Origin of the sequence: Shewanella oncorhynchi (assembly GCF_012584455.1) — a bacterium.
GTDB lineage: Bacteria > Pseudomonadota > Gammaproteobacteria > Enterobacterales > Shewanellaceae > Shewanella > Shewanella oncorhynchi.
Genome location: NZ_JABAEB010000010.1, coordinates 1 through 57,671 on the forward strand (window position 1 = coordinate 1; position 57,671 = coordinate 57,671).

Annotated in this window: 55 protein-coding genes and 1 riboswitch; of the genes, 27 read left to right on the forward strand and 28 right to left on the reverse strand. The window is 45.4% G+C overall.

The features are described 5' to 3' along the window. The first annotated feature begins 443 nt into the window (after positions 1-443). Both HGO26_RS15735 and HGO26_RS15740 read left to right on the forward strand, forming a co-directional pair. A complete protein-coding gene (locus tag HGO26_RS15735) occupies positions 444-956 on the forward strand; it encodes a DUF1993 domain-containing protein (protein ID WP_105251047.1) in 513 nt (170 codons plus the stop codon). A 409-nt stretch (positions 957-1,365) separates the two neighbouring features. Then, positions 1,366-1,575 carry a hypothetical protein gene (locus HGO26_RS15740; RefSeq protein ID WP_105251048.1) on the forward strand — a complete coding sequence of 70 codons (210 nt, stop codon included), beginning with the start codon at positions 1,366-1,368 and terminating at the stop codon, positions 1,573-1,575. A gap of 97 nt (positions 1,576-1,672) precedes the next feature. On the opposite strand, the gene HGO26_RS15745 is transcribed toward HGO26_RS15740, so the two are convergent. The 7 genes from HGO26_RS15745 to HGO26_RS15775 form a co-directional block, all read right to left on the reverse strand. After that, a complete protein-coding gene (locus HGO26_RS15745) occupies positions 1,673-2,149 on the reverse strand; it encodes a GNAT family N-acetyltransferase (protein ID WP_168826368.1) in 477 nt (158 codons plus the stop codon). 132 nt (positions 2,150-2,281) lie between these two features. Further along, positions 2,282-3,598, reverse strand: a complete 1,317-nt coding sequence (locus HGO26_RS15750) for an ATP-binding protein (protein WP_168826370.1) — start codon at positions 3,596-3,598, stop codon at positions 2,282-2,284. A 5-nt stretch (positions 3,599-3,603) separates the two neighbouring features. Continuing rightward, entirely contained in the window at positions 3,604-4,263 is a 660-nt protein-coding gene (locus tag HGO26_RS15755) for a winged helix-turn-helix domain-containing protein (RefSeq protein ID WP_006079718.1), read from the reverse strand. After that, positions 4,263-4,529: a PepSY domain-containing protein gene (locus HGO26_RS15760; protein WP_011845502.1), complete on the reverse strand. Its 267-nt coding sequence runs from the start codon at positions 4,527-4,529 to the stop codon at positions 4,263-4,265. The genes HGO26_RS15755 and HGO26_RS15760 overlap by 1 nt, the downstream gene beginning before the upstream one ends. Continuing rightward, on the reverse strand, positions 4,522-5,085 hold the full coding sequence (locus HGO26_RS15765; protein WP_011845503.1) for a diheme cytochrome c: 564 nt from the start codon (positions 5,083-5,085) through the stop codon (positions 4,522-4,524). The genes HGO26_RS15760 and HGO26_RS15765 overlap by 8 nt, the downstream gene beginning before the upstream one ends. Before the next feature lie 90 nt (positions 5,086-5,175). Further along, complete coding sequence (locus HGO26_RS15770; RefSeq protein WP_168826372.1) at positions 5,176-5,622, reverse strand: DUF1924 domain-containing protein; 447 nt, start codon at positions 5,620-5,622, stop codon at positions 5,176-5,178. A 53-nt stretch (positions 5,623-5,675) separates the two neighbouring features. After that, complete coding sequence (locus HGO26_RS15775; RefSeq protein ID WP_168826373.1) at positions 5,676-6,263, reverse strand: cytochrome b/b6 domain-containing protein; 588 nt, start codon at positions 6,261-6,263, stop codon at positions 5,676-5,678. A 216-nt stretch (positions 6,264-6,479) separates the two neighbouring features. On the opposite strand from HGO26_RS15775, the gene HGO26_RS15780 reads away from it, so the two are divergent. Both HGO26_RS15780 and HGO26_RS15785 read left to right on the forward strand, forming a co-directional pair. Continuing rightward, complete coding sequence (locus HGO26_RS15780) at positions 6,480-6,944, forward strand: ribosomal maturation YjgA family protein (protein ID WP_168826375.1); 465 nt, start codon at positions 6,480-6,482, stop codon at positions 6,942-6,944. A gap of 96 nt (positions 6,945-7,040) precedes the next feature. After that, a complete protein-coding gene (locus HGO26_RS15785; RefSeq protein WP_168826377.1) occupies positions 7,041-7,544 on the forward strand; it encodes a hypothetical protein in 504 nt (167 codons plus the stop codon). Positions 7,545-7,709: 165 nt separating this feature from the next. On the opposite strand, the gene exaC is transcribed toward HGO26_RS15785, so the two are convergent. After that, positions 7,710-9,230: an acetaldehyde dehydrogenase ExaC gene (gene exaC, locus HGO26_RS15790; protein WP_168826379.1), complete on the reverse strand. Its 1,521-nt coding sequence runs from the start codon at positions 9,228-9,230 to the stop codon at positions 7,710-7,712. Positions 9,231-9,611: 381 nt separating this feature from the next. Between exaC and HGO26_RS15795 the strand changes: the two genes are divergently transcribed. The 4 genes from HGO26_RS15795 to acuI all read left to right on the forward strand — a co-directional run bounded on the left by HGO26_RS15795 (position 9,612) and on the right by acuI (position 15,165). Then, positions 9,612-11,513: a sigma-54-dependent Fis family transcriptional regulator gene (locus tag HGO26_RS15795; RefSeq protein ID WP_168826381.1), complete on the forward strand. Its 1,902-nt coding sequence runs from the start codon at positions 9,612-9,614 to the stop codon at positions 11,511-11,513. A gap of 281 nt (positions 11,514-11,794) precedes the next feature. Beyond that, positions 11,795-13,315 (forward strand): catalase KatE1, encoded by a 1,521-nt coding sequence (katE1, locus tag HGO26_RS15800; protein ID WP_168826383.1) that lies wholly within the window; start codon positions 11,795-11,797, stop codon positions 13,313-13,315. A 177-nt stretch (positions 13,316-13,492) separates the two neighbouring features. Then, positions 13,493-14,011 (forward strand): ankyrin repeat domain-containing protein, encoded by a 519-nt coding sequence (locus HGO26_RS15805; protein ID WP_168826385.1) that lies wholly within the window; start codon positions 13,493-13,495, stop codon positions 14,009-14,011. Positions 14,012-14,184: 173 nt separating this feature from the next. After that, positions 14,185-15,165 carry an acrylyl-CoA reductase (NADPH) gene (gene acuI, locus HGO26_RS15810; protein ID WP_168826387.1) on the forward strand — a complete coding sequence of 327 codons (981 nt, stop codon included), beginning with the start codon at positions 14,185-14,187 and terminating at the stop codon, positions 15,163-15,165. Positions 15,166-15,258: 93 nt separating this feature from the next. Here the strand turns inward: acuI and HGO26_RS15815 are convergent, their stop codons facing one another. Next, positions 15,259-16,635 (reverse strand): ATP-binding protein, encoded by a 1,377-nt coding sequence (locus tag HGO26_RS15815; RefSeq protein ID WP_168826389.1) that lies wholly within the window; start codon positions 16,633-16,635, stop codon positions 15,259-15,261. Beyond that, positions 16,623-17,309 (reverse strand): response regulator, encoded by a 687-nt coding sequence (locus tag HGO26_RS15820; protein WP_105251061.1) that lies wholly within the window; start codon positions 17,307-17,309, stop codon positions 16,623-16,625. Before HGO26_RS15820 ends, HGO26_RS15815 begins: the two co-directional genes overlap by 13 nt. A 284-nt stretch (positions 17,310-17,593) precedes the next feature. Between HGO26_RS15820 and HGO26_RS15825 the strand changes: the two genes are divergently transcribed. From HGO26_RS15825 to HGO26_RS15840, 4 genes are all read left to right on the forward strand, one after another. After that, the gene (locus tag HGO26_RS15825) at positions 17,594-18,103 is read left to right on the forward strand and encodes a Spy/CpxP family protein refolding chaperone (protein ID WP_113941370.1); all 510 of its coding nucleotides are present in this window, start codon (positions 17,594-17,596) and stop codon (positions 18,101-18,103) included. A gap of 51 nt (positions 18,104-18,154) precedes the next feature. Further along, positions 18,155-19,045, forward strand: a complete 891-nt coding sequence (gene fieF, locus HGO26_RS15830; protein ID WP_168826391.1) for a cation efflux pump FieF — start codon at positions 18,155-18,157, stop codon at positions 19,043-19,045. A 14-nt stretch (positions 19,046-19,059) separates the two neighbouring features. Beyond that, on the forward strand, positions 19,060-19,512 hold the full coding sequence (locus HGO26_RS15835) for a hypothetical protein (RefSeq protein WP_168826393.1): 453 nt from the start codon (positions 19,060-19,062) through the stop codon (positions 19,510-19,512). A gap of 208 nt (positions 19,513-19,720) precedes the next feature. Continuing rightward, positions 19,721-20,278: a porin family protein gene (locus HGO26_RS15840; RefSeq protein WP_168826395.1), complete on the forward strand. Its 558-nt coding sequence runs from the start codon at positions 19,721-19,723 to the stop codon at positions 20,276-20,278. A 138-nt stretch (positions 20,279-20,416) separates the two neighbouring features. Here the strand turns inward: HGO26_RS15840 and glnG are convergent, their stop codons facing one another. From glnG to ppnP, 8 genes are all read right to left on the reverse strand, one after another. Beyond that, complete coding sequence (gene glnG, locus HGO26_RS15845) at positions 20,417-21,829, reverse strand: nitrogen regulation protein NR(I) (RefSeq protein ID WP_168826396.1); 1,413 nt, start codon at positions 21,827-21,829, stop codon at positions 20,417-20,419. Between the two features lie 38 nt (positions 21,830-21,867). Then, positions 21,868-22,914 (reverse strand): nitrogen regulation protein NR(II), encoded by a 1,047-nt coding sequence (gene glnL / locus HGO26_RS15850; RefSeq protein WP_168826398.1) that lies wholly within the window; start codon positions 22,912-22,914, stop codon positions 21,868-21,870. Positions 22,915-23,067: 153 nt separating this feature from the next. Beyond that, entirely contained in the window at positions 23,068-23,574 is a 507-nt protein-coding gene (locus tag HGO26_RS15855; RefSeq protein ID WP_168826400.1) for a DUF4124 domain-containing protein, read from the reverse strand. 204 nt (positions 23,575-23,778) lie between these two features. After that, positions 23,779-24,405 carry a glutathione S-transferase family protein gene (locus HGO26_RS15860; protein WP_168826402.1) on the reverse strand — a complete coding sequence of 209 codons (627 nt, stop codon included), beginning with the start codon at positions 24,403-24,405 and terminating at the stop codon, positions 23,779-23,781. Between the two features lie 133 nt (positions 24,406-24,538). Continuing rightward, positions 24,539-25,231 carry a type 1 glutamine amidotransferase domain-containing protein gene (locus HGO26_RS15865; RefSeq protein WP_168826404.1) on the reverse strand — a complete coding sequence of 231 codons (693 nt, stop codon included), beginning with the start codon at positions 25,229-25,231 and terminating at the stop codon, positions 24,539-24,541. A 59-nt stretch (positions 25,232-25,290) separates the two neighbouring features. Then, positions 25,291-26,448, reverse strand: a complete 1,158-nt coding sequence (locus HGO26_RS15870; protein ID WP_168826406.1) for an iron-containing alcohol dehydrogenase — start codon at positions 26,446-26,448, stop codon at positions 25,291-25,293. 172 nt (positions 26,449-26,620) lie between these two features. Further along, positions 26,621-27,217 carry a TetR/AcrR family transcriptional regulator gene (locus HGO26_RS15875; protein ID WP_168826407.1) on the reverse strand — a complete coding sequence of 199 codons (597 nt, stop codon included), beginning with the start codon at positions 27,215-27,217 and terminating at the stop codon, positions 26,621-26,623. Positions 27,218-27,505: 288 nt separating this feature from the next. Then, a complete protein-coding gene (gene ppnP / locus HGO26_RS15880; RefSeq protein ID WP_063884943.1) occupies positions 27,506-27,817 on the reverse strand; it encodes a pyrimidine/purine nucleoside phosphorylase in 312 nt (103 codons plus the stop codon). A 357-nt stretch (positions 27,818-28,174) separates the two neighbouring features. Between ppnP and HGO26_RS15885 the strand changes: the two genes are divergently transcribed. Continuing rightward, entirely contained in the window at positions 28,175-30,130 is a 1,956-nt protein-coding gene (locus tag HGO26_RS15885) for a methyl-accepting chemotaxis protein (protein ID WP_105251072.1), read from the forward strand. Between the two features lie 141 nt (positions 30,131-30,271). On the opposite strand, the gene ovoA is transcribed toward HGO26_RS15885, so the two are convergent. Then, positions 30,272-32,386 carry a 5-histidylcysteine sulfoxide synthase gene (ovoA, locus tag HGO26_RS15890; protein ID WP_168826409.1) on the reverse strand — a complete coding sequence of 705 codons (2,115 nt, stop codon included), beginning with the start codon at positions 32,384-32,386 and terminating at the stop codon, positions 30,272-30,274. Positions 32,387-32,751: 365 nt separating this feature from the next. Here ovoA and HGO26_RS15895 point away from each other — a divergent pair, with 365 nt between their 5' ends. After that, the gene (locus HGO26_RS15895; protein WP_105251074.1) at positions 32,752-33,147 is read left to right on the forward strand and encodes a hypothetical protein; all 396 of its coding nucleotides are present in this window, start codon (positions 32,752-32,754) and stop codon (positions 33,145-33,147) included. Between the two features lie 39 nt (positions 33,148-33,186). On the opposite strand, the gene HGO26_RS15900 is transcribed toward HGO26_RS15895, so the two are convergent. Further along, positions 33,187-33,369, reverse strand: coding sequence for a hypothetical protein (locus tag HGO26_RS15900; RefSeq protein ID WP_105251075.1), 183 nt, complete (start codon positions 33,367-33,369; stop codon positions 33,187-33,189). Between the two features lie 361 nt (positions 33,370-33,730). Between HGO26_RS15900 and HGO26_RS15905 the strand changes: the two genes are divergently transcribed. The 4 genes from HGO26_RS15905 to HGO26_RS15920 all read left to right on the forward strand — a co-directional run bounded on the left by HGO26_RS15905 (position 33,731) and on the right by HGO26_RS15920 (position 37,581). After that, entirely contained in the window at positions 33,731-34,582 is an 852-nt protein-coding gene (locus HGO26_RS15905; protein ID WP_168826411.1) for a PfkB family carbohydrate kinase, read from the forward strand. Positions 34,583-34,896: 314 nt separating this feature from the next. Then, positions 34,897-36,357 (forward strand): sensor domain-containing diguanylate cyclase, encoded by a 1,461-nt coding sequence (locus HGO26_RS15910; RefSeq protein ID WP_168826413.1) that lies wholly within the window; start codon positions 34,897-34,899, stop codon positions 36,355-36,357. A gap of 135 nt (positions 36,358-36,492) precedes the next feature. Continuing rightward, positions 36,493-37,188 carry an MOSC domain-containing protein gene (locus tag HGO26_RS15915; RefSeq protein WP_168826415.1) on the forward strand — a complete coding sequence of 232 codons (696 nt, stop codon included), beginning with the start codon at positions 36,493-36,495 and terminating at the stop codon, positions 37,186-37,188. 36 nt (positions 37,189-37,224) lie between these two features. After that, the gene (locus tag HGO26_RS15920) at positions 37,225-37,581 is read left to right on the forward strand and encodes a DUF4870 domain-containing protein (RefSeq protein ID WP_105251079.1); all 357 of its coding nucleotides are present in this window, start codon (positions 37,225-37,227) and stop codon (positions 37,579-37,581) included. Positions 37,582-37,657: 76 nt separating this feature from the next. Here the strand turns inward: HGO26_RS15920 and HGO26_RS15925 are convergent, their stop codons facing one another. Together HGO26_RS15925 and HGO26_RS15930 are read right to left on the reverse strand one after the other, a co-directional pair. Then, a complete protein-coding gene (locus HGO26_RS15925) occupies positions 37,658-39,574 on the reverse strand; it encodes a methyl-accepting chemotaxis protein (RefSeq protein ID WP_168826417.1) in 1,917 nt (638 codons plus the stop codon). 348 nt (positions 39,575-39,922) lie between these two features. Next, positions 39,923-41,572: an electron transfer flavoprotein-ubiquinone oxidoreductase gene (locus HGO26_RS15930; RefSeq protein WP_168826419.1), complete on the reverse strand. Its 1,650-nt coding sequence runs from the start codon at positions 41,570-41,572 to the stop codon at positions 39,923-39,925. A gap of 247 nt (positions 41,573-41,819) precedes the next feature. Beyond that, positions 41,820-41,953, forward strand: a riboswitch (molybdenum cofactor riboswitch). Here HGO26_RS15930 and moaA point away from each other — a divergent pair. From moaA to HGO26_RS15965, 7 genes are all read left to right on the forward strand, one after another. After that, entirely contained in the window at positions 41,941-42,921 is a 981-nt protein-coding gene (gene moaA, locus HGO26_RS15935; RefSeq protein WP_168826421.1) for a GTP 3',8-cyclase MoaA, read from the forward strand. (Overlaps the previous riboswitch by 13 nt.) Before the next feature lie 96 nt (positions 42,922-43,017). Next, positions 43,018-43,494, forward strand: a complete 477-nt coding sequence (gene moaC, locus HGO26_RS15940; protein ID WP_006079755.1) for a cyclic pyranopterin monophosphate synthase MoaC — start codon at positions 43,018-43,020, stop codon at positions 43,492-43,494. A gap of 23 nt (positions 43,495-43,517) precedes the next feature. Beyond that, positions 43,518-43,769, forward strand: coding sequence for a molybdopterin synthase sulfur carrier subunit (moaD, locus tag HGO26_RS15945; protein WP_006079756.1), 252 nt, complete (start codon positions 43,518-43,520; stop codon positions 43,767-43,769). 1 nt (position 43,770) lies between these two features. Then, positions 43,771-44,238: a molybdopterin synthase catalytic subunit MoaE gene (gene moaE / locus HGO26_RS15950; RefSeq protein WP_168826423.1), complete on the forward strand. Its 468-nt coding sequence runs from the start codon at positions 43,771-43,773 to the stop codon at positions 44,236-44,238. A 79-nt stretch (positions 44,239-44,317) separates the two neighbouring features. Next, positions 44,318-45,121: a molybdate ABC transporter substrate-binding protein gene (gene modA / locus HGO26_RS15955; protein WP_168826425.1), complete on the forward strand. Its 804-nt coding sequence runs from the start codon at positions 44,318-44,320 to the stop codon at positions 45,119-45,121. Next, positions 45,121-45,801, forward strand: coding sequence for a molybdate ABC transporter permease subunit (modB, locus tag HGO26_RS15960; protein ID WP_105251087.1), 681 nt, complete (start codon positions 45,121-45,123; stop codon positions 45,799-45,801). The genes modA and modB overlap by 1 nt, the downstream gene beginning before the upstream one ends. Next, the gene (locus HGO26_RS15965) at positions 45,782-46,885 is read left to right on the forward strand and encodes an ATP-binding cassette domain-containing protein (RefSeq protein WP_168826427.1); all 1,104 of its coding nucleotides are present in this window, start codon (positions 45,782-45,784) and stop codon (positions 46,883-46,885) included. Before modB ends, HGO26_RS15965 begins: the two co-directional genes overlap by 20 nt. Before the next feature lie 41 nt (positions 46,886-46,926). On the opposite strand, the gene HGO26_RS15970 is transcribed toward HGO26_RS15965, so the two are convergent. After that, complete coding sequence (locus HGO26_RS15970; protein ID WP_168826428.1) at positions 46,927-50,352, reverse strand: response regulator; 3,426 nt, start codon at positions 50,350-50,352, stop codon at positions 46,927-46,929. 97 nt (positions 50,353-50,449) lie between these two features. Here HGO26_RS15970 and HGO26_RS15975 point away from each other — a divergent pair, with 97 nt between their 5' ends. Beyond that, positions 50,450-51,088, forward strand: a complete 639-nt coding sequence (locus HGO26_RS15975; RefSeq protein WP_168826430.1) for a response regulator — start codon at positions 50,450-50,452, stop codon at positions 51,086-51,088. Between the two features lie 2 nt (positions 51,089-51,090). Here HGO26_RS15975 and HGO26_RS15980 read toward each other — a convergent pair whose 3' ends face one another. The 4 genes from HGO26_RS15980 to HGO26_RS15995 form a co-directional block, all read right to left on the reverse strand. After that, positions 51,091-52,338: a hypothetical protein gene (locus HGO26_RS15980; protein WP_168826432.1), complete on the reverse strand. Its 1,248-nt coding sequence runs from the start codon at positions 52,336-52,338 to the stop codon at positions 51,091-51,093. Next, positions 52,299-54,767, reverse strand: coding sequence for a fimbrial biogenesis outer membrane usher protein (locus HGO26_RS15985; RefSeq protein WP_168826434.1), 2,469 nt, complete (start codon positions 54,765-54,767; stop codon positions 52,299-52,301). The genes HGO26_RS15980 and HGO26_RS15985 overlap by 40 nt, the downstream gene beginning before the upstream one ends. Before the next feature lie 104 nt (positions 54,768-54,871). Then, entirely contained in the window at positions 54,872-55,360 is a 489-nt protein-coding gene (locus HGO26_RS15990; protein ID WP_168826436.1) for a CS1 type fimbrial major subunit, read from the reverse strand. 23 nt (positions 55,361-55,383) lie between these two features. Beyond that, complete coding sequence (locus HGO26_RS15995; RefSeq protein ID WP_211085937.1) at positions 55,384-56,103, reverse strand: fimbrial biogenesis chaperone; 720 nt, start codon at positions 56,101-56,103, stop codon at positions 55,384-55,386. 254 nt (positions 56,104-56,357) lie between these two features. Here HGO26_RS15995 and HGO26_RS16000 point away from each other — a divergent pair, with 254 nt between their 5' ends. Then, positions 56,358-57,074 (forward strand): EAL domain-containing protein, encoded by a 717-nt coding sequence (locus HGO26_RS16000; protein WP_306684255.1) that lies wholly within the window; start codon positions 56,358-56,360, stop codon positions 57,072-57,074. Positions 57,075-57,112: 38 nt separating this feature from the next. Here the strand turns inward: HGO26_RS16000 and HGO26_RS16005 are convergent, their stop codons facing one another. Next, positions 57,113-57,277 carry a hypothetical protein gene (locus HGO26_RS16005; protein WP_105251095.1) on the reverse strand — a complete coding sequence of 55 codons (165 nt, stop codon included), beginning with the start codon at positions 57,275-57,277 and terminating at the stop codon, positions 57,113-57,115. Between the last annotated feature and the right edge of the window lie 394 nt (positions 57,278-57,671).

Genomic DNA, 57,671 nt, shown 5'->3' on the forward strand with positions numbered 1-57,671 from the left:
GAGCGGTAGTTCAGTTGGTTAGAATACCGGCCTGTCACGCCGGGGGTCGCGGGTTCGAGTCCCGTCCGCTCCGCCAACATTAAGAGATAAGCCTCATCGAAAGATGAGGCTTTTTTCGTTATGGCGTCGCGGATATTTGGTCCCAGTGATGCTATCGCTTAAATGGTTATCGTCATAACCGGCCATCCCAATTCCTACGAGTGTACGTTATTGTTATTCGGATCAGTCCGAGATAATTTTAATCTCTTAGCTTGTAGCTGACGCTCTATCCCTACAGGTAACGTCTATCTTTTTCTTGTCCTAATTGACTTAATATCGTTTATATTGAAGTATTTATTATTAAGCAGATACTTAAATTCCAAGAATGATTGAAATTGAGTAATTTGCCCCAAGATCGTCTTAAGTGCTGCAGTTTTGTAGCGTCCATCAATGAGGTCCATGCCATGCTTTATGATTTAACGGTTGTACAATTTAGCAAGATGCTGAAAAATTTAAGCGTTATTCTTGAAAAAGGCGAATGCTTCGCAAACCTCAAGAAAGTTGATATGTCGGTTCTATTAAACTCACGTTTAGCGCCGGATCAATTCAATCTTATTCGCCAAGTTCAAATTGCCTGCGATACTGCCAAAATTGGCGTAGCACGTTTGACTGATAACTTAGATACAGTACCAAAGCATGATGATAGCGAGACGACGCTGGCTGAGTTGCAAGCGCGTATTAGCTCGGTTTTGGATTATTTAGCGACGTTTAAAGCGGATGATTTTGCTAATGCGGCCACGATCCATGTCTCACAACCACGATGGGAAGGAAAATATCTTACAGGTTATGAGTTTGCCATTGAGCATGCTATTCCGAACATTTACTTCCATGTAACAACAGCCTACGCGATTTTGCGCCACAACGGTGTTGAAATTGGCAAGAAAGATTACCTCGGCGCTATGCCATATAAGTCGTAAATCTAGGCTAGATGTAGTACTGTTGCGTAGCCTAATTGTTGCGCAGCAGCGCTTTGCCGCTCGAGCTTACCAACCTTTCTGCATTACTACCTGTTCTTTCTCTACCTATGTTATGCCGCTTTGTCGCCGGAAAATTTAGGACTCGTTAGGGTTCTGTTGCGTCGATGAAGTAAATCAATACTCAGTTTTTCATTTCGACCTTATGTCTCGATCGTCTTCATCCTATCAGCATGTATTTAATCTTGTTGGCTTAGGTGAATGATATGGACCGTAAGTTTATGAGTCGCCAAATTATCTGTTAATTAAATAGTGAATGGCGAATTGACTCATTATAGATGACCTGTTTGTTCGTTTTGAGCAGGGATTTACTGGAAGAGCCTATTTAAGGTTCTAATTAAAGGAGTTAGCTATGTCTATCGAATCTCAAGCCGTCGAGAGTCCTACGGATGCAACGACAACTGATTTACCGATGAAGAGCAAGAAAGCCAAAAAAGCCGCCATTACCAGTGGTTTGCGCCTCAAAGACAAGTTGACCCAAGATACTCGCCGCCGAATTGAAATTCTGCACGAGCAACGCCAACTATCCAATCGTTTCGGTGTGGATATTGAAATTGACTAAAGCCATTGGCTTGTCGCTAAGTATTGGATATCACATTTAGATATTTAGCCCGCATGTACAGCTTCACGACGTCCGTCGTGGAGCTTGCTTTCTTAACTTAGCAACTTTGCTGACTCAATTCATACTCCATTATCGTGACCATCTCGCCCATATAATCTTCCCGTGAAATCTTTGACCAACCAAGTGTCTGATAAAAGTCTGCTTTGTCTGCGGTAAACAAATATATTTTTTGTAATCCGAGTGCTTTGGCATAATCAACGACGGCATTGACTAATAATTTCCCTAAACCTTTATTTCGATAGTGTGGATTAACATATACATTGGCCAGCCAGGGGCTGAGGTCGGTTCGGGTATCCATATCTGCTGCGGTTAATGAGGAGGAGCCCATGACTTGGTTAGCTTCTTCACAGATAAACATCTTAGGAATGGCGGCGTCAGTAAGGTACTCGCTCATCTGCTCAATGAGTGTGGTGACTGTGGCGTCCGCAGAACTTAAATGTGCCCATTCTTGATGATGCCATTGTGCCAGCTGTGGAATGTGCTGCGGGGCCGATTTTAGGTCGATAACTTTCATATAAATCTCTGGACTTGTGTTATGCAAAGGGCTTAATGGTGCGACATAGTGGCACGAATAATTAAGTCCGTTCGCTGGTCTGAATGATTTGGCGGCAGGATTAATTAAGCACGGTTTGGCTGAGTATACCGCTTAACTCGGGAGCGGCAGAAATATGCTGGCTTTAAGTCCGCCTTGTTTCGCATGGCTAAAACCGAGTTCGCCTTGATAACTGTCGACGATATCTTTGCAGATAGATAATCCTAAACCATGGCCCTGGATGCTTTCATCTAGCCGAATGCCGCGCTCAATGATAACGGACAGCGCGGCATCGGAGACGCCTTCGCCATCATCACTCACTTCTATCCCATAGCCTGTGGTTGGCACGTTCTGCTGACTAATACGGATCTCAATGTTCTTGCGGCTATGCTTGCAGGCATTATCCAGCAAGTTGCCTAAGAGTTCGAGTAAGTCATCCCGATCAAACGGCATCACTAAGCCGCTCGCGTAATGGCTATGAATAATGCGGTCTGGGTAAATACGCTGCATTACTTTGATTAGCGGCGCAAGATCGTCATCGAGCACGGTATAACGCCCTGGAGTGGACAGGCCGACAATCTTAGTGCGCTTAAGCTCTCTCTCGATGATGTGGTGCAGGTTTGCGAGCACCTTGCTGCCCTCACTCCGCTGTTCTGGTGGAAGGCTTTCTAGGTAGGACTGCAGCCCTTGTAACGGACGTTTCATTTCGTGGGCTAAGTTACCCAAGGCATTACGGGAGCGTTGTACTCGCTGGCCCAATTGATTGACTAAACGATCTATCTCTTCAATCAGCGGGATGATTTCGCTCGGCATTTGGTCTGGATTGATTTCTTGCCCTTGGGTGCGCATCTGCCGTATGGCTTCAGGCATCTGCTCTAAGGGTTTAAAGCCGCGTTTCAGTAGCTGATACTGCGCCATTAATAGAATAACAATCGTGAGCAACACCGCCGCGCTGGCAAAGGCTAAAAATTGCACTTGGGTCTGTTCGAGCTCGCTGATGTCTTCTGTCACCCACAGGGTAACTAATTGATCATCTTTGATTACGGCCTGACTGAACATCAGCCAATGTTCTTTGCCGACAAATTCAGTGGCTTGGTGGTGCTCACCGGCGGTCAGCTTTAGCATGTTCACGTTATGGTCGAATAGGGAGCGTGAGCGCAGGGTTTGCTCGCCGATTTGAATCGCAAAATAATGCCCAGAATTAACCCTGTGGTACACATTGGGCAAGCGGTCGGTAGTAAGCGCCCAGGTGCCATCGGGATGGTTATTCAGGGCGGAGATCAGGCTGTCGGCATCGTGTTGCAATCGCGAGGCAACAAAGTCTTGGGTTAATATTTGGATACCTTGGTATAAGAAATACAGTAACAGCACCATGGCAAAGGTGAGCGTGATCAGCAGATTGCGCGTCAGATAACCCTTGAGTGAATACACGCCTTTTACTCCTTGAGTCGATAACCTTGGCCGCGACGGGTTTCGATATAATCCTTGCCTAGGCGCTGGCGCAGGCGGTTGACGTACACTTCGATGACATTGCTATCTTTGATTTGATCTTCTTCGTAAATGCGTTCACTGAGCTCTGACTTAGAGACGATTTTGCTGGGATTGACCATTAAATAATGCAGTAGGCGATATTCAATCTTAGTCAGCTCTATCACTTCACCATCAACATTGGTGACGGCTTGTTTGTCGACATCGAGGGAAACGCCCGCATGTTGCAACACATTGTCGGCGCGGCCAAAGTGGCGGCGGATCAACACTTCGAGCCTTGCGAGTAGTTCTTCAATATGGAAAGGCTTGCCGAGGTAATCATCGGCACCCGCCTTGAGGCCATCGACCCGCTCGTGCCACGCATCGCGGGCGGTGAGGATCAGCACTGGCATGGCTAAGCCTTTTTGTCGCCATTGGCCGAGGACTTGTAAACCGGGTTTGCCGGGTAAACCGAGATCGAGGATCACGGCTTCGAAGTTTTCTTCTTCGCCTAAAAAGGCGCCATCAATACCGTTATCGGCGTGCTCGACGGTATAACCCGCCTTGTTAAGGGCGGGAATGAGGCGCGCGACCAGATCGGTATCATCTTCAATCAATAGCAAACGCATCAGTCGACCTTTTCCTTTAGCCACTCGCCAGTTTTGGCGTCAATCTTGATTTCATACACTATGCCATCGTCACGGAGGATCTCGAGTTCGTAGATGATCCTGCCATGTTTTTGCTCGACTTCGAGATCGAGTAACCGTCCCTTTAGCCGTGATTCATAGCGTTGCATTATGGTGTCGAAGGGCAAAACCTTGCCCTCCTTAACCCACTCGACCACCTTGTTTGAAAGATCATCATCGTGGGCATCGCAGCTGGGGCTGCTAATCATCCCAACGGCCAAAGCCAGGAATATTAACGGTATCTTCATCGAATATGCCCTTCTCTGCGAGGTTGTGACAATTGCTGCATTGACTGAATGAGCCGACTTTGGGGTTATCTTGCACCATACGTCTTGGGATCTCATCGTGTTTGCGAATAAAAAATGCCTGTTCTGTGATCTTCTGCGGCCCAGCGCCTGCAAGCAGTGGCGTGCTGTTTTTCATCACCTTACCATTTTGCGCCGCATGTTGAACCAGATATTCCTCAATTCTAGCAGTGACTTGAGGATCTAGGCTGGCGTTGTCGCCAAAGTGATTCTCAAGATTTGCGGTAATGGCGCGCCACTTGTCGGCGGGGAGTAAGTTCGCGGGGTAAGCCATGTGGCAGCTGCCACATTCTGCCGTATATTCCGCATTTTGTGGAATGGCGCGGCTAAGCCCACGGCCATCGTCCGCATAGCCTGTGCCGGTTAAGGTTAGGCTGACACCGATAACGCCAATGGCTAATGCCGCAGCTGTGAGTGATGAACCTAAGAACCAGCTAATAGGGTGTGCTTGTTTAGTCATGACATCTTCCTTTTTGTGCCGTTACCTTCTGTGGAAGGTATTGAAATTAATTGATCTAATTGAATGAGCTATAAGGTCGAAATTTGGCGGTTATTGCAGGCTTAACCAGAGTAAGGCATCGCCTTTTTCCTGTGGCGTGCAGTCGCGTTTAAAGGTCCAGTTACAGTTACGGGTAAACCATTTCTCGATTTTGGCTGAGTCGGTTAACCGATCTGCGGTAATCGACGGCGCCATAGGGTCAATGGGTTTACGGGTATTTTGGTGCATCCCCATGTCGGTGACTTTGGCGGTATGGCAACTGGCGCAGCTGCGACCGTCCATGTCCTGTAGCCAAAGCTTTTGTCCTGCGGCGGCGGCAAAGGGTCCAGCACCTTGGGCTTGATAGCGTTGCAGTTGCGTGCCGATGCGCTCGGCGCTAAGTGGCAGGCTTTGCACTTTACTGTTGACGGCGCTAACGCTGAGGCTAGTCAGCAGCAAGGTTGAAATTGCGACAATGGCAAGGTGACTTTTATTCGTGTGTCTGGTTAATCTGTTCATAGGGCATTCCTTTTGGGCTGGATATCTTATTGCTAAGCAAAATGGCTAATGGATTAATCTTTTTGTTCCGCAGGGCGTTGTTTCTTGCCCGTGACCATGGCTCTGACTAAGTTTTCTTTGTGTAACAGGCTGCTGACGATGACGCCGCCAACATGGATGACCACAAGGAACACTGTGAAGTTGGCAAAGAATTCATGGACTTCTTTTATGGCGCCTTCAGGCCAAGTGGCGAAAAAGCTCGTGGCTAATGGGCCGTATCCGTCGGTGGCGTACAGAGCCATACCCGAGAACCCCGTGATGGCTATGCTGGCAATCAAGGCCACTATCATCATTGCCCCAGCGGGGTTATGGCCTATGTAGTCTTTGGCTTTGCCCGTGACGAGTCCTTTGAGGTACACCAGCACTTCTTTAGGGTGAGTGATAAAGTTGCTAAAGCGCGCATTGTGGGTACCCATCACGCCCCAGAGCAGGCGAAACACCAGTAAAATTAAGATGCTGTAACCTGCGTAACTGTGGATGGTCATCCACTCGTCTTCGCCTTCAGTGAGGTAGGCTAAGGTAAAAAAGCCGACGAGTGACCAATGGAATATGCGGATCAACAGGTCCCAGACTTTGATGGTTTGCAGTGTGTTTGATGACATGGTGTGACGCTCCTAAGTGGGTTTAGGTGTAGGCTACTTAACCCAAACTTAAACCTCGCTTAAATTTTGAGGGGCGAACATTTATCGAATTGATAGGCTTGAGTGCCGCGCTTGCTCGGGTGGTGAGCCTTAAATGTCAACGAAAACTCACTTGTTAACCTATTGGTATTACGGTAAATTCTGCCACCTCAACCGAGCGAAGGGATTAACTTATTTATGTCTACCGCCGTTATTCGCGCTTTTATCAGCCGCAATCCGAGTCGTAAATCCTTTTGTATTTATGCCGTTTTATTATTTTTGACTGAAGTCTTAATCGCTTTATATGCACCTGCGGGTTTTATTCGTGGTTTTGTGGGCGATGTATTGGTGGTGATCTTACTGTTTTGCATGGTGCGGGCTGTCGTTCCTATTGCTAATCCGGTAGAAAAAGCCGCAGTAAAAAACACAGGCGATGGCATTAAGCATTTATTTCAAACTCCTTTGCTGGCGTTTGCGGTATTGCTGTTTGCCTTTGCCATCGAGTTTGGCCAGTATTGGGGCTTAGTCGATAAGCTGGGCTTGGGTGGAAATCGCTTGGCGCGGATAGTAATAGGTAGCCATTTTGATCCACTCGATCTCGTGGCATATTTTGTCGGTTACTTGATCTTAGTGGGCTGTTATTGGAAAAGCCGCCAGTCCTAGTATTTGAATCCGCAAGAGCCGCGTGACGTGTGTTTTCGCGGATAAGTAGGCGAGATAGGTAGACGAGATAGGTAGACGAGATAAGTGGGGTAAGGGATGCAGCCGATAACGGGGTTTTCACTGCTAACAGAGCATGCCTATGGGTTTGATCCTAACCCACTGAAAATGCCTCTGTATTTCAATGGTCAACCTACTCATACCTTTATTGCTGGCTTAGTGATTGAAGGCCAATATCGCTGCGTTTTATCCAATAAAACCTTGGGGTATTTGGTCATCACTTCTTTTGATTGTCCCTTCGAAGAATCGACCGAGTTTAGTCTGCTTGATGAAGGGTTTAAGCTCATTGCGACAACCTCTTTGGCGCAAATGTACGATTCTTTTCTGCTTTATGCCCATTGGCCTATGAAGGATAACCGACTGAGATTGCACTATTACGGTCAGTTTGTGCTGGATTTAGTGATGACAACGGGCAGTTCTTGGTTACCTTTTCAGCCAAAACTTAAACTGGTTGAAGTTATCGATCCCCAAAGCGATCCACAAACAGCCTCCTCTCTTGCTGAATTAGCTCAGCGTTTAGCGCGGATTGATAATATAAACTGAGTGAGGTTTGAATTAAATTCAGTTAAAAAAGAAAGGGCTATTCGCCCTTTCATGTTTATCACTTGTATCTATTACTCATGCGGAAAGTTTTATAAGCTTGCTTGCAAAGACGTTTAAAAACCTAATAAAAGCTTCCTCACATCAGCTTGTTTGAACACCAAAACCTTAGAAGAAACCTAAAGGATTCACATCGTAACTCACCAAGAGATTCTTGGTATTTTGATAGTGGTTGAGCATCATCTTATGGGTTTCGCGACCGATGCCGGATTTTTTGTAACCACCAAAGGCGGCATGGGCAGGATAGGCGTGGTAACAGTTAATCCACACGCGGCCAGCTTGAATGCCACGTCCCATACGTTGAGCCGTGTTCATGTCCCGTGTCCACACACCAGCACCTAGGCCGTACTCTGTATCGTTCGCGATCGCTAAGGCTTCGGCTTCATCTTTGAAAGTGGTGACCGAAATCACAGGGCCGAAGATCTCCTCTTGGAAGATACGCATCTTATTGTGGCCTTTCATAATGGTTGGGCTGATGTAGTAGCCTTCACTTTGGCCGCCATCGAGTTGGCAAAGTGTGCCGCCCAGTAGCACTTCTGCACCTTCAGCCTTACCTATGGCTAAGTAGCTTAAGATTTTATCGAACTGTTCTTTAGAGGCTTGAGCGCCAACTTGAGTGTCGGTATCTAAGGGATCGCCTTGCTTAATGGTTTGCGCACGGGCGAGCACTTTTTCGATAAAGCGATCAAAAATCGACTCTTGGATTAACACTCGTGATGGGCAGGTACAGACTTCACCTTGGTTGAAGAAGGCCAGCAACATGCCTTCGACGGCCTTATTTAAATACTCGTCTTCATGGTCCATCACATCGGCAAAAAACACGTTAGGCGACTTACCGCCAAGCTCAACGGTTGATGGAATTAAGGATTCGGCGGCGCATTTTAAAATGTGATAGCCAATTTCGGTGGAGCCCGTAAAGGCCAATTTAGCGATGCGTTTGCTGGTGGCCAAAGCTTGTCCAGCTTCGGCGCCAAAGCCGTTGACTACGTTAAGAATACCCGCGGGTAATAGGTCTTCAATCAGTTCGAGCAAGACCAGAATCGTGACTGGCGTCTGCTCCGCAGGCTTGAGTACCACACAGTTACCCGCCGCTAGCGCAGGTGCGATTTTCCATGCGGCCATTAAGAGTGGAAAGTTCCAAGGAATGATCTGGCCGACCACGCCTAAAGGCTCTGGGAAGTGATAACTGACTGTGTTGCCATCGATATCGGCAGCGCTGCCTTCTTGTGCGCGGATACAGCCTGCAAAGTAGCGGAAGTGGTCGACGAATAAGGGCAAGTCGGCATTTAAGGTTTCACGCACCGCTTTACCATTTTCCCAGGTTTCGGCAACGGCTAAGTATTCGAGATTTTGCTCGACCCGATCGGCAATGCGCAGTAACAGGTTTGAGCGCTCAGTGACTGAGGTTTTACCCCATGCTTCTTTGGCTGCGTGGGCGGCATCTAACGCTAATTCAATATCTTGTGCATCGGATCGCGGGATTTGGCAAAAGTTTTGACCATTCACGGGGGAGCGATTGTCGAAGTATTTGCCATTGACTGGGGCGACCCATTTTCCGCCGATAAAGTTGGCGTATTTTTCTTTGAAGTTAACGATTGCGCCTGCGGTTCCGGGTTGAGCATAAATCATAGAATCATTCCTTCTTGTGGATGGCATGCTGGGCGTTGGCGATTTTTACGCTCTTGGCTTCAGCAAGGGAGTCTTGTTGATGCATCTCTGCTGGATGCCTTTTTAAATATTTTTCGTTTTGCTTTAAGCCAATCCTATTGATTGGCTTAGTGTTCTCTTATGCAACACCTTAGGCTTGCATACCAAGGGTGCATCGCAAGGAGAGTGCCAAACTGGCAGGAGTTGTACACTTGTTGTGCTAACAGTATGATGAAAAGCTAATTTTGCAGATTTGAATAAGTATGGGCACTCAGGGAGAGAAGTGTGTCCAGTGGTTACTTTGTCATTGAGTGGCACACAGCAATTGTGCCGAAACGGAACACAGCTCGGGGTAGCACGGCTATGACAGTTAAACCGCATTTACCATCGACACAGGCGTGGTTGGCCGATTCGTGGCAGCGCAGCATTGGCGCTGGCTTGTCAGAATTTCAGTTACCCCAGGAGCTAAGGCTCGATGCCTGCGAACTAAAGCAGAAACATGAGCAATATCAAATGCTCATTGCATTAGTGCAATCCCACGCCTTGCCTTTGTTTAATCAGTTGATGGCGCATTCTAATAGCCGACTCCTGCTCTCCGATGCCGAGGGTTATGTACTTAGGCATTGGGGCGTGAGCCGTTACTCCACAAAACTGGCGGATGTAGCTCTGGATATTGGGGTGAATTGGCTTGAGCAGCATAAGGGCACTAATGCGATAGGGACGGCGCTTACCGCCAAACAAGCGGTATCCGTGGTGGGTGAGCAGCATTTTATTCGCCAGAACCGTTTTATGAGTTGCACAGCTTGCCCGATATTTTCCCCCCAAGGTGAGATGCTCGGGGTGATTGATATCACCAGCGAGCAGCAAAGGCACACCCAGCAGACGCTGATGTTAGTGTCCAGTTTGGCGCAGCAGGTCGAGACCGCGCTTTTGTGCCATCTGCCCGATAGTCATTATCGAATCGATTTGGCGGCGCAGCCAAACCTGCTCAGTTCGGGTTGGCAGGGCATAGTGATTGCCGATAGCGATGGTCGCATTGTGGGGTGCAATCCCATGGCGAAACAATTGCTTAATCATGCCAAGGTGGGCGATGCCGTCGAACAGTACTTAGGCGATAATTGGAGCCGTGTGGGCGGTTTTAATCAACATTTAGCTTTGCATTTACAGACTCAATCCTTAAATATTCCCAGCGCTAAGGGTCGAGTTGCGATTAGCAATAAATCGCTCAATCAATTGGGGGTTAGGTTTCGCGATCCTCAATTAGAACGCGCTTGGCAACATGCCAATAAGGTGATCACCAAGCAAATTCCGCTGTTAGTGCTCGGAGAAACGGGCGTCGGTAAAGAGCAGTTTGTTAAAAAGCTCCATGCCCAGAGTGCACGTCGCACCGAGCCTTTAGTGGCAGTGAACTGCGCCGCATTGCCCGCTGAATTAGTCGAATCTGAACTTTTTGGTTATCAGGCAGGCGCTTTTACTGGGGCAAACCGCACTGGATTTATCGGTAAAATTCGCCAAGCCCACGGTGGATTTTTGTTTTTAGATGAGATCGGTGAAATGCCGCTGGCGGCCCAGAGTCGTTTACTCAGAGTATTGCAAGAGCGCGAAGTGGTACCCGTTGGCAGTAATCAAAGCTTTAAAGTCGATATCCAAATCATTGCCGCAACCCATATGGATTTAGAACAACAGGTGACTCAAGGGCTGTTTCGGCAGGATTTATTCTATCGATTGAATGGTCTGCAAGTACGTTTACCTGCGCTGCGTGAGCGGCAGGATATCGAGCGTATTATCCATAAATTGCATCGTAAACATCGTATCGCCGCGCAGGATATCTGCCCAGAACTGTTAGGGAAAATGATGCAATACGACTGGCCGGGGAATTTGCGTGAGCTGGATAACCTCATGCAAGTCGCTTGCTTGATGGCAGAAGGAGACAATACTCTCAATTGGCAACATTTACCCGATTATCTGGCGGCCAAACTCACATGCGAGCCGTTAAAAGTAGGCCTGTTACAAGCAGCCCCATTATTTGAAGAATTTAAGGAGGTAAGCCGTCAACATTCAGCATCACCCCTGCCAAGTGGCAAGTTCGTTGTGGAGCCGAATGCCACAAAGGTTCAATCGGATTCCCTAAATGAGGCGATTTATAGCAATGTGCTGCAGGCATACCAAGCCTGTAATGGCAATGTGAGCCAATGCGCTAAGCGTTTAGGGATCAGCCGTAATGCCTTGTACCGGCGATTAAAACAGATGGGGATTAAGGATTAATGCTAGCTTACGGCTCTTGTTGTGAAGCTCAATCAATTACTAAATATCTCTTAATCACCCCACGTTTATCCACTTCGCAATAGACTAAAACCGAGAGGTTTTAGTCCACAATATCTAGCTTCAGTATCTGACAATGTGACTTTTGTTGTTGCCAATTCATGTCTAATAGGTTTTATTGATTCGTATAATCGATAAAGATCGTTTTTTCTAATTACAAATTCAGAACTATACTGTGAGCAGGCAGAAAAGAGCTTGGCGTTATGCATAGAAGAGGAACTGTTATGCATCTTACTAAAAGCCTTTTAATTATTTCTATGGGTCTGACATTGAATGTACAGGCTCAAACTTTACCAACAAATACCCTGACACGTGACAATGGTGCACCTGTGGGTGATAACCAAAACTCGACCACAGCGGGCAGTAATGGCAGCGTGTTATTGCAAGATGTGCAGCTTATCCAGAAGCTACAACGCTTTGCCCGTGAACGTATTCCTGAACGTGTCGTCCACGCCAGAGGCACAGGTGTGCATGGTGAATTTGTATCGAGTGGCGATTTTAGTAACCTAACCCAAGCGGCACCCTTTGCACAAAAAGGTAAAGTGACGACCGTATTTGTGCGCTTTTCTACCGTGATCCACTCGAAAGGTTCGCCAGAAACGCTGCGTGATCCCCGAGGGTTTGCGACCAAATTTTATACGGACCAAGGTAACTGGGACTTAGTAGGTAATAATTTACCCGTATTCTTCATTCGCGATGCAATCAAGTTTCCTGACATGGTGCATTCACTCAAACCATCGCCAGTGACCAATATGCAAGATCCGAATCGTTTCTTCGATTTTTTCAGTCACGAAGCGGGGTCAACCCATATGTTGACTCAGGTTTACAGTAACTTAGGTGTACCTGCCAGTTATCGTGAAATGGACGGTTTCGGTGTGCATGCGTACAAATTTGTGAATCGAGATAACCAAGTTAAATACGTGAAATTTAACTGGAAGAGTCGGCAAGGTGTTAAAGGCTTACGTCCCGATGAAGTGGTTAAAGTCCAAGGGCAAAACTTTAACCATTTAACTGATGATCTTTATAGTGAGATCAACAAGGGTAACTATCCTAAGTGGGATCTGTACGTTCAATTACTCGACCCGACTGAGCTTAATAAGTTTGATTACAACCCGTTAGACGCCACTAAGGTGTGGCTAGATGTGCCAGAACAAAAAGTGGGCACTATGACGCTGAACCGCATGCCTGCAAACTTCTTCCAAGAGACGGAGCAAGCGGCATTTGCGCCATCGAATTTGATCCCAGGGATTGAGCCTTCGGAAGACAGATTACTGCAAGGCCGTATGTTCTCCTACGCCGATACTCAGCTGTATCGACTCGGCGCGAATTTGTCGCAATTGCCGATTAATAAACCCTTAGTGGCGGTGGCAAACCACAACCAAGAAGGTGCGGGCAATATGGGGTATACCCAGTCCGATGTGAACTATCAACCGAGCGTACATTTAGCCTTGGCCGAAGATAATCGTTATCGTGCGGTAACAACTGCGCTGACGGGGACTGTGCAACAAACGGCTATTAGCAAGCATGATAACTTTAGCCAAGCGGGCGTCTTTTATCGCAGCTTGAGCAAGCAAGATAGAGCAGATCTGATCACTAACTTGGCCGGTGACTTAGGTAAAGTGAACGATACCAATGTGAAACATCAGATGCTCAGTCACTTTTATCGTGCAGATCCAGAGTTTGGTGAGCGTTTAACCAAGGCCGTAAAGGGTGATTTGGCTGACGTTAAACAACGTTCAATCTAATTTTGTTATTTTTAGGACTATTTTGGTCGCAGAGATTTGCGCATTAACTGTCCGAACCCAGTAAGTCCCGCAAGACGTAAACAAGCTCTTTTCTGCCCAGTTTAAGAGGGCGTCTTGCGGGCATTTCGTCACGTCTCATTGTTTAAATCTCTATTTTAGCTGTGCTGGGAGCCATTGATGAAACACACTATTGCTATCTTATTATTGATTATTGTGGCCCTGAGTATGTCGGTGGCAATGGGGGCGGGTTCGCTTCAAGCACCATTGGTTACATCCGCAACTGTCAGTCCAACGGACGAGCCCGATACCGCACAAGTACAATTGCTGGTGGACTATTTTTTTGCAGCAGCGCGTACCGGCGATATCACAGTGCTTGAGCATTTTCTCGATGCTGGCTTCCCTATTGACCAGAGAAATAGTCAAACCTATACCGCGCTAATGGTGGCGGCTTATAACGGCCAAGAGGCTGCAACGGATTTATTGCTTGAGCATGGTGCTAATGCTTGTTTGCAAGATAAGCGTGGTAATACGGCAATGATGGGCGCTGTGATTAAGGCCGAATTCACTATCGTAAAGCGGCTATACGCGAAAGAATGCGATGCGAACCTAACGAATAATGCCGGAATGACCTTGACTGAGTTTGCCCGCTACTGGGGTCAAAGCGGCGCTTTACAGCAGGCGAGTTTAAAGCAATAAAGACGCTAGATCTTACCATTTCTTGCGCTCGATCACTCTGGGTCATTATCTTTAATCTGTTTAGATCTCAGCATTTACTATTAGCCATAAGTCTGCTTGTTAATAGCGTCTATGCCTTTTATGGTAACTTTTTGAATACCGTTTAATACGGTTTGGCCTTCGGAGAGCGATTTATGTTTGATGCCTTACTACTGACGCAAGAAGATAAACGTACGTTTGCTCAAGTTTCACAAATCACAGAAGCTGATTTGCCAGAAGGGGAAGTCTTGGTTGATGTCGCCTATTCCTCGCTGAATTATAAAGATGGTTTAGCTGTGACCGGTGCTGGCAAAATCATTCGTCAGTTTCCTATGGTACCAGGCATCGATTTTGCGGGCGTGGTGCGCGAATCGACGGATGCAAGATACCAAGTTGGCGATCGGGTGATTTTGACGGGCTGGGGCGTGGGCGAAAACCACTGGGGTGGTATGGCGCAAAAAGCGCGAGTTAAAGCCGACTGGCTGGTGCCCATGCCGCAAGGTTGTGATGCCGCTAAATCCATGATGATAGGCACGGCCGGGCTTACGGCGATGTTGTGCGTGCAAGCGCTGCAGCAGGCTGGGGTAACACCGCAAAGTGGGGATATTCTTGTCACAGGTGCCAGTGGTGGTGTGGGTTCTGTAGCGGTGACTTTGCTCGCCAATGCTGGCTATCGTGTGGTTGCCTGCAGTGGTCGAGTTGAACAGAATGCGCCTTTATTGAAGGAGCTTGGCGCCGCAGAAGTGATTGATCGCAGTGAACTTGAACAAGATGCTAAGCCGCTTGAGGCGCAGCGCTGGGCGGGTGTGGTCGATACCGTTGGTAACAAGATCCTCGCCAAAGCATTAGCGCAAATGCAATACGGTGGTGCAGCCGCTATCTGTGGTTTAGCGGGCGGTTTTGCATTACCAACAACCGTTATGCCGTTTATTTTACGGGGTGTGAGTTTACTGGGAATCGACTCTGTTTCTTGTCCATTTGAGAAACGAAAAGCGGCGTGGGAAGCTGTGATTAAAGCACTACCCGAACATTTTTATCAGCAAGCTTGCCAGCAGATATCATTGGCAGAGGTGCCTGATTTCGCGAATAAAATTATCCAAGGCCAAGTCACAGGGCGTGTATTAGTTAAGCTGTAATCCCGTTCCCTACGTTTTAACACGATGGCAACACTGAGGTGTTGCCAATTACGACTAATTAGTTCTGCCTCCTATACTTGTTCTTCATATCGGCTATTTCGGTAGTGTAATCGTCACTTTAAGGCCCGTTGGTATACGGTTCTCGGCTTTAATCTTACCTTTGTGGGCGGTAATCGCCGCTTCAGTGATTGCCAGCCCAAGTCCCCAGCCACCGCTTTCTCTTTGCCGTGCCGAGTCGGGACGGTAGAAAGGTTTAAAAATGGCATCGAGTTCGGCGGCATCTATGCCTGGACCATCGTCTTTTATGGTAACTTGTACTTGATCAGCTGTCGCACTCGCCTGTAGGTGTATGTCGCTTGCGGCATAACGGATCGCGTTACGCAGCAGGTTTTCAATCGCGCGGGAAAGTGATTTAGGAAAATGCGCTAACTCAATTTCTTCATCGATATCGATAGTAATGCTTTTACCTTGCTGTTCTGCTTCAAATTCCGCATCGTCTAAAACTTGGCTCAGGGATTCTGCCAAGCCTAAATGTACCTTAGTTTCGTTAGTGCTGAGCTTGACCCGCGAGAGCTCTAACAATTCACTGATAAGCTTTTCGAGTTGCTCAGCTTCATAACCTATGCGTTCCGTTTCGGTGGTCTGCTGACCTTTTTTACGGGCGAGGGCTAGGGATAACTGTTGCCGCGTCAATGGGGTGCGTAGTTCATGGGAAATATCCCCCATGAGCCGCTGCTGATTATTAACCATAGCTTCGATGGAGTCGGCCATGCTGTTAAAAGCCGTGGCGAGCTGACCAATTTCATCGTTGCGCTGAGTGGTGGACTTATCGACTCGGTGACTTAAGTCACCCTCAGCGAGGGCATTAGCACTCTTTTTAAGTGAATTTAATGCCTTACCTAAATGCCACGCGAGCAAGCCACATAATAATCCCGAAAGGAAAATCGCCAGACTTAAGGTTAATAACTTATTTTCGGCGAAGAAAAAGAACCAAGGCCGTGGATGGTTATCCGGTAGGCGGCCATAAAGTGAATAGGTTTCAGCGCCCAGATTAAATTGATAGGGACCAAACACCAGCTCATCTTTAAACTGATGGCTAATTGGTTGTTTTTCTTCATCTGCCATCAGCATAAAGCTACGTACACCGCGACTCACCCTGTGGGTGTTGATCACTTGGCCCTGGCTGTTGACGAGATAAACTCGTAGTGGCTTGCCTTCCATGTCTCGATGTCTTTCCCAGCGACGAAGAAAATCGGATTCTAGTAAGGCGGGGTTTTCTTGAATGCGCTTAGCTATAGTCGATAGGACTTTTTCAAGGTGAGGTGGCAGTGGCGCACGGTCGTGATTTTGTTGCAGCAATGGTAACAGACCCACTAAGGCAATGATTAACGAGCTGCAAAGCCAAAATCCGAGCAATAATTTGATAAATAAACGATTAGGCACAGTCGATACCGCCGTTATGGAAGCCAAATATAACCTTTGCCACGGATGGTTTTCACCCTTGGCCGACCATCGCTACGCTCGGGGAGTTTTTTACGTAGATTCGATAAATGCATGTCTAAGCTGCGATCGAAGGGCATGAGTTTTTTGCCGAGCACTTTCTCGTTTAACTCTTCCTTGTTCATCAACTCTCCAGCGTGCAGTGCTAGGGTGTGCAGCAGAGTGAATTCAGTGCCTGTGAGTATGATTAATTGCTCATTACAGTAAGCTTCTTGGCGCGATGGATCTAAGCGTAGATCGCCAAACTCTTGGGCGGGCGCGGCATGGATTTCTTGGGTTGTTAAGTTCGAACGACGAATAATGGCGCGGATACGGGCGATTAACTCTCTGTCATTAAACGGCTTTGGCAGATAATCATCGGCGCCGATTTCAAGCCCAACTACGCGATCGATTTCATCGCCGCGAGCGGTCAGCATTAATACTGGGGTTTGTTTATGTTGGCGCAGTGCGCGTAGCACTTCAAAACCGTTTAATTTAGGTAGCATGACATCGAGTAGGATCAGATCGTAATCTGCGGTCAGTGCCAGATCTAAACCTTGTTTACCGTCGTAGGCCAAGGTTAATTGAAACCCTTCTAACTCGAGCAGTTGCCCTAGTAGCTCAGATAACCCCAGATCGTCATCGATTAATAATATCCGACTCATACTGTTCCTTAATCTCTGTAATGTGGCCTCATGTGCCTGTTTATCATAGACACTTTTAGCGCTTTGGCTGAGTATACCTGTTTTGATGTCAATTGCTGTGTAGCAATGTAAGCCAAAGTAAAGAATAGAGTTATTGCCGCAACTTTACAGTGATTTACTCAGGCAACGCCCTCACTTACATATAGGGGTTTAGACTGGAAGGGTCGAAAGTGATTCGGCTTAAAAGGGTCGTCACTGTGTCTTATTACTTGCCATATTAAAGTTGAACCATCGAGGTTAACACTATGAAAACATTATCACCTTTGAAAGCGAGCCTGTTTGCCATTCTAGCGAGTTCTGCGGTTTTCGCGACGGCAGTTAATGCTGCACCTAAGGATGCTGGCTGCGACTTCTCTAAATCTGAATTCCATAAAGGCGACCGCATGGAACATGGCGGCCGACATATGGACCACGGTGGCATGCATCGTATGTTTGAAGGGCTTGATTTAACGGATGCCCAGAAAGCTGACGTTAAAAAGTTGTTTGCCGATCAGAAAGCCACGCGCGCTGATAATCGTCCAACGAAAGAGGAACGCTTGGCACATCGCACTGAGATGCAGGCCTTAATTACCGCGCCTAGTTTTGATGAAACACAAGCAAAGGCACTGATGAGTGCGCAGCAAGAGCAGCGTCAAACTCAAGCCATTGAACGTATGAAGCTGCATAATCAAATATTTAATCTGCTGACACCAGAGCAGCAAGCTAAGTTTAAAGCGCGATTTGAAGCACAAGCTGGTAAAGAACCTCGCGGTTAAGCGTCTTAGCTGATATACAATAGGGTCATAGCTTCCCAAGATAGATCCCTTATGACTCAAACTTCCCAATATGATTTTTGGGTCAAACTGGCTAGCCGCGCTTCCGTGGCTACCGCTTTGATCCTTATTCTTATCAAGATGTTCGCTTGGCTCTATTCCGGCTCTGCCAGTATGTTGGCATCTTTGACGGATTCCTTTGCCGATGCTCTCGCTTCTATTATCAATTTTATTGCCATTCGTTACGCGCTTGTGCCGCCGGATCATGACCACAGATATGGCCATGGTAAGGCTGAGCCGTTAGCGTCTCTAGCGCAATCCGCCTTTATTATGGGCTCCGCATTTTTATTACTTTTCTATGGTGGCGAGCGTCTATTAACACCTGTTCCGGTTGAAAATGCCACCATAGGTGTAGTTGTTTCTATCATAGCGATTGTGATGACGTTAGCTTTAGTCATGTTGCAGAAACGCGCATTAGCGGCGACAAAAAGTACTGTGGTTGAAGCTGATTCGCTGCACTATAAATCAGATTTATTCCTTAATGGTGCGGTATTGTTGGCACTAGTATTAGCGCAATACGGTTGGTGGTGGGCTGACGGTTTATTTGCGGTAATGATTGCATTTTATATTGGTCATCAAGCCTTTGGCTTAGGTTATCGCTCAATTCAAGCCTTGTTAGACAGAGAGCTAGACGAAGAAACTCGCCAGCAAATCACGCAAATTGCGATGGAAGATCCACGGGTGCAAGGGCTGCATGATTTACGCACTCGTCAAGCAGGCAAAACTATTTTTATTCAATTTCATTTAGAACTCGATGGCAATTTGAGTTTGAATGAAGCCCACAGTATTGCCGATACAACAGGGATAAGAGTCAAAGCCGCCTTCGAAGATGCTGAGGTGATTATTCACCAAGATCCGGTTAAACCTGAAGTCAACGAAACATAAATTAAGGACAAGCTATGGCATGGATGCAGAAGCAAAGTCACAGATGGGATCATTCCACTCGATTGATATGTCGCTATCATAGGCTATCGACTCGCTTTGAGTTGATAGCCGAATCTGTGATTTCTGACATTAGCATTCCTATGAGTACAGAAATCACGCTCCTGATGGAACAGAAACCTTCGATAGTAAATCAAGCGGATAGTACCGTATTTCCTGTGATAGCGGGGGCTTGGAGTCAGTTAGTCCTGCGTAAACATCTTTATTACTTACCGCAGAAAATTGATCTCGACATTGCTAACCAAGCTTATCGAGTCCATATCTGGCCATTATTTCTTTGGCGTACACGTATTACTTGTGTGGCGACTGGCAGAGTTGTCGTATCCGAATGTTTGGATGTGAGAAGGCGTCGTTCCCTCATCCGTTGGCTATATGCAAGTTTTATAGGATTGTTGCGGGTGCTAAGTTAAAATCGTTAGTTGTTTAAATTTAAAAAATAATACTTACAGTAAATATGGTTTTGTTACATAACGAATAACTATAACTTCCATTTTCCAACTCAAGCTGAATCAATGCTGTATGATTTGTATTTTGATAATTTAAACCATGACACTTCTGAATTGCTTATTGTAATATCCGCGCCGTCTAATACTTTCGTTAAATCATTAGGGAATTATGATGAATAAATTATCAATTGTTGCTATCTCTTTATTATCAGCATTAGCGGCCACTCAAGCCTCTGCAGCAACCGACACTACTGGATTTTATGTGGGTGGTGCATTAAATAGAGTCACAGCTGATGCTTTTGATGGTTCAGAAACCGGTACTGGTGTAGGCGTATACGGTGGCTATAACTTCAATGAGTGGTTTGGTTTAGAAGCTAACCTGTTTGCCACTGGTGACTTAGGCGATAAGGATGTTGATATTAGTGCTGGTGCATTAAGCTTCACACCTAAATTTACTGCACAAATTAATGATATTTTTTCTGCCTATGCCAAAGCGGGTATCGCATCTATGGCGGCGAATGTTGATGGCTATGGTTACGATGAAGACTTTACTGGTTTTGGTTGGACTTATGGTGTAGGTGTTAATGCCGCCGTAACAGAGCACTTAAATATCCGTGTAAGCTATGATGTCACTACAGGTGATTTAGATGCCGACCGTAGCTATTTAGGATTAAAAGATATTGACACTGATATTAAGCAATTCGCTATAGGTATGCATTATCAATTCTAATTTATTAGATTTGGCATATTTAATTCATGCCAATGAAAATTAATTTCAAATAGAAAGGGATGTGAAGATATCCCTTTTTATTGTTTGATATGAATAAGCTTGTATTGATATAACGAGTAGTAACGTTATTTTATCTACTCAATCCATCGACAGTTCTTTTAATTTCCGCGTTAAGGTATTTCGTCCCCAGCCTAAACGTTTCGCCGCTTCCTGTTTATGGCCTTGAGTATGGCGCAGCGCAGTTTCTAGCAGTATGCGCTCGAATGCGGGCTGCACCTCAGTTAACAGATCGCTGTTTCCTTCCGAGAGTTTTTGATCTATCCACTCAGTAAGTGCCGATTGCCAATCTTGGCTGCCTTTCGCCGTGTGGGTGACACTCACAGGGTCTTTCAGTAATTCTGGCGGTAAATCTTGGGGTAAAATTTCTTGCCCCGATGCCATTACGGTTAACCAACGACAGGTGTTTTCGAGTTGTCTGACATTACCGGGCCAAGGCAATTGGGAGAGTTTTACCGCGGTTTCCTTGGTCATTATTTTAGTTTCTACGCCAATTTCCTTTGCTGCAGAGGCGAGGAAATGGGTAGCGAGCTGGGGAATGTCTTCCCGTCTTTGTGAAAGTGGCGGCAAGTGCACGCGGATCACGTTGAGGCGATGGAACAAGTCCTCCCTAAAGCCACCTTTTTGTACTAATAATTCAAGATCTTGGTGGGTCGCCGCTATGATACGCACATCGACTTGTACCGCATTATGACCTCCGACGCGGTAGAACTGGCCATCGGCGAGCACTCTGAGTAACCGTGTTTGTACGTCTAACGGCATATCGCCGATTTCATCTAAAAAGAGCGTGCCACCGTTTGCTTGTTCGAAGCGACCTTGGCGGACATTGGCTGCGCCAGTGAAGGCTCCTTTTTCGTGGCCGAATAGCTCAGATTCGATCAAATCCTTAGGGATCGCTGCCATGTTCAGCGCGATAAACGGCTTATCTTTACGTGGGCTGTGCTTGTGTAACGCGCCAGCCACTAACTCTTTTCCCGTACCCGATTGACCATTGATCAGCACGCTGATCGATGAGCGTGAAAGTCTGCCTATGGCGCGAAACACTTCCTGCATCGCTGGCGCTTCACCTATGATTTCGGGTGTTTTGACTTGGGCTTCCTGCGCGGGTGCTGGGATCTGTTCAGTGGCATGGGTAAGTGCGCGCTCAACCAGAGAGATAGCCTCATCGATATCGAAGGGTTTAGGCAGATACTCAAATGCGCCCGCTTGATAGGCACTCACTGCACTGTCTAAGTCTGAGTGCGCTGTCATAATGATCACGGGAATATGGGGATAATGCACCTGCAATCGTTCGAGCAGGCTTAAACCATCCGTGCCGGGCATACGGATGTCCGACACTATCACGTGCGGTTGCGATATTTCTAATGCCTGCCACAGGGATTCGGCGGCGGCAAAGCTGGCGGTGCTGAGCTTAGCACCTTGCAGTGCCTTTTCGAGTACCCAGCGTATCGAGCTGTCATCGTCGAGGATCCACACTTGTTCACTAATTCGCATCTTGCTTCCTCATACGGTATGGGTAGGTACAGTCGAAATTATTTAGCGCTTAAAATTGGTAATGAAATGATAAATTCTGTGTGCCCAGCGCTGGAGAGGCAATCGATCCTTCCCGAGTGTAAACGGGCAATATTATGGGCAATCGAGAGGCCTAAACCTGAACCTTGCACACGGCTTGTCACCATAGGATAAAATAATGTGTCCATTAGCTCAGGTGGTATACCGGGGCCGTTGTCGATAATCGATAGGGTTAATACTAGCTTGTGGCGCTGTGAACCTATAGTGACTTGGTGTTGAGTGCGAGTGCGGATCAAAATCTCGCCCCCCGTATGCTCAAGTGCTTGCACCGCATTTTGTAAAATGTTCAGCACAGCTTGCTGCATTTGGTCAGGATCCATCTCGATATCGGGAATGGATGGATCGTAATCCCGTTTGAGCTGGATGTTAGCGGGCAGCGCCATTTCAACTAACTTATAGACCTTTTGCACCACTTGATGGATGTTGTGCAGACTGTGCTGTGTCGGCCTTTGGGGACCGAGCAGACGGTCCACTAAATTACGCAGCCGATCGGCCTGCTCTATGATGAGCGTAGTGAATTCCTTCAGCGCCGGATCATCCAGCTCCCGCGATAATAGCTGCGCCGCACCGCGAAGGCCGCCTAAAGGATTCTTGATTTCATGGGCTAAGTTGCGCACTAAAAACTGTGCCGCTTGCTGCTGTGCATCTTGACTCAGTTGCTGATGAATGCGTCTTTGTTGGTCAACTTGGCGCAGTTCGAGCAGGCTGAGTTCAGCCTCATCATCGAGGGGAATAAGGGTTAAATCAACGGTATGATGTTGGCCATCGAGCGTGACTAGTGCTGCCGTATTGACCGTTAAGCCTTGGCCGGCTGTTACTGCATCCATTAATAGCTGGGCGTCGACACCGAGGATTTGATAATGCTCAGGCAAAGTTTGTTCTACGAGTCTATGGCTACCAACACCTAATAATTGCTCTGCTGCTGCGTTGGCATAACAAGGCTTGAGATCCTTATCTATGACAAGTACAGCGGTAACTAAATGATTGAGCAGTGTCTCTTTATCCATCGACCGTTCCTAGAAATAGGGTTGCACCACCATGGTGCACCAATCTGGTGCAAGCTGCAACTTGTCTTCATCAAACGGTTCAGTCAGGAGGAGTTAATCTAACTTCATGTATTTAAAGTTTTTATACTAACTTTTACTATACAAATAGTGACATTAACGCTTAGCTGCTTGATGAAGAAATATCTTTCTTGGTGAACTTGATGCAAAGACTTTGCCGTTTTGAGTCAAAGCGTCAACGACTAAGGTATGTTCACCTCGGTCGATGTTTTTGAGTTTGAAGGTACCGCCAATTTGCGGCTGACCTATGGGGTTGCCATCGAGTTTGAGGGCCATCAAATACTGACTGTTTAGCTCTGGGGTGATAGTCGCAACGACGTCGAAATCGCCATTGTTATCTCTGACGGTTTCCTCTTCGGTCGGAGATGTAATATTGACTTGATATTTAATAGATTCAATTGCTTGATTTGAGCTGTTTAAGTCTGTTTTGGGCAGAGGAAGGGCAATTTGATTTAAGGTCTTATCTTTTAGCTCAACGACTTGGGCATTTGGCTGCGGCTCATCGGAGTAATGGACTTTGCCATCCTTATCGACCCATTTATAAACAGTCGCTTGCGCTAACATGCTAAATAGCACTAAGCCGATGAGTGTGAGTGAACGCATGCTAAAGTCCCTGTAGCCTTGAGATAGAGTTAATCAAGATTAGTCTCTTTTACATCAAAAATCATGGTGTTTGTTGCACTAAGTGGTTAAGGATGTCACCACAGAGAAGGTATAAAGTCGACAGAAAATGGGGCGGAAGAAACAGGGGTTAGTTAAAGTTGGTTAAGCTCGGGCACTAACATGTGCCCGAATTCGATCCATCAATTACAGGCTTGCGTCGAGTTGTTTCTCGATCTCACTCGCTTTGACCCAAGCAGCATGTTGGGATAATTGAGTGGCATAGCGTTCAATGTGTTCAAATTTCGCGAGATCGCCACTGTTAGCCAGTAGCTCCACCACGAAGGACATCATGATATCCGCACCCGTGAGCTTGTCTGCAACAAGATAGGTTTTATCGGCCAACATATCATTGAAGTAATGGCTTATCTTGCTGACTTCTATCGCCGCATAACCTTCAAGGAAATTGGTTTTACAACCGTCCTTTTGCACGAACATACGCAGTAACAAAGGCAGCATGGCTGAGCTTTCGGCAAAGTGTAGCCATTGCAGATAACTGACATAGTCAGCGCTGTCTCTGGCGGGGGCTAAGGTATCCGCCGCATATTTTTCAATCAGATATTCGGTGATCGCACCTGACTCTGCTATCACTTGACCGTCCATTTCGATAACGGGTGATTTGCCTAACGGATGAATTTGCTTAAGTTCGGGTGGCGCGAGAAAAGTCTGGCTATCACGTTGATAACTCTTAATTTCATAGGGTTGACCGAGTTCCTCTAGCAACCAGATGATACGTTTAGAGCGTGATTTATTGAGATGGTGCAAGGTGATCATGGGCTTTCCTTTGGACAGTGAGAGTACATTTTGGCTGTCGCACTATTATGGTGCGACAGCTCTTTTTAACGCATTTAGCACACTTGTGCGCCAGTCTTTGTTCATTTCAAGCTGAGCGTCGCGTATTTATCGCTTAGCCTCTCGCGTTCAATTGCGCAACTATGGTTTCGGCTACGGCTTCGGATGATCCCGGATTTTGGCCTGTGATCAAATGGCCATCTGCGACGACAAAGCTTGTCCAGTCATCACCTTTTACATAATTGCCACCATTTTTCTGCAGCATGTCTTCAACCAAAAATGGCACGACATGAGTGAGTTGCACGGCTTCTTCTTCAGAGTTGCTGAAACCGGTAACACGCTTGCCGCTGACCACTGGCTTACCATGACTGGTTTTAGGGTGCAGCAATGCAGCGGGCGCATGACATACGAGCCCTAGGGGTTTATTGGCTTGATAAAACTGTTCAATCAAGATGATAGAATGTTTATCTTCGGCAAGATCCCACAGTGGACCGTGGCCGCCCGGATAAAAAACCGCATCATAATCGGTTGCATTGATTTCACTTAAGCGAGTGGTATTCGCTAGCAGTGCTTGAGCCTCAGGATCTTTGCTAAAGCGCGCAGTAGCTTCGGTCTGAAAGTCTGGCTCATCACTTTTTGGATCGAGTGGTGGTTGACCGCCCAGTGGCGAGGCTAAGGTAATGTCAAAACCTTTATCTTTAAAAACATAAAAAGGTGAGGCGAATTCTTCTAGCCAAAAGCCGGTTTTTAAACCCGTATCACCGAGTTTATCGTGTGACGTGATTACCATTAATATATTCATTTTCATACCTTTACCTTAGTTGCTCACATCAATATGTGTGAGCTTTGGGTTTAGTTCATTTGACGTTATAGGGCTAAGGTCAAAATGTCACGGCTCATGGTTGGGTCAATATTGCCATGTTCGCCTAGTGCCACCATGCCGTGCAGTTCAAGCTGTTTCACTACAGCATCAACGTGGCTGGCATCGAGATCATAGGCAGATAAATGTGTCGGTATGCCCATGGCTTCGAAGAAAGCCTTGGTTTTTGCGATAGCGGCGTCGATACGCTCGTCATCTGTACCTGTGTTGATGTGCCACACACGGTCGGCGTACTGGAGTAACTTGTCGCGTTTAGCCTCTTTTGTACATTGCAGCAGGGCAGGCAGTATGATTGCCAATGTGCGCGCATGGTCGATATCGTAAAGTGCAGTTAGTTCATGGCCAATCATATGGGTTGCCCAGTCGTGGGGAACGCCGACGCCAATTGTGCCGTTGAGTGCCATAGTGGCAACCCACATTAAGTTCGCGCGAATGTCGTAGTCTTCGGGTTGAACTAGTACCTGTGGACCAAGCTCAATCAAGGTTTGTAACAGACCTTCGGCAAATCTGTCCTGCACGGCGGCGTTAACTGGGTAAGTGAGGTATTGCTCTGTGATATGTACAAAAGCATCAACCACGCCGTTGGCCACTTGGCGCTCTGGCAGGGTGAAGGTTTTAGTCGGATCGAGTATTGAGAATTGTGGATAAACCAAATCATTACGGAATGGCAGTTTAGCTTGCAGTGATTTACGGGTCACTACGCTGGCGTTGTTCATTTCGGAACCCGTCGCAGGTAAGGTTAACACTGAGCCAAAAGGCATAGCTTGAGTCACATTGGCGCCCCAGCTAGTGAGAATGTCCCAAGGTTCGCCTTCAAATACCGCTGCAGCGGCCACAAATTTAGTGCCATCGATAACCGAACCACCGCCAACCGCGAGGAGGAAGTTGATATTCTGCTCACGCACTTGGGCGACGGCTTTCATTAAGGTTTCATAGGTTGGGTTTGGCTCAATGCCATCGAACTCGACAACGAAACGATTACCCAATGATTGTTTAACTTCGTCTAACGTGCCTGTTTTTCTAGCACTGCTGCCGCCAAAGAGGATCATCACTTTAGCATCGCTCGGTACTAGAGAATCAATTTCGGCGATAGTGTCTTTACCAAAACGGATACGGGTCGGGTTGTAATAGTTAAAATTTAGCATGGATGATGTTATTCCTATTATTACTTTAAATGAGCAGCGTTAATTGAGCTGCATTAATTAATAGCCCGTTAAATTAGTAGACCAGTCGTCTAATTTTAGGACGTGAAAATGTATTCTTTAAAAATCTGGGCTGATCGATATCAGCAAATATTAGTTTTGAGTCGGTATTAGGTTAAAGGGCCGTTTTAGGCGTTAAAATGGATTCAGTCGTTACGAGTGCACGTTCGAGTGCCGCAGGGCTGTGGCCCAACTTGTTCATTAAGCTGGCGCCTAACCACATGTGATACAACATTTCTGCGGTCGATTGCGGATCTTGCTCGGCGATTGATCTATCGGTTATGCCCACTTGAACACAAGTCGTTAACCTCTCTATGATACCGGCGGAACCTTTAAGTAAGGCAACACGCATGGCTTCGGATAAATCGGCCACTTCGGCGCTGAGTTTCACGACCAGACACTTTTGATCTACGCAGCCATCGGCTTGTACGTGCAACCATTGTTGCCAGTATTGCATCAAGCGTTGATGTCCTGTCAGTGTCGAGTCATTGAATAATGCGTCTAAATCTAATTGATATTTTTCAAAATAATCAGTAATAAGCGCTTCGCCAAATTGTTCTTTGGATTTGAAGTAGTGATAAAACGAGCCTTTTGGCACTTCGGCCGCCTGCAGCAGTAGGGATAAGCCGACGCTGGAGAAGCCTTTGCGTACGATCAGCTTGTAGCCGATGTCGAGAATGTGCTGGCGAGTGGATTGAGTTTCAATTTTCATGTGGGATAGGATAAATCAAATTAGACCGGTCGTCTAGTGTTGTTTTTATCGGCGATTTCAACACATTCGATTTAGTATGCTTTGCATTGTGAGTTTTACGCTGCCTTGAGCTAGGTTAATAAAATTGCAAAATTGATAAATGTCAGATGGATAGGGCATTCTGATGGTGAAATGGTGAAATGGTTCGGTAGGACAACATACTCACAGTGCTGAGATAAACCGTCACTGTGAGCATTCTATTCACGATTGATGTGAAATATTAATCGTACTGCCACTCAATCGAGATGATTAGAGGTAGCTACAGCAATATTCGGCAATGGCAGTATTGCGGATTTTAAAGCTAACATTCGCAGCCAGCTCAAACTGAGTTCCTTCGCTAAATTCTTGCCAAGTCGTTGTTTCTGGAAGTAACACCTCAAAACGGCCGCTAGTCACTTCCATGATTTCGCCTTGGGAGGTTGAGAACTCATATTCCCCTGGTAATACAACACCTAAGGTTTGCTTGCTGCCATCGGCAAAAAATACGCTACGGCTAGCCACTTTGCCATCAAAGTAGATGTTGGCTTTTTTAGATACTGACACTTGCTCGAGTAAACTCATTATTAATCCTCTATAAATTGGCTTGATATGAATTTATATGCATATTTAATAAATTTCAATGCATCATTGTCGCATGGATGTGCGCATTCAATATCAGTTGATGCTAACGTTCGGTTTATCGCTTATTTCCCACTATATCATTTTATTTGAAATGGTCGGTATGGCGTGGCTGTCATTTAAAGTTGTTAATCATTTTTTTACTTAAAAATAATGAGTTGTCGGCATTTTAGTGAACTTTTGATGAAAATAGTCGGCACCGCTTTGTTTAGCTGAGATTCTTCTCCTATAGTTTTAAGGCAGGTTTGATTCTGCAAAGATTGAAGGAATGGAATTCGACGCGCGACAAGGAGTCTCACCATGGGTTTTACTCGTAAAATTCAGCTTATCAGTTTATTGATTGTCCTATTACCCCTCATATTTGCCACCGCAATAGTGACTTACATTGCTCGGGATGAATTGTTTGCCGAGGCTCAGTCTCGTTTAGTGGCTGTGCGTGAGATCAAGCAACGGCAGATTGTTGGTATGTTCCAGGACTTTTCCGATAACCTGCAGGCCGTCAGCGCCGTAATTGCCAGCCAAAAAAGCCTCGATACTCTTACTGACATAGATCAAACCTTGCAGTCATTAAATAAATCCCTCGGTTTTTATGACCTATTTATTATTAGTGACGATGGCACCGTTTTATATACAGTGGCGAAGGAGTCTGATTTCGGCACCAATTTGCGTACTGGACCCTTCCATGACTCGGGATTAGCACAGTTATTCAATAAGGCATTGGGATCGGCGGGCACAGTATTACTACAAGATTTTTCCGCATACGCGCCTTCAAATGGTCAACCTGCGGCATTTATTGGCCAGTCGATTCAGTTCAATCAGCAAAGATTGGTGGTGGCGGCTCAAGTATCAATCGATCGCATCAACAGAGTTATGCAAATTCGTGAGGGTATGGGGCAAAGTGGTGAAACTTATCTTATTGGCCCAAATAATCGTATGCGTTCCGATTCTTTTCTCGATCCCATTAATCGCACTGTTACGGCTTCGTTTGCGGGAACGGTAGCTCAGAATGGTGTTGATACGCTGGCGGTAAAGGAGGCGCTGGCTGGTAAATCGGGTGTGATGCAAGTGAATGACTATAACAATAATCCCGTTTTATCCGCTTATTCTCCTGTCGTTGAGCTCGGTTTACGTTGGGGTTTGATGGCTGAAATTGATGTGAGTGAAATAGCAGCTCCCGCCTACCGTATGATGTTTATTGGCTTATCTGTTTGTGCAGCAGCCTTAGTGTTGGCGTTCGCTGCCGCTAAGTTAGTTACAGGGTTTGTATTAAAGCCGCTCGGCGGTGAGCCTGAGGACATGTGTAACTTGACCAGTATGATCGCCTCTGGCGATTTAACTCATAATTTACCGCATGTTCAAACGGATAATCACCTGATGAGTTGGTTGGCGCGGATGCAAACTAAGCTCAAAGAAATCATCAGTCAGCTGGTGGGCGTTGGGCATGAACTTGAATCTGCCGCCGAACAAAACTCTGCCGCTATGACACAAGCCGATTGCAGTATTCAGATGCAGGCCAAAGAAACCGATATGTTGGCTACTGCAGTTGAAGAAATGAGTTATGCCGCAGCTGAAATCAGCACGAATACGATGAGATCCTCCGATGAAGTGTCCGCCTGTACCCATTCGAGTGAAATTCTTTCGCAAAACTTGGCTAGTACTCGTAAAAGCTTAAAAGTGACCTTGAGCAGTTTTGCAACTATTCATCAACAGGTGGGCAGTCTTGAGGCGGATAGTCAGAAAATCGGCTCAGTATTAGCTGTGATAAATGCGATTGCGGAACAAACTAATCTCTTGTCTCTTAATGCGGCGATTGAAGCTGCGAGAGCTGGCGAGCATGGTCGTGGATTTGCTGTGGTTGCCGATGAGGTGCGTCAGTTAGCGGTGAAGGTTCAGTTAGCGACTCAGGATATTGGGCAAGTGCTAAAAGGCATTCAGCAGCAGTCTGGCGTGCTGGCGTTGCATAGTGTGACTTGTTCCACTGAAGCCTCTAAAACCGCAGAAGATGCGGATGGAATGCAGACCGCGGTGGATGATATTGCTTTGCGCTTAGAAACCTTAAAGGCATTAATGATTCAAACCGCAACCGCTGCGGAAGAACAAACAACGGTTTCGGCGACGATTGCGCAGGGGATTGCGGGCTTAAGCGTGGCGGCGGAGGAAAATAGTGCTGCTATCAGCCAAGTGGCAGCGAGTACGCGGAGTCTGTTAGGGTTAGCGAATCAGCTTGGTTTAACAACGGCACAGTTTAAGGTGTAGATATTTTTCGCTGCATTTACAGTGTTCTCACCTTAGTTGGTGCTGTAAATGTGACTGAGCTGGATGTTACACATCCGCCAGAAATGGATTTCTGGCGGATATTTTTATCAGGACTTCAGTTGGTTATCCCATGAGTGAGCATTAACGTTTACGCCAAATTGTCATTTCTGAGATGGAATGTTGGAATTTACGTTTAGTCTCGCGGATCACGAAGGGAATTTCCTTCACTGCGACCAGCTCAAATTGGCCGATCAAGGTTTCGGTCAAACCATCTAAGGTGGTGAAGTTCTCTCCTTTGACTTTAACGCCACCTAACCATTTATCCTTGGGCGTATAATCTTCAAGCCAAGTGTATGGCGAGGCAATCACAAGGTATCCACCTTGATTAATCCGCTGGGCAATACTGGTTAAAAAGTGCTTAGGCTCGTTTAACCTGTCGATAAGATTTGAGGCATAAACCAAATCATAACCTGTGTAGATGGGCTTTAAATTACAGGCATCACCTTGCATAAAGTTGACCTTTTTCGCCTCAAGCTCATATCCCAGTTTCGCGAGACTCGCGCTCTTAAATTCCTGTAAGTCGCCTTCGGTACGTATGGTGTAACGTTTTTCACCTTGTTCTGTCAGCGCATAGGCCTGTTGAATAAAGCGCGCCGAGAAGTCGATACCATCAACATGATCAAACACTTTTGCCAGCTCGAAACTCGCGCGACCAACGGAGCAGCCGATATCAAGGGCTTTAGCTGTATGAGTCAATTGAATTTCACTCAGCGCTTGCTGCACACCATTGACGCAGAAGTTAGCAACCCCGAAATATTCGGCGCCATAGTGGAATTCAAGGTATTGGGAAATCAGTTCATCCGTTTCGTACACATTGACCTCGGCCATTTGAGCTGGATTTTGGGTGGATTCCACATAGCGAAAGCCCGCGTGTTGATAAAAATGTCGACGAAACGCATAGCGTGATGAAGCTATTGCCTCATTACCCGTAGAGATCCACGAGCCGCCTTTGATGAGATTATGTTTGCCATCGAAGGTTGGGGTGGAGAAATCATCGTAAAGTGGGTGTACGGCGAAGCCGTCAAAACCGTCGATTGCGGTTTCTGTCCATTGCCAAACATTACCGACAATATCGAAAAAGCCATTATGTTCGAAGCGATTCACTGGGCAAGAAGAGGCGTAATAAGCCAAAGCAATATTGCCCGGCACTTCATGCCAATCGGGCGCATCTGCAGGCACATTCTCGCGTAAGATGTACCATTCGGCTTCCGTCAGTAGGCGAATGTTGCTTTGCTTTTGTTCGGCTTTCCAATTACAGAAGGCCTTAGCTTCGAGCTGATTCACTTCAACAGGCCAGTTTAATGGCAGCGGGATTTCTTCTGCTAAGTTACGTTGCCACCATTTATCTTGTCTTAAGCACCAAAAACGCGGCATTTGTGCTTGGGTATAGGCAAGCCAAGCTTGGCCTTCTTCATTCCAAAATTGGGGTGAGCGATAGCCGCCAGCTTCGACGAATGCGAGATACTCTTGATTCGTGACTAAGAATTTAGCAGCCTTAAAGTCGTTAACGTTAAATATTTTATGGCCGTATTCATTGTCCCAGCCGTAGGTTTGGTCTTGTTCTGTTTTGCCTAAGGTCACCTTTTGCCCTTTTACAGCCAATAAACTGTTGGTTTCGGCAGGGGCGGTGTCTTGGCACGCAGGCCAGAGGTGGGTGGGCGCGACATATTCCAGCGGCAGTTGGCGGATGATCACCGATGAGGTTTCTAAATGAATACGCTCATGTTCAATGCCCATCAAAATGATCCAAGCTGGACTATTTTGAGTGATAGGTAACGCTAGAGGCATTTCATCGATAACACGATTGACGACAGCATTAACTTGTTGGCGATAGCTTCGCACCTCTGCCACATCCGGCCACGGATAATGTTGTTCGTTCAAATCATCCCAAGACATCTCATCGACACCAATGGCGAACATGGATTCGAAGTTGTCGTTTACTCGTTCATCGAGAAATTTACCGAGTTTGAGTTTGTTGATATAGAAAGTGGCCGTATGGCCAAAGTAAAAAATTAACGGATGGCGTAGCGGCTCGGCTTTGAGGTAATAGGCGCTATCTTCTTGGATCAAATCATACAGAGACTCGTATAAAGCCCATGTCTGATTAAAGTATTGCTTAAGCTCTTGACGCTTTCCGGCCTCAGTTTCACCAATGAGCTTAAGGGTTTGAGGGGGTTGCGTTATGGGCTTATCCATAGACAAGTAAACTCCGAATTTATCGGCCTGCGGCGCAAGCATGGGAAGATTAATCTATCGTGTGTGACTCTATACGCGATTACTGAGCTCAGGATCACTTTGTCAGCTTAATGTGTCGGTTTGAGGCAAAGTGTTTTACAAACTAACAGAAAGACCAATAGAGTCCAACATCAGTGCTGGAGCTTAAAGCATCTCAGGTATGACCCTTTGGTTTGGAATTATCTTACAAAGAAAGTGATGCGCTCAATTTAGTGATGCTATCCCTTACAGGGATTAAAATTATTTTATCCCTGAAGAGTATTTTCTCTGTCGGGGTTAAGGCAGAATGATCCCGTCCGTAAAATTATTATGCAGGATATAACGGGATGACAATTAACGCATTATGGATACCCGCCTGGTATGAGCTTGATCCGTCGATCGTAGTGGGTGTGACTGAGGAGTTTGTTTTTCACAAGACTGCCGCAAACGAGGCGTTAAAGTTTTACAGCGGTGCAAAGGAAAACGATGCCGTTAAGGCAACCGGAACTATTTCGGCCATTAAGCACAATGTCTTGGGGGACATTGAAAGTGTCGATGCGCAGGGGCTCGATTATACGCTTGTGTTGCAAGATGGACGGCGTTTGTTAGTCAACGCAGAGGAAAACCCTGGCTTGGTTTATGAGTGGGTTGATGACAGTTGGCAGCCTTCAGATATGGTCATTACAGATTGGACATTAGCAGTACAATTTGCGTCTTTATCACCATTGACGCCAATAAAGTAATTGAAGGTTTATCGTGAGTAACTAGATGGCAAAGTGCAGTTAGCGCTCGGGATCCGAGGTTGACTGCACTTTTACTTGTTCAGCAAGTTGTTGGTATTCTTGTTTGATTTCTGCAATATAAACATCGTGAAAATTCAATTCATTAAATTCTTCTATACAGAGCTGATAACGGCGTAGCTGCTCAGATTTTTCTTCGGCGGTATCCCATATTTCCATTAGCATAGCGTTTGATTCCATTCATAAATTTAATATATGTATCCTGCATGCATTTTAACTATGTCTACTGATAATTAATCGAGTCGGCTTCAAAATGGTTACGCTTCATTTTGTCCTGAGACGTTATCTTTTCTATAAATCGATTTTAAACAAAGTGTTAGAGTTAACAGCTATGTTATACCGTATGGGTGTATAACTGTTTTCCTCGTCTTCTTCGGGACAAATGCTTACATCAAGGCGCTGCCATATCCTTATAATGTTTCTATCTTGATGATTGGATTGTGCCTGTGAGCATTTTGCTCTAGATTGATATTTCTTTGTTTTTATCTTCTGGCCTTGATGCTTTTTTGCCCTTTGGAGCCGTGTAATGGCTAATATTCTGTTAGTTGCCAATCTCAACTGTGATCGGATCTTACTGCTTGATAAACCTTTAAAAACAGGTGGACGTTTCCATTATCAAGATGGCGGCCAAAGGCTCGGCGGCGGTGGGGCAAATACCGGATTAGGTTTAGTCTGGGCAGGGCATAGCGTCGCGCTGGTGAGTCAAGTGGGCCGTGATGACATGGGGGATTGGCTCATTGCAGAAGCCAGTACTCAAGGGCTCGATTGTCGTTTAGTGCAGCGCCGCGCCGGTAATACATGCGAAATGCTACTCGTGATGACGCCAGACGGCGAGCGCACCATTATTCGGCCACAAAGACCCATATTTGAATTATCTGTACCGCCAAAATGGCAGCAATGGGACGCGTTGTATTTTAATACTTCCGCTGAAGGCTCTGTCAGCTGGGCAAAAACAGCTTTAGAACATTGTCTTGTGGTCGCGCAATTAGCCAAGGACGACAGACAGAGACCTTGTCATATTTTATTGGCCTCCATGAGTGATATTCAGGGGCGTTGTGATGGCGCATCTTGGGAATATGGCAAAAGCATTGGCGGCGATTGTCTGCGTTACTTTATTGTCACCGATGGTATCAATGGGGCTAAGGTTTACACGCACGATCAAGTGCAGCATATTGCCGCTATCCCTGCCACAGTTGTTGATACCACTGGCGCGGGTGATGCCTATGCGGCAGGGTTGATCCACAGTCTCTGCATCGGCCAGTCGATTACTGAGGCCATGGCAGAAGGGGCGATTTGGGCGGCATTTGCGGTGGCAACTGATAGTTCTATTCCGGGTGAGGCACTAAAACAGTATTTAGAGGCGAAGCAAATCGCATGAAAATCTGCGGGCGACCAGTTTGAGTCATCTTTTTGTCATACGTCCTTGCTAGAGTATGTCTTGTGGCGCATAGCTTGTCCCTTAACGTTTTCTTGTACTTTTCTCCCATTTATTGGTTAGTATGTTTTTTGCCTCGTTTCCCCAACGAGGCATTTTTTTGCTCAAAATAAAGTTATTCCATCGTAGAACGCCAATACGACAGAAATCTTGTGCGGCCATGGCACAATTGCGTTAACATTTATTCAACTAAAATAGTTATCGTTAAATTAAAATAATAAGCCACTCAAGGTGTTCTGTAGTCTTTGGAGTTGAGAATGGGCAATAACGCTTGGAATGATAAAAATAAATTTATTTGGCTTCTGTCTGTTTTGCTTTTGGTCGCCTTTTTAGTGACCAGCGGTATCAGTTACAAAGTGGCTCATGATTCACTGAGCCAGCAAATAGAGAGCAATACCTTACCGCTCACAAGTGACAATATTTATTCAGAAATTCAACAGGATTTGTTACGACCCATCTTTATTTCATCCTTGATGGCGCAGGATACCTTTGTTCGGGATTGGACCTTAAGTCATGAGCAAGAGCCCGAAAAACTCATTCGTTACCTTAAGGAAATCCAAGAAAAATACGGTACTGTCACTAGCTTTTTTGTGTCTGAGAAAAGTCGAAATTATTACCATTCCACGGGCATTTTAAAACAAATCCAAGATGTAGAGCCTGACGATGCTTGGTATTTTCGAGTGCGTTCTTTACCTGAATCTGAACATTATGAGGTCAATATTGATGCCGATACGGCAGACCGCAGTAAGACAACCGTATTTGTTAACTATAAAGTTTTTGATTTTGAAGGAAAATTCATTGGTGTTACCGGTGTGGGGTTGGCGGTTGAAAAGGTTAAAGCCTTAATTGAGTTATATCAAAAGCGTTATAACCGCCGAGTGTTCTTTACCGACCGGCAAGGTAATGTCACTTTGCATGGCGATCAATATGACGGTACGGATTCGCTGCAAACGAGCGTAGGGCTTGATAATTTGGCTACGCGTATTTTAACCAGCCCAAGTGCCGCCTTCAGCTATCAGAAAAACGGGAAAACGGTTTATCTCAATAGTCGCTTAGTTCCTGAGTTTAAGTGGTATTTAATTGTTGAGCAGGAGGATGCGCCACAAGAGCGGGAACTGTTAAATACGTTTTGGGGTAATTTGGCGTTAAGCCTAATGGTGACTCTAGGTATTTTATTCATCTCAAACATGACCTTAGGTCGTTATCAGCGCAAACTAGAAATTATGGCGTCTACCGATAAGCTCACCGGCGCCGCTAACCGTCAGGTGTTTGATGAGTACTTTAGGCAGGCGTTAGATAAAGCTAAGCTGACACAATCGCCGATTTCAATACTCTTGTTGGATATCGACCACTTTAAAAAAGTGAACGACAGTTATGGGCATGGGATTGGTGACTTAGTATTAAAAACCATGACTAATATGCTGCGTGGTTTACTACAACAACAGGATATTTTATGTCGCTGGGGCGGTGAGGAGTTTTTAATTTTACTCCCTGAGATGGATTTATCCCGAGCGGCAGAACTGGCAGAACAGATCCGTGACCTCATTTCCCAGCGGGAAATTAAAGTGAATGGATTACACATTTCTATTACTGCCAGTATTGGTGTTGCTGAGCATCAAGTGCAAGAGCCCGCGGAGGACCTTATCAAACGTGCCGATCTGGCCTTGTATCAGGCAAAAGAAGCGGGCCGAAATCAAGTGGTGTTAAATCATTCATAGACTCTACTCGGTTCTTCTTGGCAGCAATGTTTAGCCTACCTTTGTGGGTTATGGCGCGGGTTGATTGTGTTATTGGCGTATCGCGGTTTACACTCTGACAGTAATGCGCGATAGGTCATTGATTTGGAGTTGCAGATGTCAAAGTTGTTGATTAATAAGTTGTCTGGATTGTACTTAGGAACCCATCTTCAAGAGATGTCCGGTGTTGCTACGGGGATTGATGGTAAGCAAGCGGCTCAACAACTGTTAGTGCATATCGACCATGTTGAAGGGGACGCGCAGGCCGATCCAAAACACCATGGCGGCCTTGATCGCGTGCTACATCATTTCCCCCGCGAGCACTACGGCCAATATCGTCGTTGGGACTTAATCACCCAGCTCGAAGATGCGCCCAGCATGGGAGAGAACATTAGCACAGTTGGACTGAACGAAACTCAAGTCAATATTGGCGATATCTTGCAAATTGGCGCAGTAAAAGTGCAAGTGACTCAGCCGCGTTCACCTTGTTTTAAATTGAATCTGCAATTTGGTCACAGAGAATTCGCCCTCGCCATGCAGCAAAGCCAATTATGTGGTTGGTTTTATAGAATCTTAACCCCAGGGATTATTCAGTTAAACGATAAGATTGAATTAGTTGAGCGTCGTACTGATATCAGTGTTGCCGAGGCCATGTCACTCTATTTCTCGCCAACGTTTAATGCCAGTGCCTATGATCGTTTAGCTTCCTGCGAGGGATTAGCGCTGAGTTGGGTTAATAGCCTACAACGCCGCTTAGCATTACAGACAGTAGAAGATTGGCAAATGCGTTTATATGGGCCGAGTGGAAAATAAGGCTTTATATTCAAAATGATAAAACAGGGATGACCTATGATTGAACCCGTTACAAAAAGTGATAAAGATTTTGGCTTACTGGTATACGCCTCAAGTTTTATTGGATACTTAGTGCCGTTGGGCTCTATTCTTGGTCCTTTGATCATTTGGCTGATGAAGCGTGAAGAGTCCGCATTTGTCGATCAATGTGGCCGTAGTTGTTTGAACTTTAAATTGAGCCTGTTGATTTATGTGATCATCAGTGGCGTATTAGCTTTGGTCGGAATAGGTTTCATCTTTTTAGCCATACTCGGCATATTCGATCTGGTGTGTACTGTGCTGGCGATTATTAAGGCCAGCGAAGGTAAAGTGTATCGCTATCCATTAACGATTAAATTTATTGCTATGGATTAATTGTCTCTGCGAGTTAAAGAAAAACGCCTTAGATGGAAACATCTAAGGCGTTTTTTATGGCGTAAGTTTTAAGGTCTTACACCTTAAACTTGGCCACTAAGGTATCTAAGCGGTGTGACAGTTGATTCAAGGCTAAACTCGCCTGTGCCGCCGCTTGTGCAGTATTGGCAGTACGTTGAGTAATGTCATTGATTTCAGTGACGTTACGGTTGATGTCCTCCACAACTGTAGATTGTTCTTCCGTTGCCGCAGCAACTTGGATGTTCATGTCGCTGATAAGACCAATGCGATCGCTAATGCCAATTAACGATTTGCTGGCTTCATCGACGGCTACAACGCCTTCGTGGGAGCGGGTACGACTCTGGGCCATCGCATTAACCGCGCGGCTGGCTTCCGATTGCAGCTTGTCGATCATGCCTTGCACTTCATTGGTCGATGCTGCTGTGCGTGAGGCTAAGTTACGTACTTCATCGGCCACGACAGCAAATCCGCGTCCAGCTTCGCCGGCACGTGCTGCTTCAATGGCCGCGTTAAGTGCTAACAAGTTAGTCTGCTCAGAGATAGCGCGGATCACATCTAAAATACCACCGATGGATTTAGTGTGGGTCGCGAGGGACTCAATCACTTCACCCACTTGGCCAACGTCTTTCGACAATTGGTTAATGGTATCGCGGGCACGGGTTACCACAACTTGGCCGCTGCTGGCTTCAGTATCAGCATCTCTGGCGGCAACCGCAGCTTGGGCGGCATTACTGGCAATTTCGTTAACCGTCGCGCCCATTTCATTAATGGCCGTTACCACCATCATAGTGCGATCTTTCTGCTCGTGGCTGTCTTCTAAGGTTTGCTGTGCCTGATTCGACACATCCTTAGCCGAGAAACCGAGCTGTTCGCTGGTTTGTGCCACTTCGATGACTGAATCTTGGATCTTGCTGATAAAGCTGTTAAATCCCTTGGCGAGCTGTGCAATTTCATCTTCACCATTGACAGGTAGACGTTGGCGTAAGTCACCTTCACCTTCGCCTATGTCGTGGAACATGGCGGCAACTTGGGCAATAGGACGACTCACAGAACCTGCCACCACGATGGCGAGTACAATAAAGCCCGCTGCAATTATCAGCGTCCAGATTAAGATCTGATAAGCCGCTTCGGTTAATAGTGCGAACACTTCGGCCTCTGGCACCTGTGCGACTAAGTACCAATCCATAGATGCGATATAACTACTGGCAACCAGCATGTTTTCGCCATTGATTTTGGTATTGATCAGATTGAAATCACTGCGGTTTAATAATGAGCTTGAACTCGCATCCTTGTATAAGTTGCTTAGGCTGCTCTTACCAATTTGGCTCGTATCTGGGTGGAGTTTTACCTCACCTTTAGCATCCACTAAGTAGACTAAACCAGTTTCTTCAATTTTAAACGAGCTCAGCAAACGCACCATGTCATCGAGTGATTTAGCGAGCCCGACTAAGCCGCGACCATTGGGTTGTTGGTAGTTAATGAAGAGTTTGACTTCGCCGTTGGCCTCAGTAAATACGTTCAACATACGTTCTTGGCCACTGTCTCGGTAACCAAAAAACCAGCCATCCTGCGCAGGAGTGAGCACTCGCAGAAAACCATCCTGAGTGTAGTAGGCGGCAGTTTGTCTATCAGCGTAGGAAGCTTGCGCTAGCTTATACTGACGAGTGATGTCTTTGAGTTGGGCTACGACTTGGGGTTCTTGGGCCTGTGGTCTACCGTCTTCGAGCCATTGCAGTAACATGCGGCTACTGGCCAATTGCTCTGCAGCATTCATCAAAGTGGAAATGTCGAGATCGATCTTATTGCGAATTTGCATCATTAAGCTCGGTAATTCCGAGCCTAACATCCTTTGTTGTACGACATTTTTCGCGCTACGTTGGCTTAATACGCCGACGAGTATGGTCGACAACAGTACTGCAAATGTCACTGTTAACAGAATTTTCTGCTTAATGGTGAGGTTATTAAATATCATAAATATCAATATGCCTGTGTTGGACTATTTTGAGTTATCGGTCAACGCACTCTTGTACGGTAAAAGATTATCGGACAGAAATGTTAAAAGTTAACCTTAGTCTAGGCCGGTTGCCGAATAAAACAGCGTATAGAACACTTATTTGGCCTAACCTGTTGGTCTTGCTGTAGATCTAATTATGTAGAGTATAGATGGAAATGAGATGGTGATTGAAAACGAACTCTTTTTTGTGTGGCAATTGTGGCCAATGTCGCGAGTAAGGGCAAGCAAAAAAAGTGAACTATTCGTGTAAAAGGTGAAAAAAAGGCGCTCCATTGAGCGCCATTATTTACATTTATCATCCAAATGTTACATGTTGGGGTAGTTTGGACCACCACCACCTTCCGGTGTAACCCAAGTGATGTTTTGGCTCGGATCTTTAATGTCGCAGGTTTTGCAATGAATGCAGTTTTGCGCATTGATTACAAACTTGGGTTGACCCGCCTCTTCGACGATTTCATACACGCCGGCTGGGCAGTAACGCTGTGCTGGCTCATTAAACTGAGTCAAGTTAATGCCCAGTGGAATGCTGCTGTCCTTGAGACGTAAATGGCAGGGCTGATCTTCCTCATGATAAGTGCTCGACAGATACACTGAGGACAGTTTATCGAAGCTAAGCTTGCCATCGGGTTTTGGATAATCAATCTTGCTGTAAGCGCTCACAGGTGCCATTTGCGCATAGTCTGGGTGCTCATCACGCAGTGTGATAGGGAACTTTCCGCCAAACCAGTTTTGATCTATATAGTTGAATGCGCCGCCTAAATAGGTACCAAATTTGTGCATCGCTGGACCAAAGTTGCGGGATTTATGCAATTCTTCGTATAGCCAGCTTTCTTCAAGGTGGGTTTGGTAACAGTCGAGATCTTTACCGCCTTCAACCCCAGCCATCATGGCTTTACCTAAGGTTTCTGCTGCAACAATTCCGCTCTTCATCGCAGTGTGAGAGCCTTTGATTTTCGCAAAGTTCAACGTACCCGCGTTGCAGCCTATGATAAGACCGCCAGGAAAACTCATCTTAGGTAGCGAGTTTAAGCCGCCTTTAGTAATCGCGCGGGCGCCATAACTAAGGCGTTCGCCACCAGTTAAATACTTAGCAATCACAGGGTGGGTTTTATAGCGCTGGAATTCGTCAAATGGGCTCAGATGCGGATTTTTGTAGTTCAAATCAATAATAAGGCCGACCGCAATTTGATTATCTTCCATGTGATAAAGGAAGCCGCCACCCGATGAGCCCTCGGTTAATGGCCAGCCACCTGTGTGAACGACTTTGCCTTGTTCGTGTTGCTCGGCGGGGACTTTCCAAATTTCTTTGAAGCCTAAACCGTAATGCTGTGGTGTTTTACCATTATCTAAATGGTATTTTTCGATAAGTTGCTTGCCTAAGTGGCCGCGGCAACCTTCGGAGAAAACGGTATATTTAGCGTGCAACTCCATGCCTGGCATAAAGCTGTCTTTGGGTTCGCCATCGGCACCCACTCCCATATCACCAATCAAAATACCTTTAACGCTGTTATCGGCGTTAAATAGCAGTTCACTGGCGGCAAAGCCGGGGAATATTTCGACACCGAGTTCTTCTGCGCGATTGGCAAGCCAGCGGGACAGATTACCGACGCTGATAATAAAATTGCCGTCGTTGTGCATGGTTTTTGGCACAAAAGCATTAGGCATGACTCTGCCGTCGGTGGCTGAGCTGAGTAGGTAGATTTCGTCGTGGGTGACAGCGGTTTTTATTGGGGCATCTTTTTCGCGCCAGTCGCTGAATAGCTCGTCTAGCACTTTTGTCTCGAACACTGCGCCTGACAGAATATGCGCGCCCACTTCTGAGCCTTTTTCTACCACACAGACGGTAATTTCTTTACCTGAATCCTGTGATATTTGCATTAATCGACATGCCGTGGCCAAGCCAGCTGGACCAGCACCGACGATAACAACATCGAATTCCATTGATTCGCGTTCCATCAGTTCACCTCTTCCTTCACGTTTCCCCGATTTTTATCGAGTGTTGTAGTTTGTAAACGGGCGTTTTATTGCTTGCACCACCTTACCTGAAAATAAGATAAGGTCACAGTGGATTAAGCTGCTGTTTAGTCTAATTCAATACAAATCTTTAGGTGAGGACTGTCACAGATTATTCACGCTAGCGTGATCTAGGTTAATAAATACCTGTTTAGGGGTATAGCTAGTGAGTACTTTCGGCCTATAATCACCGACGACGGTTCTCCGAGCTTGCCTGCCTAAGTCGAAAGATATGGAGGTGTAGCCGTGGTAATAATGCCACCGGGGTGGGATAAGAAATGCTCTCACCTCCCACACTTGGAAAGGTGATCATGTCTCAATTACAAGACAGCTTTGGTCGAAAATTTCACTATTTACGGATGTCAGTCACTGACGTTTGTAACTTCAAATGCAGTTACTGCCTCCCTGATGGTTATCATCCTGAAGGTAAACCAAAATTCTTATCTCTCAATGAGATAGAAAACTTAGTCTCCGCATTTAGCCAAGTCGGCACCCAAAAAATCCGCATTACAGGCGGTGAACCTACCCTGCGTAAAGACTTTACCGACATCATTCGTGTCGTCGCTGATAACCCGCGTATTCATACTATTGCGACGACCACTAATGGATATCGACTCGAAAAGCATGCCAAAGAATGGTTCGATGCTGGCTTGCGTCGTATCAATGTGTCCGTGGATAGTTTAGATCCCAAAATGTTTTACCAGATCACCGGCGAAAATAAGTTTGATGAAGTGATGCGGGGGGTTGATGCCGCCTTGTCAGCAGGTTTCGAGCGAGTAAAAATCAATGCCGTACTGCTTAAAGGTTTAAACGATAAAGATTTGCCACGTTTTTTACACTGGATTAAACACACGCCAATCGACCTGCGTTTTATCGAGCTGATGGAAACGGGTCTTGGTCGTGAGTATTTTGAAGCCCATCACCTCGCGGGCGCCGACATCAAAGCACAGTTACTGGCAGATGGCTGGCAATTAGATACGCCAAGTGCCTCCGATGGTCCAGCCCAAAATTTCAGCCGCAGCGATTATCAGGGCCGTATCGGCTTGATCATGCCCTATGCCAATAATTTTTGTGCTACCTGTAACCGTTTACGGGTATCTGCTAAGGGTAAATTGCACTTGTGCCTCTTTACGGAATCCGGTGTCGATTTACGTGATCTGCTACAGCATTCTAACCAGCAAGCGGAATTAATTGAGCGTCTGCACGGTCAATTAGCCCAGAAGAAAGAAACCCATTACTTGCATCAAGGCATCACAGGTGTCACTCAGCATCTTGCCTCTATTGGCGGCTAGACCTGATTTTAGGTCTGTTGCCATAGCCAATTTAGCGCGAGTATAAGCTCAATTTCCCTTGTACCCTGTTTTGACCTCAATTAAAGGATCGCTCCGATGAGCAATGTATTTACCCATATTAATGCCGATGGCAATGCCCATATGGTCGATGTAACTGAAAAAGCCGTTACCGAGCGCGAAGCCCGTGCAGAAGCTTTTATCGAGATGGCGAGCACGACACTCGAGATGATCATGAGTGGTAGCCACCACAAGGGTGATGTGTTTGCGACCGCGCGTATTGCGGGCATTCAAGCCGCGAAAAAAACCTCAGACCTTATCCCTCTCTGCCATCCGCTGATGCTAACGAAAGTTGAAGTCGATTTAGAGGCACAACCTGAACATAACCGCGTGCGTATTACTAGCCTGTGCAAGTTATCCGGCAAAACGGGCGTAGAGATGGAAGCGTTAACAGCAGCTTCAGTGGCGGCGTTAACTATCTATGACATGTGCAAGGCCGTGCAAAAAGATATGGTGATCTCCCAAGTCCGTCTGTTGGAAAAGCGTGGCGGCAAGTCGGGACACTTTAAGGTTTAGCGGATCAAAAACGAGATAAGACTATGATTAACGTGTTGTTTTTTGCTCAAGTTCGAGAATTATTGGGCACAGCTAAATTAAGTCTAGAGGCGAGCGAGCAGACTCAAACTGCCGAAGCGTTACGGGCAACGCTGGCGGCAACCGACGACAAATGGGCTAAAGTATTAACCTCTGACAAATTGCTGGTGGCGGTAAATCAGACCATTAGTCAATGGGATACGCCTGTAAACGATGGTGATGAAGTCGCCTTTTTCCCACCGGTTACAGGAGGTTAATATGCGTTTATTACCCGCAGTTCGAGTGCAAGAGGTCGATTTTAGTGTTTCTGACGAATATCGCCAGCTAGCTCAAGATGATAGCGATGGTGCCGTAGTCACTTTTGTCGGCAAAGTGCGTGATTTTAACGATGGTACCGCGGTGACAGACTTAACCTTAGAGCACTATCCGGGTATGACCGAAGCCGTGTTAGAACAAATCGTTGCCGAGGCGCGTAGCCGCTGGCCGCTCAATAAAGTGACGGTTATTCACCGTGTCGGTACTATGGCTCTGGGTGAGCAGATTGTGTTTATCGGCGTAACCAGCGCCCATCGCAAGGCCGCTTTTGCTGCCTGTGAATTCTTAATCGACTTTTTAAAAACCAAAGCGCCATTCTGGAAATTAGAAGCGGGCGAGCAAGGTAAAAGTTGGGTTGAAGCGAAAGATGCCGATGAACAAGCGGCTAAGCTATGGCAACACAAAGACTAGTCGCGTGGCAGAGATACTCGTAGTCGCAACGCAGCTTGCCAGTTTAAGACCCGCGCGAATATTGCACTAAGGTGACCCAATGCAGAGTTTGACCCGTTTCTTCCATACCTGTGTTTTTGCATTACTCTGGTGCTTGGCGGTCGCGCCATCGTTCAGTCGAGCGGCGGATAATACAGCGATTCCCGCAATTGCCGCTGCCTCAGATTTACGTTTTGCCCTCGATGATATTAGCCAAAAATTTACCAATGAAACTGGGCTAAAAGTAAAAATATCCTATGGGTCATCGGGCAATTTTGCTACTCAAATCCAAAACGGTGCGCCCTATGAATTATTTTTATCTGCGGATGAAAAATATATTCAGCAATTGCATCGCGCAGGCATCGCCCTTGATGCTGGCGTGCTTTATGCCCAAGGGCAACTCGCCATCGTTGTACCTAAAACAGGTCGTTTGTCCGTTGATCCTGAACTTAAGGGGTTAGCCGAAGCCCTCGCTGCAGGAAAAATTACCCGTTTTGCTATTGCTAATCCTGATCACGCTCCCTATGGCGAAAAGGCCAAAGAAGCATTGCAGTTTGTGCAGTTGTGGGATGCGATTCAACCTAAATTGATCCTTGGGGAAAATGTGTCCCAAGCAGGGCAGTTTGCGATTAGTGGTTCAACCCAGGGCGGGATTATTGCGCTCTCTTTAGCTATGTCTCCTACTTTTGCCAAACATAGTGATTACGCCATAGTGCCAGCAAAAATGCATAGCCCACTGTTTCAGCGTATGGCATTAATGGCCAAGGCGGGTGAAACAGCTCAGCATTTTTACGATTATTTAAGAGCCGATAGTGCTCGTCGTGTTTTGGCCGATTATGGTTTTTCATTGCCAGAGCAACCATGATGGATTGGCAGGCACTTTGGTTATCGGTCAAGCTGAGTGGCATCACAGTTTTAGTGTTGATTCCTTTAGCTATTTTGGCTGGACGAGCATTAGCCTATCGTCAATTTGTCGGCAAATCTTGGGTCGAGGCGCTGATCATGGTGCCCTTAGTATTACCGCCAACTGTGATTGGTTATTACTTGCTGGTGGGGCTTGGCAGTCAAAGTTGGCTCGGACAATGGATTGAGCAAGTCATGGGTCAGCAACTCGTGTTTCACTTTTCAGGTCTGGTTATCGCCTCCGTTTTAGTCAATATTCCCTTCGCTGTGCAGCCGATACAACGCGCCTTTGAAACTGTACCTAATGATGTTCGCGACGCAGCCGCTTGTTGCGGCATGAGTCGACTTAAAATTCTACTTAAAATTGAATTGCCTATGGTGTGGCCGGGTGTGCTAACGGCATTAGTTCTGTGCTTCTCCCATGTGCTTGGGGAGTTTGGCGTTGTGCTGATGATGGGCGGCAATATTGCTGGCGAGACCAAGACGATTTCGATTGCAATTTATGACAGTGTGCAATCATTCGATTTTAATGCCGCTGGCACTATGTCATTAGTCTTATTGCTGTTTGCCGTGACGGCGTTAGCACTAACAACCAGTCTATCGCGGCGTTTAGGAGGTCAGCGTGGCGCAAATCATCGCTGATCTGCAGTGTCAGATCCAAAATCATAAACACATTAAACTCAACGCCGATTTTCGCTGTAAAGCGGGTGAAGTACTTGCTGTGGTCGGGCCGTCTGGCGGTGGAAAAACCACGCTGCTACGGATGATCGCTGGGTTAAATCATCCCGATACGGGACAAATCCACTTTGGCGATCGGCCTTGGTTTGATGATAAAGCGCGTATCGCCTTAAGCCCGCAGCAACGCCATATCGGTTATATGCCGCAGCATTTTGGCTTATTTCCGAATCTCACTGCCTTAGAAAACGTAGTCGCTGGACTTGACCATATCCCCAAATCGGAGCGCATACCGCGCGCGAAAGATTGGCTCGAACGGGTCAATCTACAGGGATTACCCGATAGATTACCGGCGCATTTATCGGGCGGCCAGCGCCAGCGCGTTGCGCTTGCCAGAGCGCTTGCCCGTGAACCGTCGGTTTTGTTGCTGGATGAGCCTTTTTCTGCGGTGGACAGGGAAACTCGCGAGCGTTTATACCTTGAACTTGCGCGCCTCAAAGAGCAGTTACTTTGCCCAGTTATTATGGTCACCCATGACTTAAATGAAGCCTTGCTGCTGGCTGATTCGATGATTTTGATCAGCCAAGGCAAGATGCTACAGCAAGGTGCACCTTTCGAGGTGTTATCGCGGCCACGAAATGAAGCTGTGGCTAGGCAGATGGGGCTAAGAAATATTTTTGATGGTGAAGTGGTATTTCAAGACAGCACTAAAAATCTCACTTGGCTTAAATTTGGTGAGCAGCTAATTGCCTGCGACTATGGCAAAGATCGCCCTGTGGGAAGTCGAGTCCGTTGGGTTATCCCCAATCAAGGTATTCGTTTTAATTCGATATCCAAAGGGCGTTTATGCCGCAGTTTTAATAAATTAGATGTCACGATCGACGCTATGCTGGTGATGGGCGAATCTGTTCGGCTTATCTGCTACGTCACTGGCACTTCGTTACAACTTAACACTGAAGTCTCGCTGCATTTTGCCCAAAAGCTTGCTCTTACTAAGGGGATGCAAACCACAGTGGCACTCAAATCAGAACAAATTCATATTTTGGAATAGCTTAGTCCACCATGATAACTTTGAGTAAACCTGCCACCATATTAGGTGCGATTTCGCATTATTGCGTCTAGCTCAGTTATCAATTGGGCTATTGTCGTTTGAAATTGAGCCAATTCCGCTTCAGCATTATTATTTCCCTGTTGCCTCATTTTTTCTTCGAGTATCCAAGCGTGCTCTGCTATTGATGTGAGCCCTAACATACTGATAGTTCCAGCACATCTATGGATCTTATCCGCAAGTTGAGGTGTTTTAAGTTGAATATCCTGAAGTGAGGTTTCGAGCTCAGTTTTAAACATTAATAACATTTTGCTTAATGTCTCTTCGCGACCAAAGGCATCCTCTAATATTTTTATATCGATAAGTGCTGGTTTTGCAGACGGTAGCCATTTCAAAAGCATTTCATACAGCTCATCTAAGTGCAGTGGTTTTGCCAGTAAGTCATCCATCCCAACTGCCATGCACTTTTGTTTTTGCTCATTTAGCACGTTGGCCGTGAGTGCGATGATGGGAATATGTTGCCCCTCGATTTCCTGCGATCTCACTTGTTGGCAAAAAGTGTAGCCATCCATCACTGGCATGCGGCAATCGCATAACACTAAGTCATATTGAGTCTTTTGCATGAGGGCGAGCGCTTGGGCACCGTTATCTGCAATATCACATGTTAGGCGTAACTGTTTCAGCTGTCGCTGCACCAATATCTGATTAAGTTGATGATCTTCAACTAATAATATTTTGCATTCTGGCCAGTTAAACTTAAATTGAATATCCCTTTGCGGGGTTGAGACGATAGTATCAATCCACCCCATGTTGATGTAACAAACATCCTTCACAGCTTGCGATGTTAAGGGATTTGCATTCAATAAACATTGCTCATTTTGATATCTATAACCCAGTGCTTCATTAAAGTGAGTGCAGAGTATGTGTTGCCGATCATCCGAAGCATTATCAGTAAACAACAGGTCTGCATTGGCTTTATTCTCTGTTAATACAATACCTAATGAAGCTAAATGCCAAGATAAAGTGTGACGTAATTTTATATCGCCGATGGCGATATATGCTTTTAATCCCTGCAATTGTTCATCAAATTCATTCTGAGCCACCACAGGTAACCGAATGCGTAAACCAATAAATGTGCCTAAATGAGGGGCGCTATTCAGGATGATGTCGCCGCCCATCATTTCGGCGAGTGTATGGCTAATGGCAAGGCCCAAACCTGCACCACCATAGCTACGTGTTGTCGAGACGTCAGCTTGCTCAAAAATATTGAATATTCGCGCTTGAGTCTCAGTGTTCATGCCGATACCCGTATCTTGTACGCCAATGAGCAGTAATTGTTGACCTTCTTGTTCGGCTTCAAGCTTGACTGAGACTTCAATAAACCCGCGTTCAGTGAATTTAATGGCGTTATTTACCCAATTGAATAGGATTTGCTTTATGCGAAGACTGTCTCCTGTTACCCGTGCTGCTACGCCTTGGTCAACGTGTAAATAGAGGCTTAAGCCTTTAGTACGTAAATCATTCATGACCATATTAAGCGTACTATCGAGAACTTCACGCAATAGTATTGGTGTCGATTCTAGACGCATTTTTCCCATGTCTATTTTAGAAAAATCGAGAATGTTATTAATGATTTGGAGGATTTCTTCCGCGCCATTACTAATGATTTGCACCATTTGTTTTTGTTCTATGCCAAGAGGGGTAAAGCTGAGTTGCTCTGCCATACCCACGAGTCCATTCATGGGCGTGCGGATCTCATGGCTCATGGCTGCGAGAAATTCAGCTTTTCTTTTAGTGGCTTGCTCGGCGTTTTCTTTTGCGATGGCTAGAGCATTTTCGACGATGCGCCGTTTATTGATTTCTTGCCTGAGTTTTAAATAGGCTATGGTTAAGCCGCCAATGAAAAGCAGTAAACCTATCGCAATCGGCAGTAGTGTTTTGAGTAAAGTGTGCCAAGAGATGCCTTCACTGTAATTTACGGCTAGCCAAGTATTGCGGATCTGCTGTTTTTCTTTCTCACTCATACTGGAGAAAACACGGTTAATTAATGGGATAAGTGGCCAATAAGGTTCACGAACGGCAACAGCGAGTTCATCTTTATAAGGCGTTGGTGCCGCTACTCGTAATTCATCGTCAAATTTGTCGTCGATAAGCATAGTCACAACGGCCAAATTACCTATGTAAGCCGCTGCTTTGCCCTTTGCGACTAAGGTCAGACCTTCGTCGGGATTGGCAGAAACTACAACATCGATATTCGGATAGGCTTTTTTAATGCTTGGCAGCAGTAGATTATCTGTGATGACCACGCGTTGAAAGTTCAGTTCTGACAGCCCCGCGATTCGCGGACTGTTGCGGGCAGTGGCTATAACAATAGGGAAAGACGTAAACACTTCGCTCATGTGCCAGTCTGGATATTGTGCTTTCAATCGTGTTGGAATAATGGCGAGATCAATCTCATGATTAACGAGTGCGGTTTGGATTTCATCCCACGTTCTGGTTTTTTGTGCCGCATAATCAAGCCCTAGTTTTTCTCTGAATTGTTCAAGATAATCAGCAAGTAAACCAACCAAGATGCCTTTATTGTTAACCGAAGAGAATGGCATCCAATGACTTACAAATCCGACTCTGAGTGAAGGTAAACCTGCCAGCCATTCGCGTTCATTGGGTCTAAGTAGAAAATTACTGTGGCCTAAAAAATGAAGATCACCCATACCCAGCCAAGTTACTTCGAGAGCATTGCGCTCTTCTACACTCAGAGCCATTAAGGCGTTATCGAGTTGTGTTACAAGCAGGCTATTGTTCTTCGTGATCCCTAAATGTAAGTTTTCCATCATCAGGGGGGCTTGGGCAACGATAAGAAGTTCAGGGTGTGCACTAATGTATTGGTTAGCAACATGAAGATTACCGATATAGGCATCGGTCGTTTTATCAATGACGGAGGAAAGTGCTTGTTCTGTATTAGAAAATGTTACTTCTGTTACGGTTGGATAATGCAGTTTGACTAATTTCTCCGTCGAGAATCCTTTTTCAACGGCAATCCGAGCTTGGCCAAATTCACTCACATCGCGAAAAAATCGGCTGTCGTAACGAATAACGACAACAGTGGGGGAGGTGTAGTATGAGCGGCTAAACATAAGGCATTGAGTACGTTCAACAGTACGAAAAGCGTCAAGCAAGACATCGACTTCCCCATTACAGCCAGCAGAATAGAGGCTCATCCAATTGGGATAAACCTTCCAGTCAATTTGGTAATTAAGATTTTTGGCGAGCAGTTGTATGAGTTCGACACTAAATCCCGTTGTTATCTGGTCATTAATTTGTTGAAAAGGTCCCCAGCCATTGGCGAGTACGCCTACTCTAATTGTTGTGGTTTTGGGCTGTTCGGCATGAGTGATAAAAGTCATGCATAGCAGGGATAAGCAACTGAAGATGCAAAGAAGTTGGTAACGCATTTTTTGAGTCGCACTCATCTCTATGACCAAAGTGTATTAAGTCTCGAAAAAAACACCGATGCCAAGTAGTATAGATAAGGCATCCATAAGTTCACATTATCACGAGGAGTTATATATGGCTTTTAAGATCATCCTTGCCGACGATCACCCTATTATACTCACTGGCGTGCGTAGTTTGATGGCTGAAATGCAGCCAAGTTGTGACATTGTTGCTGAAGCAAATAATGTTTCCGAATTATGGCGTACATTAGAACAACATGAATGTGACTTATTGATCACAGACTTTAGTATGCCTAATGATGACAATGTCGACGGTATGGCCATGATTAAACAGCTAAGACGAAAATATCCAAATTTACCCATAATAGTATTGACCCAAGTACATAATTTAGGTGTATTACAAGCGCTGTTACAGATTGGAATACAAGGCTTATTATTAAAAAAATCAGTCATTGCCGAATTAGAGAAAACAGTTAAAAAAGTATTATTAGGTTCTGTTTACATTGGCGAAACTGTCCGTGAATTATTAAATGAACAAGGTATTAATCAATATACCATCCCAGTTGAACTTTCACTGAAAGAAATAGAAGTGGTACGTTTACTGGCAAACGGCATGTCAGTGACTCAAGTTGCCAGCTATTTACACCGCAGTGTAAAAACCATAAGTACCCAAAAAACCAATGCGATGCAAAAACTCGGTTTAAAAAGTGACAGTGAATTGTTTCATTATGCACAGCAACAGGGATTATTTTAATGTTAAAATGGAGGGATTTCAGCCTCGAACATAATAGTTACATCCCCTTGGTAAGTGCTTCCTGGATATTTCATCATTTCAGTTAAGTTGGTTTTGTTAATTTCAAACAATAGCTTTCTTGCAACATTGATATATTCCCCATCTGTATTTGTAAAATGGTACTTTGATGTCGATAGCGGCACTGATTTTCCTATACCATTTATATAACTGATTTCTATATTTGTTTTGTGACTGTTTTTAATGTTTTTAAGTTGGCACTGGCCATTGTTTTGATATTGGCAATAACTCAATGAAACATCAAATGGTGCGCTAAACCAAAACTTAAACGGCAATTCAGCCTTTAAGTTGGGCGGTGTTTTTCCGCTGTTCATCCATGGTGCCCAGCCCTTAGGCGGTTGCAAGATTACTTTATTGCTGCCAGCAGGGAATTCTAACTTAAGTTGATGCGTGACCCTTAAGGTAAATTCTATGGTTACGTTTGAGTCTGAATAGGTTGCATCACCAAAGTCGAGATCTTTATTGCGTCCAAGGCTCAGGGTTATATTGCCTTTATAAGTACCATTTTCCATTTTTAAAGGATCGGGAGGTTGCAGTTTATAACCAATATAAATCCTTTGAAGGGTGACATTCTTTGATGATGTGAATTTCGGGTTAAATTTATTGTTGTAACAAATGCCTCCAGACTGTTGGTTAGCGTTTTTTATGTCATAAAAATAATCTAAAATGCTACTGCTTGCCCAGGTATTTAATCTGAAGTTGCAATCTCCTTGAACATAATATAACCAAAAATTATCGGTTTCTCCTGCTTCTTTTATTAAGTTCGGGGTTTGAGATGCTCCAATTTTCGTTAGTTTAAATTTCATTTTGTGTGTTTTACTACTCCCTTTTTTTGTCAGCTCTACAGTTTTTTCGCCAGTAAACTTTTGATAAGTAATAGCATGTTCTAGTTTTCCATCATTACTAATTAGTTTTGATGATATTGTCGTCTCTATTTTTATTGCTTGCTCATTTTCTAAAGATGCGGTGCCTTTACACCAGAAATCACCAGTCATATTTTCAGGAACTGAACATGGTGTAGTGTTAATAAACTTACTACCATTAATATCATAGGGCGCAGGTTTATATTCAGCAGTAACCTGAATGGTAGCTGCCTCTGTTAATGGGCTGAGTAGCAAATATCCCAACAATGCATATAAAGCGTAACGATAATTCACTTGGCTAGGTTCTCTGTTAATGTTTGTTGTGCCCATGTTTGGGCATTACAAGTGATATTGCCTAATAGCAATAGGTTCTGTTCACGTTTCACTCGGTGTAAATCGAGTTCAAGGTTGCACTCTTGTATACCTTGATACTCCACTTGCAAGCTCGGATGGTGTTCACTCATTTCGACGGCAAAAAAGCCATCGGCCTCACTCAAGCTGCGCCCCGCATGGTTGGCGATAAGTGCGCCTTTAAGCGGCAATCCCTGTTGATTCACTAAGCGGCCAATCACAGTGACAGTCTTCATGACTCTGATTTGTTGGTAACTGACGCCGCCCTTATTGAGGTGGTAATGCAATACGCTCGGTTGGATAACTGAAGGTGTGTCATCAAAGTCCTGTATGGCGAGCTGTACGCTACCACTGCGATAGGCGGTCACTGGCACTAAGTTGCGCCCAGGCTTTAAGGTGACACTGCCACCGTGCTCATCTTCTGCTTGTAAAAGGATGTCTGGGGTATCAGCCATGACATCGATTATCATGCCCGCATCGTGGTTTTGGCTTTGGCCTGAGATGCTGAGTTCACCCTGTTGCCCTAGTGCAACCATGCTATCGAGGTTTATGCCGCTTGTGATGCCACTGTTATAGGACGATGACTGTGCATAGGCATCCCCGCTAACAATATTGTTGCTAAAGCGGCTATTGGCGGTTGCGCCAACACCATAGCTATCCGTGTTTAGTCCCATCCCTATGGTTTCAATGCCACACCAGTCTAGTTGCTGTTGGTAATCAACATAGGCATGCTGTTCTTGCCCGCCAGAACGTGAAGTTCTGCTGCCTAAGCCACCACCCATTCGACGCGTTTGATCGCCTAAGTTCATACTGAAATAAAGTGCTCCGCCTTGGTCGCGCTGGCCTGAAGTGTTAATGCTGCCGGGACGATCGAACGCATTTAAACTCCAGCTCATTTGGCGTCCCCAGAGTTTGCCGTTGTACTGCCAACCTAAGTCAATGCCTTGACCTTGCTCAGATTGATGTGACAAATAGGCCGAAACAGAGTGACCTCTCCCTAGGTTATGTTGCAGAGATGCACTCGTCTTTTTGGGATTAGAGTTCGTAATATCACTGCTTTGCGATTGGCTGAGTTGTTGCTGATGGCTGAGTACAAAACTACCTTGCCTGTAGCTATAAACTGCTTGCAAATCAAAATCGCTGCCCTGTTGTTCATTCATCACCCAATTACCAAAAAAGCGCAGTTGTTGGTTCCAGTCCCAATCAGCCGAAATGCTGTAGTGCCAACCTTTATCCATAAATTGAGCTGCAGCGCCAAGGATGATCGCCGGTGTTAATAAGTAGTTTGCGAGTGCCCCCGTGCTGAGTCCGCGTCTGCTTTCATCATCCCAATTCGTTATTTCTTGTAACTTTTCTCCAGCAAACAAGTTCACCCGAAAGGGCTCTTCAGTGTTTTGCCATTGAATGGGTTTGTTAATGATTTCTCGACGACGTTCAGTGACTTGGCCATCTTCTAGAATCCGAATTTCAACTTCATATATGCCAGATGGTAATACTTTAGTATCAATGGCTTGTAAGCCTGCGTTAATCTGTTGCGAGTTGATCAATTGCCCATTTTGGTAGATTTCTACCACACCTGCACGATTCGGAGTGACATAAATGGGTGTGGCACTGGCATAGGCTTGAGCGACCAATAACTGATTAGAGTCACCCAACATCACGCCCATCACTGCTTGTGAGCTGCCGCTATAAATGATGGGCTGACGAATTAAACCTTGGGCATAAGGGGAGAAATACCCGAGTCGATAGAAGCGTCCTTCGTTTTGACGTTCTGTATACAACTGTTGAATAGTCGAGTTGAGTGTCTCTTCATTATTTTGAGTGACTTCACCTTCAAGTAGTGTGGTCCACTGGCCTAAACTTGCTTGGGCTTGCAAATTATAACGGCCTGCGTAATCGCTCTCATTGGATTGACTCCAATTGAGTTGTTGTCGAAATAGCGCGCCGTAGCTTCCCTGTTCAGGCAAGGCATAGTAGTGCGAGCTTGATGGTTGTTTTTCGATATTGGCCGTTAAAATAGATAATTGAGAGTTCTCCAAATTATATTCAATCGCTAATATGCCGCCCTGACAGCCTTTTGGGCACAAACCCAACTTATGTTTTTGGTTTAATTGTGTTACCCATAATTGTTGCTGACGTTCGTCAAGATCGCTTTCGCTCACGTCAATAAGTTTTAATAGTTGTACACTGGTATCGAGTCCTAACACTATTTCACCTTCGCCAAGCAATTTATTATCAATGGTGATTCTTACTGTTAATGGGGCATTGAAAAAATGCTCAGAAAATCCATCAGGCAAGTCTTGATATTGCTTTAGCAGCTTGAGCGAGTCCGATGGCGTGTTATTCGCCAAAGAGCAAGAGCTAAAGATTAGCGTTGCGATCAGAATCGTCAGGATCAAAGATGACAAGTGTGTTGCCTCATATCGAAAAAATGAAAAGCATGAGTCGTTAACTTGAAAATTAATAAAGCTCCCTTCGCGGGAGCTTTTTTGAAATTTAACTTAATAAATCTCTATGGTTTTTTAATTGGCGCTTCCGATTCGAAAATCATATTGACCATGCCTTGGTAGTTACCTGCTACATAGCCGCTTGCTGGCGCAGTAGGAATGATCTCTAGTGCAAGGGTTTTACCCGTTTTAGCATTGTCGACATCGACTAATTCAGTCGCAGATGTCTTCAGTTCAATACCGCCCACTTTAACTGTTAGTGCAATATTATCATTGCCACTGGCGATAATGGCTGGGTTTGATAAGTAACCCGTAATAGCACCAATAGTACTTTTAACTTCTAGTTGCTTATTTAATTGATCTAGCTTTTTTGTATGGGCGTTATATGCTAACTTTTGCTGGCTGTTGATCCAGTTATCATTGCCTGTTGGTTGCACAAAAAAGTTCTCTGACGGAATTTGTGCAATCACAGTGACTTGATGTTCAATCTTTTCAGCCGCAAATGAGTTCATGGCCACTAATAAGGTTATTGGGGCCGCCTTCCATATTTTCATTACAGTCTCCTTTTAGGGATGCATTAGTTACCAATAACTATGCTTTTGGTTTTATCACCTTCAATCAATTGAAAGTGATAGCTTTCGTTACTATTTTTTACCAGTTGTTTTTTTGAACCGGGTAAGATGTGCAATTTGGTCGCTGTGGAACACTCTTTGGTTTTTTTGTTACATGATTCAAAAAAATCTAAAATAATAGTTGTATTCCCGTTATTTTTTATTTCTGCGTTATTTGTGTCTTCCGTTATTTCAGTCGAGTATTTAGGTTCTTCTGGGGTGATAAATAAAAATGCCCCATAACCTGTTAGTATTTGTATTCCGGCAGTGAGTTCTTCATGCGTTTTTTCAGTTTTTTGCTCATCAAATCCATCATTGTTTTTTGGCTGCACTGGTACAAAGCGAACTCTAAAGTAACGTTCTGTGTCTTTTTTATCTAAGAACAACAATCTCGTTGCTTGTACTCCCTTGGCTGGAATAATTAAGCGAGACGGGCTAGCTATCAAGGCGCGGTTTTCTGTCTCTTGTTCAGGTACTTCATAGGGCAGGCCATTTTCATCATATTTTATTTCGTTAATCGATATTTTAATAAATGCAGTTGAATCGCCCATGTTCATTATTTTTTTCAAATAAGTGGTTTTATTGCTAGGCATATAGTCAAATAAGGTGCCTATGCTTATTTCTGCCGCAGCATAAACTTGAGAGCTATAAAAAATAATACCAAAAAGCGCTAAATATAATCGCATTATTATTGAGTTACCTTGTATTGAGTTGCCTTGATTTCATTTTTGGTTGATGTTGCTGTTAGATTGGAAAAACATTTTAGCTGTATTTTATATGGGTGATTTTTATGCGTTAATAGGAATAGTCCTATAATTAAAGTGCAGTGATTTTTTGTTTTTAGGATTTATCTGATAGAAGCGAGTGCCAATTTAGTTAAAAATAAGTCAGATATATTAATATTCTGTAGGTATCTATGCTGTCAGTTAAGCGTAAAAAAGTGAGTGAAGATATTGCAAGCTGCATTATGTCTGATGTGGTTATGCCTTTTTATCAGCCTATTATCGGGGTTGATAAAACCGTTATAGGATATGAAGCACTTGCACGCCGTTGGGATGCCAAGCGTCATGCATATACAGGTATTGATTTTTTATTATTAGATAAAAATGCTGCTTTGCACATTGATATATGGATGTTGAGGTCGATTATCAAAGACTTACCTCGATTGGCCGATCAAGGCGTTGGCATACTGTCCATTAATTTAAATCCCATGCCATACAGTGTGACTTACCAAAATTTATTACAAATGCTGTTGCTTCAAGCAAAAGTGCTGTGCATCAAAATTTGGTTTGAAGTGTTAGAACACACTTTATTAGATGATAAACAGCATGAATTGATTGAAATGTTACGGGCACGAGGAGCCAGCATCGTACTGGATGATTTTGGCACCCAAGAATGTAATTTCTTGCGTATGATGGTATTGCCCTATGATGTCATCAAGTTAGACCGTTCCCTTTTGCTGCAAGCTTGTCGCTCTTCACATTCAATGCGTATGTTGACGAGCTTAGTTGAGTATTTACAGCGATTAGGAATGCAGGTTGTTTGTGAAGGTGTGGAGACTTTGACGCACATTGATGTGGCAACTTTATTGGGATGCGATTATCAACAGGGGTATGCCCATGCTATGCCTGCGCCGATTTCGCACTGGGCTCGTTAGGGCGAATCACGCATTAGCTGCAAATTAACTGAGGCTGTTTATTTCGTTTTTCGCTTACCGAGTAATCCAATCCAAAATGTCCCTTCCAATAGCATACCTAAGATGATGAACACCAATGCACTGGTGGCGCTGCCATAGGCATAAGCGCTTAATGCTGCTATTAATAACAAGCTTAAGCTTATCCATCGTATGACTGGTTTCATTTGCGCTCCGATTTAAAAATACCGTTACCTGACACTAAGTTATCTGACTTTAGTCGAGGGCGATTTATTTGCCAATTCCACTTTTTAATGACACAGATAGACTAAAATAACCGCTAAAATTCAATCCTCTTGATTCTAAATGGCGAAATTGAGGGTTATCACTGAAAATGTCATGTTTAAAAATCCTCAGATGATCAAAGCTTAATCTTGTTTCCATCGGTGTTTAAGCTGGTATTAGGTAGACTTAACACATTAGCCACAAAATGATTGAGTGTTTGGCTTATCAGCGATTTAGGTTCTGTTGACGTTGGATTTTAGATCAATTGATGGCCGAACCTGAGTTAACGCTGACACAGTGTGATGCTATATCCAGTGGTAAATTGTGAGGGATTAG

Excerpts from the sequence above, each read along its gene's own strand:
- HGO26_RS15735 (WP_105251047.1), top strand. The coding sequence starts at position 444 with ATGCTTTATGATTTAACGGTTGTACAATTTAGCAAGATGCTGAAAAAT.
- HGO26_RS15740 (WP_105251048.1), top strand. The coding sequence starts at position 1,366 with ATGTCTATCGAATCTCAAGCCGTCGAGAGTCCTACGGATGCAACGACA.
- HGO26_RS15745 (WP_168826368.1), bottom strand. The coding sequence starts at position 2,149 with ATGAAAGTTATCGACCTAAAATCGGCCCCGCAGCACATTCCACAGCTG.
- HGO26_RS15755 (WP_006079718.1), bottom strand. The coding sequence starts at position 4,263 with ATGCGTTTGCTATTGATTGAAGATGATACCGATCTGGTCGCGCGCCTC.
- HGO26_RS15760 (WP_011845502.1), bottom strand. The coding sequence starts at position 4,529 with ATGATTAGCAGCCCCAGCTGCGATGCCCACGATGATGATCTTTCAAAC.
- HGO26_RS15765 (WP_011845503.1), bottom strand. The coding sequence starts at position 5,085 with ATGACTAAACAAGCACACCCTATTAGCTGGTTCTTAGGTTCATCACTC.
- HGO26_RS15770 (WP_168826372.1), bottom strand. The coding sequence starts at position 5,622 with ATGAACAGATTAACCAGACACACGAATAAAAGTCACCTTGCCATTGTC.
- HGO26_RS15775 (WP_168826373.1), bottom strand. The coding sequence starts at position 6,263 with ATGTCATCAAACACACTGCAAACCATCAAAGTCTGGGACCTGTTGATC.
- HGO26_RS15780 (WP_168826375.1), top strand. The coding sequence starts at position 6,480 with ATGTCTACCGCCGTTATTCGCGCTTTTATCAGCCGCAATCCGAGTCGT.
- HGO26_RS15785 (WP_168826377.1), top strand. The coding sequence starts at position 7,041 with ATGCAGCCGATAACGGGGTTTTCACTGCTAACAGAGCATGCCTATGGG.
- exaC (WP_168826379.1), bottom strand. The coding sequence starts at position 9,230 with ATGATTTATGCTCAACCCGGAACCGCAGGCGCAATCGTTAACTTCAAA.
- HGO26_RS15795 (WP_168826381.1), top strand. The coding sequence starts at position 9,612 with ATGACAGTTAAACCGCATTTACCATCGACACAGGCGTGGTTGGCCGAT.
- katE1 (WP_168826383.1), top strand. The coding sequence starts at position 11,795 with ATGCATCTTACTAAAAGCCTTTTAATTATTTCTATGGGTCTGACATTG.
- HGO26_RS15805 (WP_168826385.1), top strand. The coding sequence starts at position 13,493 with ATGAAACACACTATTGCTATCTTATTATTGATTATTGTGGCCCTGAGT.
- acuI (WP_168826387.1), top strand. The coding sequence starts at position 14,185 with ATGTTTGATGCCTTACTACTGACGCAAGAAGATAAACGTACGTTTGCT.
- HGO26_RS15820 (WP_105251061.1), bottom strand. The coding sequence starts at position 17,309 with ATGAGTCGGATATTATTAATCGATGACGATCTGGGGTTATCTGAGCTA.
- HGO26_RS15825 (WP_113941370.1), top strand. The coding sequence starts at position 17,594 with ATGAAAACATTATCACCTTTGAAAGCGAGCCTGTTTGCCATTCTAGCG.
- fieF (WP_168826391.1), top strand. The coding sequence starts at position 18,155 with ATGACTCAAACTTCCCAATATGATTTTTGGGTCAAACTGGCTAGCCGC.
- HGO26_RS15835 (WP_168826393.1), top strand. The coding sequence starts at position 19,060 with ATGGCATGGATGCAGAAGCAAAGTCACAGATGGGATCATTCCACTCGA.
- HGO26_RS15840 (WP_168826395.1), top strand. The coding sequence starts at position 19,721 with ATGAATAAATTATCAATTGTTGCTATCTCTTTATTATCAGCATTAGCG.
- glnG (WP_168826396.1), bottom strand. The coding sequence starts at position 21,829 with ATGCGAATTAGTGAACAAGTGTGGATCCTCGACGATGACAGCTCGATA.
- glnL (WP_168826398.1), bottom strand. The coding sequence starts at position 22,914 with ATGGATAAAGAGACACTGCTCAATCATTTAGTTACCGCTGTACTTGTC.
- HGO26_RS15855 (WP_168826400.1), bottom strand. The coding sequence starts at position 23,574 with ATGCGTTCACTCACACTCATCGGCTTAGTGCTATTTAGCATGTTAGCG.
- HGO26_RS15860 (WP_168826402.1), bottom strand. The coding sequence starts at position 24,405 with ATGATCACCTTGCACCATCTCAATAAATCACGCTCTAAACGTATCATC.
- HGO26_RS15865 (WP_168826404.1), bottom strand. The coding sequence starts at position 25,231 with ATGAAAATGAATATATTAATGGTAATCACGTCACACGATAAACTCGGT.
- HGO26_RS15870 (WP_168826406.1), bottom strand. The coding sequence starts at position 26,448 with ATGCTAAATTTTAACTATTACAACCCGACCCGTATCCGTTTTGGTAAA.
- HGO26_RS15875 (WP_168826407.1), bottom strand. The coding sequence starts at position 27,217 with ATGAAAATTGAAACTCAATCCACTCGCCAGCACATTCTCGACATCGGC.
- ppnP (WP_063884943.1), bottom strand. The coding sequence starts at position 27,817 with ATGAGTTTACTCGAGCAAGTGTCAGTATCTAAAAAAGCCAACATCTAC.
- HGO26_RS15885 (WP_105251072.1), top strand. The coding sequence starts at position 28,175 with ATGGGTTTTACTCGTAAAATTCAGCTTATCAGTTTATTGATTGTCCTA.
- ovoA (WP_168826409.1), bottom strand. The coding sequence starts at position 32,386 with ATGGATAAGCCCATAACGCAACCCCCTCAAACCCTTAAGCTCATTGGT.
- HGO26_RS15895 (WP_105251074.1), top strand. The coding sequence starts at position 32,752 with ATGACAATTAACGCATTATGGATACCCGCCTGGTATGAGCTTGATCCG.
- HGO26_RS15900 (WP_105251075.1), bottom strand. The coding sequence starts at position 33,369 with ATGCTAATGGAAATATGGGATACCGCCGAAGAAAAATCTGAGCAGCTA.
- HGO26_RS15905 (WP_168826411.1), top strand. The coding sequence starts at position 33,731 with ATGGCTAATATTCTGTTAGTTGCCAATCTCAACTGTGATCGGATCTTA.
- HGO26_RS15910 (WP_168826413.1), top strand. The coding sequence starts at position 34,897 with ATGGGCAATAACGCTTGGAATGATAAAAATAAATTTATTTGGCTTCTG.
- HGO26_RS15915 (WP_168826415.1), top strand. The coding sequence starts at position 36,493 with ATGTCAAAGTTGTTGATTAATAAGTTGTCTGGATTGTACTTAGGAACC.
- HGO26_RS15920 (WP_105251079.1), top strand. The coding sequence starts at position 37,225 with ATGATTGAACCCGTTACAAAAAGTGATAAAGATTTTGGCTTACTGGTA.
- HGO26_RS15925 (WP_168826417.1), bottom strand. The coding sequence starts at position 39,574 with ATGATATTTAATAACCTCACCATTAAGCAGAAAATTCTGTTAACAGTG.
- HGO26_RS15930 (WP_168826419.1), bottom strand. The coding sequence starts at position 41,572 with ATGGAACGCGAATCAATGGAATTCGATGTTGTTATCGTCGGTGCTGGT.
- moaA (WP_168826421.1), top strand. The coding sequence starts at position 41,941 with ATGTCTCAATTACAAGACAGCTTTGGTCGAAAATTTCACTATTTACGG.
- moaC (WP_006079755.1), top strand. The coding sequence starts at position 43,018 with ATGAGCAATGTATTTACCCATATTAATGCCGATGGCAATGCCCATATG.
- moaD (WP_006079756.1), top strand. The coding sequence starts at position 43,518 with ATGATTAACGTGTTGTTTTTTGCTCAAGTTCGAGAATTATTGGGCACA.
- moaE (WP_168826423.1), top strand. The coding sequence starts at position 43,771 with ATGCGTTTATTACCCGCAGTTCGAGTGCAAGAGGTCGATTTTAGTGTT.
- modA (WP_168826425.1), top strand. The coding sequence starts at position 44,318 with ATGCAGAGTTTGACCCGTTTCTTCCATACCTGTGTTTTTGCATTACTC.
- modB (WP_105251087.1), top strand. The coding sequence starts at position 45,121 with ATGGATTGGCAGGCACTTTGGTTATCGGTCAAGCTGAGTGGCATCACA.
- HGO26_RS15970 (WP_168826428.1), bottom strand. The coding sequence starts at position 50,352 with ATGAGTGCGACTCAAAAAATGCGTTACCAACTTCTTTGCATCTTCAGT.
- HGO26_RS15975 (WP_168826430.1), top strand. The coding sequence starts at position 50,450 with ATGGCTTTTAAGATCATCCTTGCCGACGATCACCCTATTATACTCACT.
- HGO26_RS15980 (WP_168826432.1), bottom strand. The coding sequence starts at position 52,338 with ATGGGCACAACAAACATTAACAGAGAACCTAGCCAAGTGAATTATCGT.
- HGO26_RS15990 (WP_168826436.1), bottom strand. The coding sequence starts at position 55,360 with ATGAAAATATGGAAGGCGGCCCCAATAACCTTATTAGTGGCCATGAAC.
- HGO26_RS15995 (WP_211085937.1), bottom strand. The coding sequence starts at position 56,103 with ATGCGATTATATTTAGCGCTTTTTGGTATTATTTTTTATAGCTCTCAA.
- HGO26_RS16005 (WP_105251095.1), bottom strand. The coding sequence starts at position 57,277 with ATGAAACCAGTCATACGATGGATAAGCTTAAGCTTGTTATTAATAGCA.